The sequence below is a fragment of the Listeria grayi genome (genome assembly GCF_900638015.1).
GTDB classification, from domain to species: Bacteria; Bacillota; Bacilli; order Lactobacillales; family Listeriaceae; genus Listeria; species Listeria grayi.
In genome coordinates this window covers 115344-172831 of record NZ_LR134483.1, presented here as the reverse complement: position 1 = coordinate 172831, position 57488 = coordinate 115344, and the positions used below count along the sequence as shown (strand labels likewise).

Sequence of the window (57488 nt, the reverse complement as noted above, 5' to 3'; positions counted from 1 at the left end):
GCGCAGCCCAAAGAAGCTATCCCAAGTCCGATTTTCTCCAGTGTAAAAAAAGACGGTGAACGCTACTCTCCATTCACGCTCAACATCGAACGGCTTGTTCCGTTCCGAACGCTTACCGGACGGCAGCAGTTTTATATCGATCATGAAGTCTTTGACGAATATGGGGAAAATCTAGCCGTTTACAAACCTACTCTCCCACCTCATGTGATGGGTCCAAAAGATCAGCCAATCGAATCTGGAGAAAACGATCTTGTCTTACGTTACCTAACGCCGCACGGCAAATGGAACATCCATACGATGTACCAAGATAACCTGCAGATGCTGACACTTTTCCGTGGTGGGCCTAACGTTTGGATCAGTATAGACGATGCCAAAAAGCTTGATATCGCTGATAATGACTGGCTAGAAGTGTATAACCGCAATGGTGTTGTAACTGCACGGGCGGTCGTCAGTCACCGGATGCCGACTGGAACGATGTATATGTACCATGCACAAGATATGCACATTCAAGTTCCTCTATCCAACTTGACCGGAAACCGAGGCGGGAGCCACAATGCGCCGACACAGATCCATGTCAAACCAACACAAATGGTCGGCGGCTATGCGCAGCTCAGCTATGGTTTCAACTATTACGGACCGATCGGAAATCAACGTGATCTCTATGTAGCGGTTAGAAAATTGAAGAAGGTGAACTGGAATGAAGATTAAAGCTCAGATCAGCATGACGCTGAATTTAGATAAATGTATCGGTTGCCACACTTGCTCCGTTACTTGCAAAAACACCTGGACAAATCGTCCAGGTGCAGAATATATGTGGTTCAACAACGTCGAAACCAAACCAGGCGTAGGTTACCCAAATCAATGGGAAGACCAGGATCGTTATAAAGGCGGCTGGGAATTGAATAAAAAAGGCAAACTCCAGCTCAAAGCCGGTAATAAAATCGATAAGATTTTCAAAGGTAAGATTTTTTACAACAATAACATGCCTGAACTAAATGATTACTATGAACCATGGACTTACGACTACCAAACCCTTTTCAGTGAAGAAAAAAAACATCAACCCGTGGCACGTGCGAAATCACAGATCACCGGAAAATATATGGATCTTAAAGGTGGTCCGAACTGGGATGATGATCTAGCAGGTTCAGACAAGATCTTAGCAAACGATCCCAACATCAAGAAAATCGAAAGCGACATCCAAGCAAATTTTGAAACAGCATTTATGATGTATTTGCCAAGACTTTGCGAACATTGCTTAAACCCTGCTTGCGTCGCATCTTGTCCAAGCGGTGCGATGTATAAGCGTGAGGAAGATGGTATCGTACTTGTCAATCAGGAACAATGTAAAGGCTGGCGCTTGTGTATGACGGGCTGCCCTTATAAAAAAGTTTACTTCAATTGGAAAACAAATAAAGCAGAAAAATGTACCTTCTGCTATCCGCGAATCGAAGAAGGCCTGCCAACCGTTTGTTCCGAAACTTGCGTCGGCAGGATCCGTTACATCGGCGTCTTGCTCTACGATGCTGATCGCGTGGAAGAAGCAGCTTCTGAACCTGATGAAAAGAAACTATACGAACGTCAGCTGGAATTATTCCTTGATCCACACGACCCGGAAATCATTCGTTTAGCCAAAGAGCAAGGCATCAGTGATGAAATGCTTGCTTGCGCACAAAATTCGCCAATCTATAAAATGGCTGTAGAAGAAAAAATCGCTTTCCCGTTGCATCCGGAATACCGGACAATGCCAATGGTTTGGTATGTTCCGCCGCTATCCCCGATCATGAATTATTTTGAAGGAAAAAATTCATTGCAGAACCCTGACATGATCTTCCCGGGAATCGATGAAATGCGTATTCCCGTCGATTATCTAGCAAGCCTGCTCACCGCCGGAAATACCGATGTCGTCAAAACGGCATTGTATAAGTTAGCTATGATGCGTCTATACATGCGGGCAGTTAGCAGCGGAAAGGATTTTGACACAAGCAAACTGGCGAAAGCGGACCTAACCTCCGAAACGGCAACATCCCTTTACCGCTTGCTTGCTATCGCTAAATATGAAGATCGTTTCGTGATTCCGAAATCTCACAAAGAAGCCTACAAGACACAAGAAGATCTACAAGCAGAACAAGGCGGACTTGGTTATGATGATGCTTGCAACGGCTGCAGTCTTGCCAGCTTACATGGCAAAACACTTGTCGGTGCTCAATCAGGAAAAACGACCCAAGAATTATATGAAGAAAGTTTTTATGGAGGAATCTGGCGTGATTGATAAACAACAGCTCCTTGCGATTAGACCCGCATTTCATTTTTTAGCAACAATGATGGATTACCCGAGCGAAGAACTTTTTAGTTCTTCGTTCTTAAAAGAAGCAGAAACTGAGTATCCAAATACGAAGCAAAAAGAAGCAGTTTTAGCAATCTTACATGAATTTCAACAGACCACCATCGAAGATTTACGCCAAACTTTTGTCGAACATTTTGAGTTGAACAAACGATTGACGCTTTATTTAAGCTATTACCGCTTTGAAGATTCCAGAGAACGCGGCGGTCTACTTGCAGAAATGAAATTACTTTATGAAATGTTTGGAACAGAACTACAGCAACCGGAACTGACGGATTATCTGCCAACGATCTTAGAATTTCTTTTCTATTCCAATTGGGAAAATGATGATCGTTTCCAAGAGCTATCGTTGATTTTTTCCGTTTTGGAAGACGGAACGTATAAAATATTGCAACGTAACAAAGCAATTGAAGACCTTGCCTATATCAAGCTGATCGCGCTGATCAGAGAAGAATTAAAAACCTGTATCCTAACAGAGAAAGGAGTCTCCCACCAATGACAAACGTACTTTCTATACTACTCTGGGTCGTATTCCCTTACTTAATGCTCGCTTCCTTTTTCTTTGGTTCTATTATTCGAATCGTGTGGTTTTCCGCAAACATTACCGCTAAATCGAGTGAGATCATGGAGCGGAGACAGCTTATCATTGGCAGTATCCTATTTCATGTCGGAATCCTCGGAGTTATCGGTGGTCATGTGATCGGTCTCGTGATTCCAATGTCTTGGACCGAGGCCATTGGGATCAGCAACGAGACTTATCATATTTTTGCATTGGTCATGGGCGGTATCTTTGGATTTATGGCCTTTATCGGCATGCTGATCCTTTCTTACCGTCGCTTTACGAATCTGCGTGTTTTTATAACCAGTAGTTTCAGTGATCTTGTCGTTAATATCGCTTTGTTGATCACCATGATCATGGGGCTGACCAGTTCGCTTGTTTCCGGCCCGCTGAATCCGGCGTTCAACTACCGCGCCGAGCTCGCAGTCTGGTTCAGACAACTCTTTTATTTCCATCCAGACTTTCATCTTATGGCGCAAGTCCCGCTCCTATTCAAAATACATGTGGTCTGCGGTTTCCTGATTCTCGGTTTCTTCCCGCTCACTCGTTTAGTCCATGCATTAGCGATACCACTGCAATACACATTTAGACGGTTTATTGTCTATAGACGACAATAATTCGTAGAAAAAAGGTGAAAGAATGGCACTCATTCAGTTACAAGAAATGCCGATCCACTGTTCCGAGCTTTATGAACAACTGAAAGAAAAACAATATGGCGGGATCGTTACCTTTGTTGGTACGATCCGGGAATGGACTGGCGATACGCAAACAAAACAAATTTGTTATTCCGCATATGAAGAAATGGCCCTCAAAGAAATGCACGCATTAGCAGCCAAAATAGAAGCTCACGGAGCAAAAGTTATCATAGTCCATCGGCTCGGTCTCTTAGAATTGACAGATGAAGCCGTTTTTATCGGCGTTGCAAGCCCGCACCGATCTGAGGCTTTTAGGTGGTGCCAGTTTTTGATCGATGAACTCAAAAAAACGGTACCGATCTGGAAAAAAGAAATCAATACCCATACTGTAAATTGGGGAGGGCATCGCACATGATTGAAATAAAGTTATTCGCCTATCTCAGTGAAAAGTTAGGCCCACAAATCTCTTACACTCTGCCGGAGACGATCACAAAGCAAAGTCTGTTGGCTTTACTGGCTGAAACTTATCCGACACTTTCCGATGAGTTAAAACATTGTAATGTTGCAGTCAACCAAGCATTCATCAGCGAGCAAGCCGTTTTTTTCACTACTGATATCAAAGAATTGGCTATTATCCCGCCTGTTAGTGGCGGCTGAGGAAAAGGAGGAATACTTCAATGACACTTATGGACCGCTTTGGGCGCACTCATGATTATCTGCGTCTATCCATAACGGATCGCTGCAATCTACGCTGCGTCTACTGTATGCCGGAAGAAGGACTGCCTTTCTTCCCCACCGATAGCGTTCTTTCAGCTGCCGAGATCATCCAACTTGTAAAAAATTTTGCTGATCTAGGAATCAAAAAAGTTCGTTTGACTGGCGGAGAACCACTGCTGCGCAAAGATGTCTTGGAAATCGTTCAGGGTATCCGAGCCATCAGCGCGATCGAGGATATCGCCGTCACAACTAACGGTCTGGCTTTGAAACGTCTCGCCAAACCACTGCGAGAAGCTGGCGTTGACCGACTCAATATCAGCTTGGATACATTTGATGCCAATAAATATCGGACGATTACAAGAGGCGGAAATGTAAAGCAAGTTTTAAAGGGTATAGAAGAAGCAACAGCTGCTGGCTTTGACCAAATAAAAATCAATACCGTTGTGATCCACGGGCAAAACGATAACGAGATCATTGATTTTCTCCGTTACACACTGGATCATCCTGTCAATGTCCGTTTTATCGAATTCATGCCAATCAGTGAAGAAAAAAACCAGATCTGGCAGCGCGATTATGTCGGCGTCGATAAAGTTTTCGATGTTTGCCACGAACAAGGTTGGTCATATAAAGCACTTCCTCATCTAAAAGGAAATGGACCATCGGAAAATTTTCAACTAGAAAATGCTCAAGGTTCATTTGGCTTGATTCATCCGATCAGCTGTAATTTTTGCGAAAGCTGTAATCGGCTGCGTATCACTGCTGACGGTTGTATCAAATCTTGCTTATATTGGGATGACGAAGCCAACATTCGAGATGTGATCTACGAACCGGAACATTTCGCCGCAAAAATCCAAGCAGCATTAGATCTCAAGCCCGAAAATCATGAAATGGCATTAGCCGAACAGGAAAAAGTAGCTGATAAAAAACCGACTTGGCGCCACATGAGTCAAATCGGTGGCTGATGATAAGGAGATGAAGCGCATGGAGCCAATCCTGATTAAACGTATCTATGACCCTGCCAATAACAACGATGGCTATCGCATCCTTGTGGACCGCCTATGGCCTCGGGGGATTTCCAAAGAGAAAGCGTTGCTCGACGAGTGGATGAAGGACATTGCACCTTCTCCTGCACTACGGAAATGGTTTGATCACCAAGAGAAACGCTTCGCAACATTTCGTTCTGATTATCAAATGGAGTTGCTGACTGATCCAGTAAAAAACGAACTACTCCATCAAATCTTAGAAAAAGCAGCAACCAAAAACGTGACCTTGCTTTACGCTGCTAAAGATCCCCATATCAATCATGCTGTTGTGCTCCTAGAAACACTTCTCCAACAGCGGAAAAGTTAGCTTTTGCTTAAAATCCATGCCACTTTGTGTTATAATGAGCAATAGAGACGAGCTTAAATACCATCCAACATCGACGTGAAATAAGCACCTGTTATTTCACTACTTTTTTTGGTCGATATTAACAGAGGAAGAAGGAGTATTATTTTGTGCGTAAATGATATTCAGCTACATTTGGATAATCTACGTGAAGATATCCAAATTGATTTCATAAGTATAGCGACAACAAGAACTGCCTTTGAACAAGTCCGCAATATCCAGTGGTATTTCGTTTCAGGCAATACAAATAATCTTTATAAAAATATTCGGCTCCAGATCGGCAGAGGCTTGGGTGGAATTGTTTGGCGAACCGGCCGCACACATGAAGAGAATGACATCCAAGCGAAAAAAGCCAAATTATTGACTTATCCTATCGCTAGATCAGAAAAGCTAACCTATGTATACGGGATCCCGCTTCAAAAAGAAGATCAAGTTATCGGCGTTTTGCTGGCCGGGAACCGGACCAACCGAACACTTTCGATAGAAGAAAAGCAACGCATCGACAATTATGTGAACCAACTAGAGCAGTTAATAGAGGTGTGGATCAAACATGCAAGTGATGAGTAAATTCGCAGAAACGATTCTTCAAGAAAGTCACAATGGTATTTTTATCGTTCAACATAAAAAAATCATTGATGAAAATGATACTGCCAAGCATATTCGCAAACAATGTATCTTCAATTTGGATAATATTTTAGAAGTATTCAAAGGAACCCATTGCGTCATGCACCCAGAACGAGATATCTGCAACGGCTGTGACTTTCAGCAGACATTCAATACGGATTCACTGCCTATCCTTTTAGAAAAAAAAGACGGCTCCAAAATCATTTATGCAGGGAAATTTTGCTTACTGGATGACACAGCTGACTACTGGCTGCTCCAGCTCACCAATACGAGCGAACAAGATAAGACGCGGGAAATCATCCAGAAAAAACAGCTGATCGAATATGTCAATAATGCGCATGAGCAAGAAAAGAAACTACTAGCTCAAGAACTGCATGACGGCGTTGCGCAAAGCGTTTATAGCCTACTTTTAAATGCTCGAAAGATAAAATGGCTTGAATCCAACGAAGAAAAAGATCAGCAGCTGAAAATCATTGATCAAAGTCTCAGCGAACTGCTCGATGAGATCAAACAGCTAGCTCTTGATCTACGGCCACCAGTCTTGGACGACCTGGGGCTGATCCCTGCGATTCGTGTGCTGATCAAGCGCTTGATCGAAACAACCGGTATCTATATTGATTTTACAACCAACTTGCACCAAGAACGCTTTGATGCAGTAACGGAAACGATTATTTATCGCGTTTTGCAAGAATGCCTTTCTAATGCGATCAAGTATGCAGAAGTTGACGAAATATTTATCAATATCCAATTAGGTATCAAACAGCTGGATATCCAGATCATCGATTACGGCATCGGTTTCGACACTGACTTTCCGATCATTCACGGAACCGGCTTAGGACTGATGAACATGCAGGAACGCGTAGCATCTGTGGATGGGACTTTATCGATTCGGTCCGAACTCGGAAAAGGCACTACCATTACTGCAGAAATCCCAGTCTGATAAGTTAGGAGCGAATAAAATGAAACTATTGATTGCTGATGATCATGCAGTAGTGAGAAGTGCTTTGAAATTTATGATCAATGCGCAGAAAGACATGGAAGTGATCGGCGATGCAGCAGATGGTACAGAAGCCTTTTTGTTTATCGAAAGCAACCGGCCTGACATCGTATTAATGGATCTGAGCATGCCACCAGGCGAAAACGGATTGCTCACTACTAAACGAATCACCGAAGCTTTTCCCGAAACAAAGGTCATCTTACTAACGATGCACGATGAAGAAGCTTATATTACCCAGGCTCTGCAAGCTGGTGCACAAGGCTACATCATGAAGAATTCTAGCGAAGAACTCCTATTGGATGCGATTCGTTCTGTAATGGGCGGACAGATCATCATTGATCCTGTCTTTAATTACTCTTCCAAACAAATCGAACAATTGAAGCGCGCGGATGCTTCTGAGAACATCATCGAACGTTTGTCGAAACGCGAAAAAGAGATCTTGCCACTTATTGCATTAGGCTATGGTAATAAAGAGATCGCTGAACGTTTGTTTATCTCTGCCAAAACGGTAGAAGTGCATAAATCCCATATCATGAAAAAACTGGAAATGAAAAAATTCTCTGATCTGCTGCGCTTCTGTGTCAAAGAACAGCTGATCGATTTATAAGCATACTAAAAAGCTAGGACGAAGTGTCCTAGCTTTAACTTTTTTTATTATTCAGCAGAAACAGAATCACTTTCCGTTTCTTCTTCTGTTACTTCGCTTACTTCTTCTTCACCCACACGATTATATTCTTCTAATACTACATCTTGAATCTTAGCACGAGTGTCGGAATTGATTGGATGCGCAATATCACGGAATTCTCCGTCTACCCCACGTTTACTTGGCATTGCGACGAACAAACCATTGTTGCCATCAATCACACGAATATCATGTACTACAAATTCTTCATCTAACGTAATGGACGCGATAGCTCGCATTCTTCCGTCTGTTTCTACACGACGTAATCTCACATCTGTTACTTGCATTTCCGTCACTCCTTATCCCATTTGATCCCATTAAATAAGCTTTTCTAAGGTTACTTAATAAGTTTTACTCTGCATCAGTAGAGTTTTCATCTAAAACAGCTTCTTCTGCTTCTGGTTCTTCGGCTTCCTCGAATGCTTTCAAGACGGATTCTTGAATCTTAGCACGAGTGTCCGAATTGATTGGATGAGCAATGTCACGAAACTCTCCGTCCGGAGTACGTTTACTTGGCATCGCTACAAACAGACCATTGTTGCCATCGATGACACGAATGTCGTGAACAACAAACTCACCATCAATCGTGATTGAAGAAATAGCTTTCATTCTTCCATCAGTTTCTACGCGACGTAATCTCACATCTGTAATTTCCATTTTCTTCACCACCTTAGATCTAGTTGCGCTGCTAATAAATTGTCTTCACATGCAACTGAAGTAAAAACGTTAGAAAAACTCGCCCAAGATTGTTAACAAAAACTCACAATCTATTTACAAAATTTCCCTATAGAACCATAATAATAAAAAAACCTAAATTTGACAACTTTGTGAACTTTTTTCTTTTTTTCGAGATATCCTTTAATATCTCTTGACATTTCATGATAAAAGAAAGAATTAACCAAAACAGCTTTCATTCATGGGGAGCTTTTTTTCATGAAAACACTGTTAAAATCCACTAAATGTTGGATTCCCACTATTTATATCGCTTAAACCTCCATTGTTTTCCTCTATTTTCCGAGACAATTTCTTTCCCTAAAAATTAATTCCTTATTAAAATAGTAAGAATTGTGATCACGCTTTCAAAAACAACCTTTCCCCTTGGGAGAGAACGCTCTCACCAAATTGGTGATTCATTTAAAGGTTGGTTTGTTTTAATTGTGTTAAATATATTAAAAATAGATAACAGTGTTCATTAAAAGAGCATCAGCCGTGGTAGACACGGCTGATGCTCTCTGTTGGTTCTTATTATTCTGTTCGTAAAGCATCGATCGGACGTAATTTCGAAGCTTTATTGGCAGGTGCGATTCCGAAGATGACCCCGATACATAGGGAGAATAGGAATGCGAAAATCATAACACCTGCTGAGATACCTGATGGAATATCAGCCACGGATCCAAAGATCGATGCGCCGGCTGCTCCAATGATCATACCGATGATTCCACCGCAAACGCTGATAACTACGGATTCGATCAAGAATTGCAGCAAGATCGCTCGTTTTTTGGCACCCAGTGCTTTTCGGATCCCGATCTCTCTCGTCCGTTCACTGACAGATACCAGCATAATATTCATGATGCCGATCCCTCCGACGATCAATGAGATCGCTGCGATCGCACCTAGTGCAGTTGTTAGCGTACCGCTGATCGTGTTAAAGGCCGTTAAGATCTCCTGCTGATTGATAACTTGATATTTTGGTCCATTTTGTGCCGAATTATCTGTATCATTTTTCTTGCTGTCTTCATCACCGAACTTGATTGCTAACCGTGATTTCAAGGTATTGACCACGAAATCAACGTCATCTGCATCTTTGGTTTCTACATACAGCGTACGCACATTTGTGTCTTTCAGCATACGTTGCGCTGCAGAAAATGGAATGTAGATTTGGTCGTCGCTTGATCCCATCAGCGAATCGCCTTTTTCTTTCAACATGCCAACTACTTTATACGGCATACCGTTCAAGCGGATCGTTTCCCCGATCGGATCAGAAAAACCGAATAGGTCGCTTGCCACATTTGGACCGATGACCGCTACTTTTTGGCCGTATTCGATATCGATCGGCAGTAAGAACCGGCCTTTATCTAATTTCAAACTACGGGCATTTTTGTACTGTTCATTCGTACCGATCACTTTGTCGTTGACCGACTTATAATCGTAGGTTGCGTGCACTTGTCCGGATAATTCCGGCGAAACACTTTTGACGCCGTCAATGCCTTTGTATTTCATCGCTTCGGCATATGTGAACTTATCGTTCGGGTTGGTGGAGTTGTTCATGACGGTCACAAGGTTAGAACCTAGATCGCCCATCTGCTCATTGACCTTTTGTGTAACACCGTTTCCTAAAGAAACAAGCAGAATAACAGAAGCAACACCAATGATGATTCCAAGCATCGTCAAGAAAGAACGAAGCTTGCTTGTTCGCAGCTGTTTAAACGCCATTTTTGTACTTTGGAGAATATTCATTGCCCATCCTCCTCATGGAAAAGTTTGCCGTCTTGGATACGGATCCTTCTGGTACCATAAGAAGCAATATCAGCATCATGGGTAATCATGACGATCGTGTTTCCTGCTTGGTTCAATTCTTGCAGGATACCCATTACTTCTTTACCTGTTTTAGAATCCAGCGCTCCGGTCGGTTCATCTGCTAATAAAATGGAAGGATTAGCTGCTAATGCGCGGGCGATCGCCACACGTTGCTGCTGTCCACCTGATAGTTGAGTAGGCAGGTTTTTATTTTTATCGATCAAGCCGACTTTGCGCAGACATTCTTTCGCTGTTTCCACACGTTTTGCCGGACTGATTCCTGCGTAAATCAAGGGCAGTTCCACATTTTCCAAAGCAGATAATTTCGTAAGCAGATTGAACTGCTGAAAAATAAAGCCGATTTTTTTATTGCGGATCTCTGATAATTTATTGTCGTTCAAATGATAAACATCCACGCTATCTAAGTGATAGGTTCCGCTATCGGGAACATCCAGACAGCCGATCATATTCATCAGTGTGGATTTCCCGGAGCCAGAAGGACCAACGATCGCAAGAAATTCGCCTTCTTCAACGGCTAAAGTCACATCATCTAGCGCCTTGAAAGTTTCTCCTCCGAGCGTGTATGTTTTTGTTAAGTTTTTCATGTCAATCAATGGGTTAGGCATTATATCCCTCCTATTTCTAATAACTTTCGGTTTTTATCTTATTAAAAATCGGAGTTATTTCCTGTATCGACTGTTGGCAAGATGACCGTGTCACCCTTTTCGAGCCCTTTAGTGATCTCAATGTTATCTTCGTTGTGAAGACCGGTCTCAACGAATTTTTTAACTTGTTTTGTTTTACCGTCTTTGTTTTTCTTCGGAACGTAAACATAGTATCTGTCATCGTCATTTTTTTGGACAGCTTCGATCGGTACGTAGATCGCGTGTTTGTTTTCATGCACAAGGATCGACGCATCTGCGGTCATGCCGGCTTTCAATTTATCTTTTTTGTCGAGTGAGATCGTTACTTTGAAGGAAGAAACACCATTTTGGACTTGACCTTGTTTTGCAATTTCTTTTACTTTTCCTGTGTATGTTTTGTTAGGAATAGCAGCAACAGAAATTTTCACTTTTTGATCTTTTTTGATGTCGGGAATATCCAATTCATCCATTTGCGCCACTAGCTGTAATTTATCATAATCCGGCAGCTGTTGATTTTCAGGACTGATAGCACCGGTTCCCGTCGCATTGATCTTCATGTCGCCTTGTTTTACTTTTGTTGTTACTAGCTTGCTGGTACCTGAGGCATCATCTTTTTTGTTCATTGCAAAAAACAGTCCGATTCCACCAACTACTACCACGATAATAATGATAGTGATTAACCATTTGATCCATTTTTTCATTTTGCTTCCTCCTACTTATCTAGCATGATTGTTCGATTTTTATACTTTCTTATTTTATCATATAAGTTGAAAATACTATGTAAGGCGTTAGACTGAATTTCAAGGCCTGACCCGTTAAAATATGATATGATAAGGTAAAAAAAGGAGCCTTTTGTTATGACTTATTTCGGTCTGGTCGCGGTTGTTTGTTATTTTATTCACATTTTTGTTGGTAAAGCTTACTTTCCTCATTATGATCCTAAACGGCAAGCGGTCAGTGAATTGACTGCTCGCTACTCTCCTTCCCGTAAAAAGGCTGTTCTCTTTGCTGATCTATACGGATTATTCAGCACGCTCTTCAGTATCTTTTTCCTTATAGCGGTCTTTGATCAGTCATTCGGCATCGCACTTCGGCTTGCAGCGATCTTTCTCAGCGGGATGTGCTTCATTTCTTTTATTGGCTATCGGCTCTTTCCCCTTACAAAGTCGCATAATCGGATGCACTTGGTCGTGACTGCTTTTGTCGTAGCACTGACGATTTTAGCATTGATTTTCTTTATGATTGGTTTCATACATATACACGTGGCGTTATTTGGTGTCACGCTTTTTGTTATGCTCTTGCTGCTCATTGGGGCAATGTTGACAAATCTCCTCCCAACACAGTACTTCGGAATTGCGGAGCGGATCAACGCTTACAGCACCGTTCTTTATATTGCTATCCTTGCAGTTTGGAGCCATTGGCTGTTTATATGAGCAGAAAGGTTGTCAAATTCCACTTTACCCGTTAGACTTTATATATAGTTTAGTTCTAAACTAATAACGAAAGCAGGGATTTCTTTGGCAAATTCACTTTCTAAACCGGAAAGGCAGAAGCTAGCAACATGGTTTCGCATGGTTCGGTTTATCAATCAAAGCAATAATCACTCCAATGATTTTCTCAAACAATTCGGACTCACGGTCTCTCAATTCGATATGCTCAACCAGATCTTGCTTCATCAGCCACTCACGCAGAAAGAACTGGCGGAGCATTTGATCATTAGCAAGGGCGGGATCTCACAAATGGTGAAAAAACTAGAAGATAATGGTTGGATCACTAGAGAGAAAAAAGCCACGCAGAAATATCTGACATTGACCTTGGCTGGTCAACAGCTGATGGATAAGTGTCAATTGCAGCAAGCACGCTTTCAAGCGGCTATGTTTGATGGCTTATCCGCTGATGAGAACGAAGCACTGGCACAAATCGTCAGAAAGTTAAATAACCAACTAAAAGAAAAAGGAGTTGTCCATTATGTCGAATGAACAATTAAAAGGTATCCACCATATTACAGCAATGACCAGCAGCGCAGAAAAAAATTATCATTTCTTTACAGAAGTTTTAGGCATTCGCCTAGTCAAGAAAACAGTCAACCAAGATGATATTCAAACGTATCACACTTTCTTCGCCGATGATGTGGCTAGTCCCGGAACCGATATGACCTTTTTCGATTTCCCAAATAACCCCAAAGGCAAAGCTGGGACAAACTCGATCTCCCGCAGTGGCTTTCGCGTTCCGTCCGACGAAGCGCTGACATACTGGATCGATCGCTTTGATCAGTTTCACGTGAAACACGAAGGTATTTCTACCCTGCTCGGTAAAAAAATGATTCGTTTTGTTGACGCGGATGAGCAAGCTTATCAACTCGTTTCGGATGAAGGGCAACCAGGTGTGGAAGCTGGTATCCCTTGGAAAAAAGGGCCGGTCCCCGCAGAATATGGGATCGTTGGACTTGGACCAGTCGAGATCACGATCAGTTATTTATCAGTAATGGAATCTTGGCTAGTGAATGTATTGGGCTTTCAAAAAGTAGCAGTGGAAGGGAACAAGCATTTATATGAAGTTGGTAAAGGTGGCAACGGTGGGCAAGTGATCCTTGCCGAGGACAAAGACAGCGTAGCGGCGGTTCCTGGATATGGTGAAGTCCACCACGTTGCTTTCCGCGTAGAAGACCGCGCAGCATTGGATAGCTGGATCAATAAGCTTGCCGAAATGGATTTGCCGAACTCGGGCTATGTGAACCGTTTTTACTTTGAATCCTTGTATGTCCGAGTAGGTCATATCTTGTTTGAATTTGCAACAGACGGCCCAGGATTTATGCAGGATGAGCCCTATGAAAAGCTTGGTGAAAAATTATCGTTGCCTCCTTTCTTGGAACCTAAACGCCAAGAGATCGAGCGAGCAGTACGGCCATTTGATACGAGCCGAAAGGAGTGACCGCAATGGAACATGTTTACCGTGCGGGGGATCCCTCCAAACCGACATTGATCCTTTTACACGGCACAGGCGGCGATGAGCATTCTTTACTGGAGATCGCTTCTTTTTTAGACCCGCAGATGCCGGTCGTAAGTCTTCGTGGGACCGTCAGCGAAAATGGGGCGCTACGCTTTTTCCGGCGTTTCGCAGAAGGCAATTTCGACTGGGAAAGCATCGAGAAAAATACAGATGAGCTGCTTGACACACTCCGTTCGCTTGCTGAGCATTACGCTTTTTCTTTGGAAAACACGATTATCGTCGGCTATTCCAACGGCGCAAACATCGGAGCACATTTATTACTAAGCCGTGATAAGGCACCGATCAAGCGTGGTATCTTCTTCCACCCGATGTTTTTGGGTAAGGATGCGGCGAGTTTTTCATTAGCGGATAAAGAAGTCTGGCTATCAAATGGCGAACACGATCCGCTGCTGCCTGCCGGGAATTTTGACCAGCTGACGACGGCGTTTGAAAAGCGACGTGCAGCAGTCGTTCCCTTCTATACTTCGCAAGGTCATCAGCTGCTTTCCAGCGAACTGAAAGCGGCAAAAGAGTGGCTTAATAAATAAGCAGCCGAATTCGGCTGCTTATTTGTTTGTTCGATATAATTTTTCCAGCAATGTAAGATAACGACTCAGTAATGACTCTGGTTCATCGATCTGCTGTTTCTCTATTACAAAACCTATCCCTAAGCCATTTCCTGCTTTCATTTCTTCGCAAAAACTTCCATGATCCTTCCATTTCAAGAACGGATCATACTCCTTTCGGTCAGAAATCCAGCACACAGCCTCTGCAAAAGCAGCATCATTCTCGATCTGTTTTAGGGCAATCATTAGCCGCTCGTTATGCGTGAAAACAGAAATCGGTGAAGTGGCTGCTTTATAAGGTCGCCATTCCACGCCGATTTTCAAATATTGATGATTCCAAAGCAGTGAGATACACGTTGCCTCTTTCATCCGCAATGGGCTTTTGAACGTCGCATAAAAGTGTCCTTTCAGCTGCCAACCATTGGTCCAGCTTTCGATGTAAGGTTTTGCCAAGTCATCACTGGTTCGAGTTTCATAAATAGCCAAAATAAGCTGCTTCCATTTATTCCAAAGCTTTTGCTGTCTGGTCTTGATGCTATCGATCTGTTCGCTTGTATAAAGCTGTTTCAGCTGTTTGAATTGCTTGATGCCTAGGTCTAATTGGGTAAAGTCTTGTTCGGTCATCTCCATATGTCCACCCTGCCTTATCTAGAATAAAATCCAAAAGCCTCCTGAAAACGAATTTCAAGAGGCCTTTAAGCGTTAATAATTTCTGATCAAATAGTCAAATGCTCCTAATGCCGCAGTGGCTCCAGAGCCCATTGAGATAATGATCTGTTTATAGGCAGCATCTGTGCAGTCTCCTGCAGCAAACACGCCTGGAATATTGGTTGCCCCTTGCTTGTCGGTCAAGATCTCACCCATTTTATTGCGTTCTACGGTTCCGTCCAGCCAGGCTGTGTTCGGCATAAGACCAATCAGTATAAAGACACCTTGAACATCCAGATGGACTTCCGTTCCAGTTTCACGGTCGCTGTAAGTAATCCCATTCACTGTATTTTCACCAGTGATTTCTTTTGTTTGGACATTTGTTAAAACAGTAACATTTGGCAGAGAATGCAGCCGTTCTTGCAACACTCTATCTGCTTTTAGTTCCGGTAGAAATTCCAACACTGTGACGTGTTTGACGATACCCGCAAGATCGATCGCTGCCTCGATTCCTGAGTTACCGCCGCCAATAACAGCTACATCTTTGTCAGCAAACAGCGGCCCATCGCAATGCGGGCAGTAAGCCACACCTTTATTCTTAAATTCCGTTTCGCCGGGAACGCCGATTTTGCGCCAACTTGCGCCAGTGGACACGATCGCCGTCTTACTTTTAAGAACGGCTCCGCTTTCCAGCGTCACTTCGACCAACTCTTTTTTCTCCAGTTTAGCAGAGCGTTGCGACTTCATGATATCGACATCATAGGCGTTTACATGCTCTTCCACAGAAGCCATCAACTTAGGTCCTTCGGTATACCTCGTGCCGATCAAATTTTCAATACCTAATGTATCCATCACTTGACCGCCAAAATTGTCAACTACCATACCCGTTCGAATACCTTTACGAGCTGCATAGATCGCCGCACTCGCTCCGGCAGGGCCGCCACCCACGATCAAAACGTCGTAAGGTTCTTTTTCGGAAAGGTTTTCCACAGGGGCTGCGCTGCCTAATTTTGTAAGGATCTCTTCAATCGTCGTCCGGCCGCTGGTAAAAGATTCACCGTTGACATAGACAGTTGGTACAGCCATGATCCCTTTTGCTTCTACTTCTGCTTTGAACATCGAACCGTCTGTCATCGTGTGGGAGATATTTGGGTTCAGTACACTCATGATATTCAGCGCTTGCACGACGTCCGGGCAATTATGGCACGTCAAGCTGATATAAGAATCGAAGTGATAAGGCACACTGATTGCTTCGATCTGACTTTTCACACTTTCGTCGATCTTTGGTGCCCGGCCGCTTACCTGTAATAAAGCCAGTACAAGCGAAGTAAATTCATGGCCTAGCGGAATACCGGCAAAGACAATACCCGTTGCCTCCTCTGGGCGATCTACGCTAAAACTAGGGACTTTTTCAGAAGTACCCGCTTCGACTGTGATCTTGGTCGACATTGCTGCGATTTCTTCCACGAATTGAAGTAGTTTTTGAGAGTTTTCATCTTCGCCGACACTTGGTTTCAGAACGATCGGGTTTTCTAACAATTCAAGGTATTGCGCTAATTGCGCCTTTATATCTGCATCTAACATCTATTCGCGCTCCTTAAATTTTGCCCACTAGGTCAAGACTTGGTTTCAGCGTATCCGCGCCTTCTTTCCATTTTGCCGGACATACTTCACCCGGATTGTTGCGTACGTATTGCGCTGCTCTGATTTTATCGACTAAAATGCTAGCATCACGGCCGATACCATCTGCATTGATCTCAACAGTTTGAACGATTCCTTCTGGATCGATGATAAAAGTTCCGCGTTGAGCCAGACCTTCTTCTTCATCTAATACATCAAAAATACGTGATATCTGATGAGATGGATCGCCAATCATTATGTACTCGATTTTGCTGATCGCATCGGAGTTGTCGTGCCATGCTTTATGTGTAAAGTGTGTATCAGTGGAAACAGAATATACTTCCACACCTAATTCCTGAAGTGTTTTATATTGATCTTGCAGGTCTTCCAATTCTGTAGGGCAGACAAATGTGAAGTCGGCTGGGTAAAAACAAACGACATTCCACTTTCCTTTAAAATCTTCAGAAGATACGTCGATAAATTCACCCTTCTGATATGCTTTTGCTGCGAAAGCTTCTACTTCTTTTCCTATTAATGACATGTTGATTCCTCCCGTGTATATGATTTATGAATGTTTGTTCAACTTATATCAAAGTAGAACATCCAACTTAAATTATCAAGGTGAACGGAAAAAATGTCAAGGAGCTTTTTATAATATTTACTATTTTATAATTACTATCATTATAGTGTCAGACTATGTATGTAGCGATTCTATCTTTTGATTTCTCATCTCAATAATTTTTTTCTCATTTACATTTCCACAAAAAAAGCGTGACGAGGATCGCCACGCTGTCTTTCGTATTTAAAATCAATAATTAAAATAATTACCTTCCACAACTTCGATCTGTCTTTCCTTCACATTCACGTTCTTGATTTTTACCAATGACAAATAGTCATCTACCAGTCGTTCTTCTGCATACTCTGATTCTGCCAGAACACCGATCCCTACTAGGTTCGCATTGAATTCTTCCAATAGATTTTTCATGCCGTTAACTGTTCCGCCTGCTTTCATGAAGTCATCCACAATTACAACGTTGGAGCCTTCTGGCAAGCTGCGTTTCGACAATTCCATTTTTTCGATTCGTTTGGAAGAGCCGGACACATAATTGATACTGACGGTCGAGCCTTCTGTTACTTTGCTATCCCGGCGCACGATCACAAACGGTACGCTCAGATGCTCCGCCACTGCTTGAGCGATTGGTATTCCTTTCGTTGCTACGGTCATGATCGCATCGATTTTCTTGTTATTGAACTTGGTCGCGATGATCTTGCCGATCGCTTCGAGTGTCGTCGGCTCGCCTAATAAATCAGACAGGTAAAGATAGCCGCCTGGAAGCAAGCGCTCTGGCTCAGCGATTCGGTTACATAATGTATGAATAAAGTCTAATACCATTGCATTGTCGGCGATTGAGATATAACGGACTCCACCGGCCGCTCCCGGCACTGTTTCTAATGTACCGATACCGCGGTCTTCAAATGTCTTTTTAATGATGACTAAATCTTCACTGATGGAAGATTTGGCAGAACTGTACCGCTCCGCAAACATCGTTAAAGGAACCAGTTTACGCGGATGGGACAATAAAAATTGTGTCATATCGATCAAACGCTCACTACGCCGAATTTTCATATTCTATCTCCTTATATAAATTCCGTATATTGATTAGCATATCCGTAATTTTGTACGCTTTTTCTCATTATAAATCGTTTACATGCTATTTGACAACTGTTTATTCTTTCCAAGGGTGTACCATGTAAACTTCTTCGCAAAAACCTCGCAAGCTATTATAGATCCGCTTAGCTCGCGAATATTGTTTTACTAATCCAAAAACCGTTGGACCACTGCCGCTCATTAGCGCAGCATCTGCTCCAAAAGCAAGCATTCGTTCTTTGATTTGTTTCACAATTGGATTCTTTTCCAATGTTACCGATTCTAACACATTTCCTGTCGCTGCAAAAATCTCATTTATATCTTGGTTTTCAATGCCTTGCAGTAAACGTTTGGTATCTGGATGATCCACTTTTTCGAGATCCAGTTCTTTGTACACACCTGGGGTCGATACACTGATACTCGGTTTGGCAAGTACGATCCAGCAGCTTGGGATCATTGGCAGCGGCGTGATGATCTCCCCGCGTCCCGTTGCTAGCGCGGTACCGCCATAGAGACAAAAGGCGATGTCGGAACCGATCTCCGCACTTAGCTCTGCCAGCTGATCTAAGGATAAACCTAATCCCCATAATTCATTAAGCCCTTTCAATGTTGCAGCAGCATCGCTACTGCCTCCAGCAAGTCCTGCAGAAACCGGGATTTGTTTATCAATGACGATCCGTACGCCTTGTTTGACTTCAAATCGCTGTTTCAGAAGCACTGCTGCCTGATAAATCAAATTGCGTTTATCATCTGGAATAAAATGTGCCTTTACATCTAACAAAATCTCATCTTGTTCTGTCGCTTCCATCGTTAAACGGTCAGAAAGATCGATTGTCGTCATTACCATTTCCACCTCATGGTAACCATCTTCTCTTTTATATAAGGCATCCAATGACAAATTGATTTTAGCAGGCGCTTTGATATTTATTTTCATGATCTATAAAAAGCCTCCTGACTCTTCATCCACATTTCTTTGTCTATTTTATCATAAGCATTCTGCTTTATGTAACTACTTTTTCTATTAAAAGACAGATAAAAACCGAACGCAATAGATCACGCTCGGTTTCCTCATTAATATGCAATTTCTTTATTATCTTCTGTAAAAACTAACTCTACTGTATCTGTTAGAATATCCGTATAACTATAGGATACTCGTTCAAAGTTGTTCTCATCTTGATTCAATTCAACAATGAAAACAGATGGGTAGGTTTCAGCTAAGATGCCACAACGTTCGATAGTTTTTTTACGACCACCGTTCGCTTTCAGTGTCAATGCTTCTCCTAATTTAGAATCTAAACTGGACTTAATACTTGCTATGGTCTTTGGCATTTATTCCACCTCACTATTTCCATTGTAACATAACAGCTGGAATAAATCAAATAAACAAATATTTTAACAGTAATTACTAGGTACTGTCAACAACAAAATGGCTTTTTTGAAAAAATTATTTTTTCTGTAAATAAGTATCTAAGAAATCGCTCAACACAGCAAACTCCGGTATGCTCATTGTTTCCCCGCGGCGTTTCAGATCAAGGCCTCGAGCGGTAAGTTCGGTTTCCAATTCTTCTTTATTCTCTTTCAGCTCTGGAAATTTAGAAACGAGATTGTTCCACAATGTTTTGCGGCGCTGTGCAAAAGCTGCTCGCGTTACTTCAAAGAAAAAGGTTTCATTTTCTACATGGGCAAGCGGTTTTTCGCGGCGTTTTAGGTGGATGATCGCCGAGTCTACATTTGGTTGTGGCATAAAAACTGTTTTCGGCACGATAAAAGCAAGTTCTGCTTCCATATAATATTGGATCGCAATCGACAAGCTACCATAACTTTTTGTTCCCGGTACGGCACTGATTCGGTCAGCTACTTCTTTTTGAAGCATGAATGTCATGGAATCTACGGGGATCCCCTCATGAAGTAATTTTAAAATAATTGGCGTCGTCACATAGTAAGGAAGATTGGCAACCACTTTGAGTGGTGCTTCCGGATCGCTGAAATTTTCGGTCAGCGCTGCGCGTACATCTGCTTTCAACACATCTTGGTGGATAATTTTTACATTGGGATAGGGAGAAAGCGTATCATCCAAAATCGGGATCAGGCGCTGATCGATCTCAAAAGCCACTACTTCTTTGGCATTTCTAGCCAAGTGCTCTGTCAGTGCTCCGATACCGGGTCCGATCTCCATCGCATTACTTTCAGCATTCAATCCTGCCGTTTCCGCGATTCTTTTTAAAATATTACTATCGATCAAAAAGTTCTGTCCCAGACTTTTTTTGAATAAAAAATGATACTTTTTCAAAATCTCGGCTGTCCGTCCTGGTGTGGCGATGTCTTTATTCATTTCCTGCCTCCTGTTTCATTTGTTCATAAGCTTCTTGTAGCTTACTTTCATCGATTCCGAACATATTCAACCGCGCTTGTAGCTGCTTACCGTTCGTATAACCGATGCGTAAGATGTCCCCCAGACGCGCTCTCCGCGCTTTTGAGCCTGTTCCACCTAACAAGTGCATCTTGATCAGTAATTCTTTGGAAATAAGCGTAGTATGCGCTGTCTGTGATTCAGCCGTTTGATGAAAATGCGCTAGTGCTTTGCGGATCGATTCTGGTGTTGCATGCTCGACACCGATGCCCCGGCCGTTTTTAGGACGTGCCTCTACTTTTGAAAGAAAAGCATGTTTGCAGCCTGGCACTTCCGCATCGATTTGCTTGCGGATCTTTTCTCCTGGGAAATCAGGATCGGTAAATACGATAACACCACGGGTTTCAGCTGCCAGACGAATTCGTTCGATGGTTTTTTCGTTCAGTGCCGAACCGTTTGTTTCGATCGTATCTGCCAGTACAGCACGATGGATCGCCGTAGTATCGTCTCTACCTTCTACTACTATAAATTCTTGAATCATTGGTTTCTGGTCCATATCCGTTCCTTCTCTACTTCGCATTTGACTTTTATCATACCATAATTTGGGCATAAGAAAAACAGCGCAGATCTGCGCTGTTTAATTTAAGATTTTAATCGTTACCGTACGGTTGCCCCATGAGTAGCAAGCTGCCGAAGAAGAGAAATAAACATCGATCTTGTTCCCTTTGATAGCGCCGCCTGTGTCTCCTGCGATCGCTTCGCCATATCCTTCCACCCAAACACGGCTTCCTAATGGAATGACGCTTGGATCTACAGCGATCACTTTACTACCGCCTTGAAGGTGGATCCCCGTTGCCGTAACACCACCGCCTGTATATGCGGTAGAGCTTACACGGATCGTTTTCCCGGAACTAGCTTGCTCCGGCTTCGCATTAAGATTCGTGACTGGAACATTTTTTGATTTGATTGGTTTATTTGCTAGCTTAGGCTTCACTTTCGTACCACGAAGCACGATTTTATCACGTTTATCTGATTCCATTTTTTCGGTCAAAATAGCTTTTTTATGTAGCTTGCCATTTTTAAGCGTTAAACGATATCTGATACGCTTCTTACCTTCTTTTCCAGCAATTTTGACTTTTTCCTCGCCTTTTAGAAGGGAATCATCGTTTTTGTAAATTGTTTTATAGCCAACGGTCACTAATTTTTCTCTAACCTTATTTGAAAAATGGGTGACTTTGATTTTCATATTCGCTTTGATATCAGCTGTTTTTGCAGGCGATACTGTATCCGCATTTGCTAAACGGATCGACTTTTCTTGCATAAAATCAGCCACATTGTCAGCAGTCGTCCATGTCTTTTGTTTCTTTGTGCCGAGTACTAATGTCAAAGCAACAGCTCGGTCTATTTTGATCAGCATACCATTTTTAACAGTCGTCCCAGCATCAGCGCTAACGGCATCATGATTGGAAGTAGTAATATTCTCTTCTTTCAAAACTTCGCCAACGTTATCTTTTGTCGTCCAAACAGTGCGTTTCTTATCATTATCATCAATGGTGAGTTTTTTAGCTTCTTTATAGTCGATCTCCATACCATCTTTGAGCGCGGCATTTTTCACTGGTGAAACGGCATCGTGCGCTCCTACGTGGATTCCTTTTTCCGCTAACACTTCTTGAACGGTAGCTGCATGTGTGCTCGTTTCCATTTTGTCACCAGCATTAAAAATAATTACATCCTTTTTTGTTCCCTCGTAAATGAAATAAAAAACCAATGCGATTACAATAACAAATCCTACAATCAATACAGGTAATTTCCATTTTGATAACTGGGCTATGCTATTGCTGCTTTCCTTGGTCATGTATTTCTCCCCTTTCTTGCTTCGCTAGTGATTATATACAAGGGACTAAAGGACTGTCAATTTTACCTTCAAAAAAAGAAACCGCCTGTCTAAGCGATTGCTAGACAAGGGTTTCTTCGTTTTTTTAGGCTATTTTCCCCACTTTTATATCAAAAAGGTTACAGAGATAAAAAAGGACGTAGTTCAAGTGAGCGGCAACGTTAAGAAAAATTGCTGCTCCGCCAAATTGCTCAAACCTTAATATTCGATTACAGAGGGTGCTTTATGTTACATAAAGATTACATTACTCCTTTAATCGAAATAGTTTTTCTGCATTTCTCGTTGTAATGGAAGCGATTTCCTCATATTTCATTTCTTTCAATTCTGCGATTTTTTCGGCAACTAGCTTGACGTATCCAGGCTCATTTCTCTTCCCGCGATTTGGGTGTGGCGCCAAGTATGGCGCATCGGTCTCAATAAGTAGCTTCTCAATCGGGACAGCTTCTGCAGCTAGTTTTGGTAATTTCGCGTTTTTAAAAGTTACTGTTCCGCCAAAAGAGATATAAAAGCCAAGCGCTAACGCCCGTTCCATTACTTCTACCGTTTCTCCAAAGCAATGCATGATCCCGCCAACTTCCTCAGCATGCTCCTCCTCCAAGATCTGGAGCACATCCTCGGTCGCTTCCCGATTATGGATAACGATCGGCAGCTTTAATTCCTTAGCTAGTCCAATCTGCTTACGAAACACCTCGAACTGAACCTCTTTTGGGGAAGTATCCCAGTGATAATCCAGCCCCATTTCGCCAAGCGCAACTACTTTCGGATTTGTTTGCGCCAGTTCCTTGATCCATTCCAGATCCGCGTCTGTAAAATCGATCGCATCAACTGGATGCCAACCAATGATCAGCGAAATGAAGTCATACTGCTCTGCCAGTTCCAAAGCTCGCGTGATCGTTTCTTTATTAAAACCAACAACCGCCATTTTTGTCACATCGTTTTCACGTGCGCGGGCGATCGTTTCTTCTAAGTCCTCGTTGAATGCTTCATCATTTAAGTGGACATGTGTGTCAAAAAGCATAGGAATTCCTCCTTTGATTATGGTGTTATTATACTATTGCGTATGGGAGGAAGTAAAACAGTAGTTCCTGTGAAGCGTGTTTTAATGTGGATTATGCTTTGGGATAATTATTACTGCTTAAATCACCATTTTTTAAACGCACTTTCCAAATTTTCACGTTTCTTTTCTTCTATTATGTGATTGATTTCTGCTGTAATAATCTTCCTAGCATTCGGATCATCATATCGCTCGATTTTTTTATCGATTTCTTGGAGATCTTTTAATAATTCTTCTTGCTGCGCCATGATTTTACATTTGTGTGCTTTCATCAGTGTTTTGCGCTGCTCAATCGTATCTGGACCTAACAAACATAGTTCGATATATTTTCTTATATCACCGATCGGCATCCCGGTATTTTTCAAACAGCAGATCGTATGAATCAATGAGAGATCAGATGGCGTAAACGCCCTGTGCCCAGACTTATTTTTGGAAACAAAGGGCAATAATCCCTTTTTATCATAAAAATGAATGGTAGAAATAGGTAATGCAAATTTTTCTGCTACTTCTTTGATCGAAAAAGTTCTCGGCATCGCGCTTCCTCCTAAAATGAAACTCCTTGACCTAAACCATGGTCTAGGATTTACGCTTATCATAGTTCAAAGAATGACAGTAGTCAATATTTGAATCATCAATAATATATGGAGGTCGATATGATGAAAACTGTATTTATAACCGGCGGAAACAAAGGAATTGGTCTAGCACTTGGCAAGGAATTAGGAAAAGCAGGTTGGCATGTCATTATCGGGGCTAGAAACAAGGAACGTGCACAAACTGCTCTCGGTACACTTAAAAGCGCTGGAATCGAACATGTGGATTTCGTATTGATAGATCTTAGCGACTCGGATTCGATTGCTGCTGCTATCCAAACGATTGAAGCAGACTTTACTGATTTGGACTTGTTGATCAATAACGCTGGCGTTGCAGGAAGCCACGGACCAAGTACTTCCGTTGCACTTGATGAGCTGCACAGCACGATGCAAATCAACTTCTTCGGGACTTTCCAGCTCACACAAGGATTACTGCCTATTTTAGAAAAAAATAAAGGGCGAATCGGGAATATCACCATTACGACTGGCCCAAATCCGTTATGGAACCCCTTGGCTTATAAAGCTTCCAAGGCTGCACAAAATGTGATGATGCACGCCTTAGCACTTGATTTTGCTAAAGAGGATAAAAATATTGAAATCTTCAGTATCCACCCAGGCCCCACAACTACAGATCTAAATGGAAATATGACCGCACCGGGATTCCATACAGCCGCAGAGATTGGTTCGCTTACTGCGGAACTGCTTTTAGATGAAAAAACCCATCAAGGGGAGTTTATTGAACTGTTTACGGAGCTGCGTTAATAGCTCTATCTTTGCCCTCGCTAATGATTGGATCGTTAGCGGGGATTGTTAAGGTTCTTACCGTTTCGCTGTTTTAATATTGATGTTGGGATAGCAATGATGTTATTAAACTCCTCGTTACTTGTTTCTGTCGGCTCAACATTTTCATTAAGCGCCACATAAAACCTGTATGTTCCCATACTTGCCTCGCCTTTTCTCCTTCTATTACAATATGTTTTTTTAGGTGAATGCTGTATAAATTCTTATCTCAAGAGTTTCAGGATCTGTTAACTTTTCTAGTGACTTTTTTTCAAATATTTTGATGTATATAAAAAAGAGAGCATGATTTCTCTCTTTTTCACCTTAATTATTTCGCTTCATCTTCCAAAGAAAATATTTCTTCAATTGATCCATTCAGTCCATGTTCCGCTATTCTCACTTGTGGTGGATATCCACTTTTCAAACGCAAAAACACCCTTGCCCAAAAAGATTGTTTAACTTTGAAATCTTCAAATGAATATAAGCTTATTCCGATTATTCTATATCGGCCTTCCGAAAAAACGGATATGTGTTGAATATCTTTCCATGCAATGGTGGCATAGTTGACAGGGGTAATGTATGTAGAGACCCCTTTTGAGCTGAGCACAAGCAGTGGCTTGAAACGAAGCAAGCGAAGTAACATGAGCACAGCCCCCACACTAAAAATCAAAACTCCCACTGGCAGCATCAAGCGCATCATTATTTCGTCAAACATTGTAGAATCTTGCGGTCGTGGCTGCTTATAAGCCCAAATAAGAAAAGCACCCATAGCCGTGCAGAAAACAAAGTAGGAAAATCCTAGCCCATAACGAAAATACACCCTTCTCTCATTTTCACCATGAATGATAGAGGCAAAAAACTTCTCTCCGAATATATCTTTTGTGATATACCCTTTTTCTTCTAAGGCTGAAAAATCCGAATCTTTTACAGGCTTCCAACCTTGACTTAATCTTTTTTTCAAGTACCATTCATTGTACTTCATTGCGTAGAAAACAACTAACATAAGCAGCAACACGTAAAAGCCCGTCAGTATTCCAATCAGCAAGCACGTGAGAAATAGCAGGAAATATAGAATGGCTTGTTTGAAATCTTTTTTGAATACTGGTACTAAAAAACAAAATATCAGGCAAGCAAAGCTAAAGCCAAAATTTATTGTCGTTGTTTGCTTACCGCTCGGCGCCTTTAGTTTCACTACCTCTTCCTTTGAATATGTATTTTCATTCATAAAAAATGCCCTTTCTATTTTCTAGTATAGTATTTCTCAGACTTAGTTGATGGCTGACCAGAATGGTTTCTCTCTGGTACGCCGACTTCACTATATTTCGTTTCTCCTGTAACTACTTGTGTTTTCGAAGTTCCAAAAGCAAATTGACCAGATAAATTACTGTCCACTTCCTTGAAACTTTTGCGAAGAATCGAAACTTTATCATAATTTTTCTGGATAAAGTCACCGAATTCATGTGTCATTTTAGTCCGAAGATTTGTCAGATAGGCTTTCATAGCATCAGCAGCCGGGCCACTGAAAGACTCATTAATTACCCCTTCAATAAGAAGCAATTGCGAAGTGACTTCTTCTGAGGCGTCAATATATTTCATAATCTTACTGTCAACTTCTTTAAGGAATGCTGGATTTATTTTAACTTCTTTCCCCATAAAGACCATCCTTTCTATCTAGATGTTTTTGATTTGATTAGCAACCGTTTTATCCATGTCACTTACGTTTTCACAATAATGCAGAATATCACTTTTAAATCCTCTAATCAATACCGAATATTCTTGTGCTACACTTGCAAGTTTTAAAAGGCTCTCACCAAGTACATCGACCGCTTGCCCAGACACTGCGCTATCTCCTACAACCGATGTTATTACTACAGTTTGGTTATCAAAGGCTTCCAATTTCGCCATAAGTTTAGTGAGGGCGGATTCCATTTTTGCTTTGTCAATTTTGACCGTTTTTGTAACATCGACACTAACGCTACTTTTGGTTTTGTTTTTTCCTTTTCTGTTGGTTCTTTTGTTTTTCCCGGTGTTCCCGTCCATATATGCTTGTGCCATTTTTTTAACTCCTTTTTATTTTTTGTTGTCTAGTTCTTTGAATTTGAAATTGTAGAGCGAACCTGTGATTTCTTTTTTATTGAAAGTGATAACGTCTTTGGTGTAATTTAATACTCTAAATGTCATCGGAATAATCGTCCCTTCTCTTGGCTTTATTGGATCATAATTTTCGGACGAAAGTTCAAATCCATTTGGCACTACTTTTGCTTTTGGATCTATTGTAATTTGCATATCTCCATCAAACTCTATATTGGAAATTGGCTTAGAACGATTATTGATAATGACTGCTAAAATTACTAACTCACGATTGTCTACATCATAGTAACTGTCATAACTCAAAATTGTGATTGAATTCTTATATACGTTTTGTGTTGTATCATTGTATTCATTGACACCATTTTGAAACAACTTATATTCTTCTTTACCTGCTCTTGGATCCTTTATTGCTTTTGGCAGGTTAACTTTAATTCGTTTTTTTTCTAAGGGTATATTTTCATTACTCGCTATTTCTACGTAATCTTTCTTAACTTTCTTCTTTTTTTCTTGTTGTTCTGTCTTTTCTTTATTTTCCTTCTTTTGAGGCGAAGTAGCTTCTTTTGCTCCACAAGCTGTTAACATTGCCACGATAACTAGTAAAATTACTCCACTCCATATGCGCTTTTCCAATTTAGATAGTCCCCTTTTTCAGGTTCTTTAAATTGACTTAAATCAACTTTAACATCCCCTGACCCGTTCGATTGCTATTTTTTACTGTCTAGCTCTTTAAATTTAAAGTTATACATAGAACCCGTAATTTCTTTTTTATCGAAAGTGATAACGTCTTTGGTGTAGTTTAATACTCGGAAGGAGAGAGGGACTACCGTTCCTTCCCCTGGATATATTGGCTTTGCTAAATCAGGAGTTATTGCAAAGGTATTTGGTATAACTTTTGCTTTTGGATCTATTACAATTTGCATATCTGCCTCGAACTCGATATTAGTAATTGGTTTTCTACGATTATTTATGAGTATTGCTGCTATGATAAGCTCTCTGCTTTCTTCATCGTAATAGCTATCATAGCTTAATATAGTGATGGAATTTTTATAGATTTCTTGCACTGTGTTATTATATTCATCCACACCTTCTTGCGATAGTTTGCGATCTTCTTCGCTTGTCCTAGGATCATTTAATATTTTCGGCAAAGTTATCTTAACTCGTTTTTTTTCCAACGCTACGTGTTCATTACTTGCGATTTCTACGTAATTGTCTTTAGCTTCTTTCTTTTTTGGTGTTCCTTTTGATTGGCTAGTTTTGTTTTTTTGTTTTTCCTTTATTTCAGAAGAAGTATCTACGTTTGATCCACATGCCGTTAACATAGTAGCGATGATCAATATGCTTACTCCCCACCATATGCGCTTTTCCAATTTAGTTAGCCTCCTTTTTCCGGTTCTTTAAATTGACTTAAATCAATGTCTTTAATTCCCATACATCTCAACTTTTTCATCGCCGCTTCTTGACCCTCTTTTTCCCATGTTTGTAGTCTGTTGCATCTGATGTTTTTAGGATCTCGCTGGAATCGCTAGCGTTTTGGACTTTGACTTTGATTATAGTTAGTATGACTCTTTTATCTGTTTAAATAAGCAAAAAGAGAAAGCAAAAAACTTTCTCTTCCTACTCCAGTTATTATTTCAAGTTTCCTCTTTTAATATTCGCTCCATATTTAAGCTATGCCACTTTGCCCCAATCATTTTTGAATTGACTTTAAAGCGAATTTCATCTTCTTCTGTAAGAATTCTTAAAACATAGCCAAGGAGTTTCTTCTTAAAAATCACCGATTGAACCTTAACTTTATCAATAATGGCAGGCGGTTCTTCTATGATTTCCCCTGTTAGATTATCAATTGGAATAATGATGATCTCTTTTTTTGTAAAATAAATAACGTTATATTTTAAATTCAATACAGCTGCACTTCCTAGTAATGCACTACTTATTTTCGATGGCATCATTGTTCCCCAAATAGCAGAACAAGTCTGTGGTTTTAAATCCAATTTTTTTATATACTCATTGATAGTTGTCTCTTTTAAAAACATTCATACTTCCTCCTCGTTAGGCATAATACCTACTTTAATTTGAACGTATTGCTTAGAGATGTCCCCAGCTAACTCATGAAAAAATGGGGTTACTTGTTCTAGGTTATTTTCGTACATGAAATTTAATAGTTCAGCATACGCATACTCAGTTAAAGCCTCGTATTCGCCAGAAAACCTCAACATTAGCATATTATCTATATAAAAGTAGCTTCTAAACTCTAAATCTTTTAATGAGATACAATATGCCTCTTCTACAGCAGCAAACATAGTTATATACATCATTTCGTCCATGGGCATGTTATTTAGACTATAGAACAGGTTCCCTTTGAGAGTTAGTTTATGATCTTCTACCACTATTCTTATAAAGTCCTCGATAGCTTCACCGAAATCTTTGTAATGGCAGTAATACTCTTTGGCTACAACGTTTTTACAAGCAATTGATTCACTCGTACTGATCATAGGTATCAACATCCTTATCATTTCCGATAATTGGTGCATAAATATCGAACCACATTTCCCCAAAAACATCTAAACCTACGTGGAAAAAATTTTGCGCTAACTGCAATTGATTTTCAAGTGCATACTGTTCTAAAAGGTTATAAGCTTCCGTTATCTCACCATCGAGATCTGAATATCTTATATAAATGGCGTTCGGAATAGCAATGATGTCATCAAACTCATATTCGCTTTCTTCTGTCAGTTCAACTTTTTCATTAAGTGCCACATAAAACGTGTATGTTCCCATATTCGGTTCACCTTCTACCTGTTCTCTTTCAAAAACCACTGGCCCAACAGGATATATCCCTTCTGTTACAACATGGTTTCTTAGGAGAATAGCTATATCCGACCATTCCTCATTATCAACGGTTTGTTTCAGACTCAAGACGTTTGTTAAAACAAATGAACCCTCATGTATCTTCATTTTTTCTTCCTCCGTTTTTGTTTTTTCTTGTTGATTCGGTATTTAGTTGCTTCTTCGTAGGTAACGGTAAAGCTTGGGAATTTGATTCTACAGTAAGCGATGAGAATGAATTCTTGGACACCTGTTAAAAAACATAAATTTAAGAAGCAAAATATCGTAATAGTTCCCAAATTTACAATGCCATCATTAAAATAAATATACAATAAAATTACGCTAGCTAAAAAAACCAACGTATAGACTAAAATAAGCTTCAGCATAAGATTCCATACAAATAATCCCCGTCCTTTTTTTGATAGTTCTTTATTACGAACATTGTTTAGCGTATTAATGGTTATAAAAATAAAAAACAGAAAACTTCCTATAAGGAAAATTATTAGCCACTCCACGAATTGATGTACCCATTTTCTATCTATGCTAGATAAATAAAAAATAAAAAAAGGAAAATATGCTATAAATATAGTATAGAGGACTGTCACTACTCCTATAATTTTTTGGATTTTAAATACCATTTTTTCAAACAATACACATAAACAGAATAAGATAATCAGTAAGATAATCATAACCCCACTACCTATGAAAAGACCTTTAAATAACTCTGAGGTTTTTTTAAAATCTACTGCATAATATATAGCAAAAAAGCAAATTCCTAGCAATGCTCCACTATATAGTAGTATTCCTAGAAAAAAAGCTACTTCTCCATTTGGGCTAAGTCTATCTTTTGCTACTGACTTCAGCTTAAAGAAATACGATTCATCCATATTTTATCACCTACCAAAATATTTTCTTCAATTTATTTCCAACCCATTTCGTTCCTTTTTTCACAGCACTCTTGGTATGTTCAATAACACTCTTTGGAGGTTGTCCCCATTTGATATTATCTGCCGCTGCGCTGATTCCAATTCCTACCCCCATTCCTATAACAGTTCCAAGTGGCGGAAGAAATGCCGATCCAACAGTAGCTCCAGCTGCCGCTGCTCCAGCATTAAATCCAACATCAACAGCAGAATCCGTTGCTACATCAGCAATATCATGTAACTGAAATCCATCTTTTTGTGATTCAGCTATATTATCTCCAATAGATATAACCGAACTCACCATCCCAAGACCTTTCATCGTCTTACCTAATTTACCAGCCTTAGAAAACTCTCCTTTAAAATCTTTGAGTTGATTTTTCCAATCCCAAGCCTTTAGTTTACTAGTACTTTTCACTAGCTCAGATTTAAAGTTATTTAATCCTGTCTTCCCTAGCGCCTTCACACTACCCAAATTTTTTTCCAATATCTTATAATCTTGGAAAGCCTTAAAATCAGGCAACTTATAAATTTCTCTTTTTAAATATTTTAATCTTTTTTTACTGACATCAAACTTAAATCCACCATCAACTAGCCTATCAATCATTTTTTTATCTTTTGATAATTTTAACATTGCCGCTACTTGTGCCAATTCATCTGCATCGTCAATCGCAAATTTATATACGCCTTTAAGTTTCCCGCTGCTAGTTTTTGCTACATCAAAAGTTACACCTAATTTCCTACCATATTTGATGTATCCGCGCACAGCACCAGATGCTATAAAATCAAGATATTTCTTATTACTAGCCACAGACTTATACGCATTGTTGATGGAAACAATCCCGCCAATTAGAGTTCCAAACCAACTACTGGTCTTCATCTGACTTGTTGAAGCGGAGGACATATCTGATTTTGAAGCACTTTGTATCCCTTTTTCAAGGGCTTCAATCATTGTTTGGCTTTCTAATAAACCTGTATCGGGAGCACCTTCAAACTCTGCTAATTTTTCTAATGACTTTACTATTTGTTCTCTTGCCTTGTTAATACTTTGAGTAATTTCAGTAGCGCTAGGATAACTAGCGTTAGTTATATCTTGCACTTCCTCTATTATCTTTTTGCCCTCGCTATGCGTATTATTAAAGTCATTTTTTATATTGGCTATTTTTTTAACAATATCTCGTAAGTAGTCTTCTACCATGATTGAACTGTCACTACTATCTACTTTACTTTTATATTCGCTTGTTGTTTTTTTAAAACTTTCTCGAAGATTAGTACTAGATGCTGCAAAGGAAGCCATCAAGCTCCCATGGATCTCATCAAGATAATTTTTAGTATTTGTTGCTGCCTTACCTGAAAAAGAATTTAGCGTAGCAAAGGAATTGAACTTTTTTTGCAAACTGTTTAGACGTTGTTCTAAAACCTTACTATCTTCTATAAATTGCTTTTTCAGCGCTTGTACTTCTTGAAAATACATTTGTTTACTCATTACATCACCTCATTTCTAGTTGTCCATTTGACTTTTCCACTCCATTACTATTACTAGCTAACTGATCCCCCAACTCTTTATCCTTTCTCTCTATTTCTATACCGATAGCTTGTATTTTATGAATATCTTTACTCAATAATGCCTCGTATCGCTTTAATTGTTCTGTTAGTTTTTTTGATGCTCTACAATAATCTTTAAATCTTCTCAAATTTGTTTTATTTAACTTTAATTGCCGTATTTTAACTGATGCAAGACTTTTGTATTCAGATTTAATAGCACCAATCTTAGAATCAAAAGCTGATTTATTTAACTTGATTTCTGTCATTTCTCATCAGCCTCTTTCTTTTTCTTTATAGTAATTTCGCTTTTCAAATTCGCAATTCCTCTTTTAGTACTGGAAACTTCACTTTGCTTCGCATTAATTCTACTATTTAAACCCCTTATACTATTTTCTAACTCATCTCTTGTCACATGTATCTTCTGAACATACTTATTTAATTCTGGCACCATTTGTTCGTAATATATATTATTGAACTTCCTTTCTAATTGTCCTCTCCATTTATTATTTTCAATATGGAGTTTATTAAAAGCTCGTTGATGTCCTTGGAATTCTTGAATTTTAGTGGTAAGTTTAATTTTAGCCTTGTTGAGTCTTTGTTTTTTTTCATTTAACATTTGAATTTCAGATTGTAAATTGGACAACTCTGCATTGAGGCTAATTTGCTTGCTTTGTAAAATCGCAATATCATTACTCATTTTAAATCATCCTTTCAAGGGTTATTTTTAGGAACCTTGATTTTTGTTGCTACACGGTTTGAAATTAAATACGCTTCTTGTTCATTCATTACTGATTGATAAGTATCCGGATTACTTACCTCAAACAATGATTGCCCATAAGTCTTTCTAAATAATAAAATGGTAGAGAGTAATTTTAATGCTTTCGATAATTTATCATAGTTATACTCCAATGTTTCGAATATACATCCAATTACAAAATGAATACCCATAAATGCAGCATTGTTTACCATATCAACAAGTGTATTAGTAGCCTCTTCACTTAATTGATCTAACACCTCATAAATATCTGCAAAAACAATCATAATTGGTTTAAATTGTTTAGAAAACTCTTCTGGTAGCACTTCTGGATTCTTTCTTTGTTCCTCTTTAAAGGCAGATTCACGTTTATCATAAATCCCTTTAAACTGCATTATTGCCCTTTCAGTGCCTTCAGCATTATTGACATATAAAGACGACTCGCTTCGAAGATTTGATAGCACTCGTTTTTTAGTATCTACAACCCCTATATCCCATGCTTTAGACCTAATCATTGCGTTTGCTAAAACATGGATCGTACTTTGATTTTCTTCTTGATTAGTAGCAACAATTAACAAATTTTCCAATACTCTGAAGTCCAAACCTACTAATTCTACTCGTTCCATTTCAATTCCAACTGGTAGCACTCCTTTTTCGAATTTATCGAAACCATCCCACTTAACAAAATCAGTATATGACAGTTCATCTGGTACCATTGGAATAGATTTAGGGGTACTCCCCTGCCATCTGTCTATCATTTCTTTGCCCTCTTTTTGAATACTAGCAATCATCGCTAATACATCATCTGCTTTGTTTGGCAGTGCAACCTGGAATAGCGTCGGATCCTCTAGTTTAATTAATCCCCTTCCCGGTAAATCTTCAATTTTTAATGACGTTCTCCCCACAATACTTGAAACTTCCCCTGTCTCAATGAGATATAAAGCAATTTGTGTTTTGATGCTTGCTGCAAGTTGCATATTTAACGCATTTTGCCTATTAGCACTAATAGCTAAAAACACACCAACTGAAGCTCCTTCACGTCCTATTTGTGTTATGAGCGGTAACAATGTTTCTTCTAGTCCAGATTCTTTAACACTGTCAAAGTTATCAATTGTCACTAATATATTGGGTAAGATCTGACCACTAGCCTTTTCAAACATTTCTAAGTTTGCTACACCATAATTACTTAAATATTTTTTGCGTTCTTTTATAGTTTCGCTTATTCGACTAATAAACTTCATACACTTTTCTTTTTCGTCTATTAATATTGTGTCAGCAACATGAGGAATATCTTTAAGTGGAAGCAGTCCATTTGTACCAAAATCTAGTAAATATACATGTAAATGCTCTGGATTATGCTTTCTTACCAGTCCCATTACTAAACTTTGTAAAAATGTAGATTTTCCGTATCCTGGGCTAGAAAATATGGCCACATGTCCATCTTTATTTAAGTCCAATACAAGCGGTGACTGAGATTGCAATTCTGGTTGATCCACTATTCCTACGACTGCTCTCAATGATGCTTTTTCTCTTCCCCAACTCTCCTCATACACAACCCGCTCAAGCTCTGGCAAATAAATCCGCTCCTCAAGCGGTGGCAACCAAGGTCTCGCCAGTGCCTCGATCCCCTCTGCTTCCGTATACGCGTGAATATGATCAATCACTGCATCCAGTTCTGACGGCAGTTTAGTCAATTCATCTTTCTTATCCAGCCCGCTTAAGTCTTCTGTTAAAATATCATACTGTCCCAGGTCATTGATCGCGTACACTGTGGTATCCATGTAGCTTTCATCTTCTTTATCTGGAATATAATCTGCACCGCTCCAAGCGCTTTGGAATAGTTCGTAGATCTCGTTATTGCCGACTTGTAAGTATGCACGGCCTGGGAGGGTGATGTCTGCTGCATCTGGTGTTTTTAGGATCTCGCTGGAATCGCTGGCGTTTTGGACTTTTAGTGCTAGTTTGAATTTGGAGTTGGACCAGATTTGATCGTCAACAACGCCGCTTGGTTTTTGGGTGGCTAGGATCAAGTGGATGCCTAGTGACCTGCCGATTCGGGCGGTAGAAACGAGTTCTTTCATAAATTCTGGTTGTTCGGATTTTAATTCGGCAAATTCATCGGAGATCAAGAAAAGATGCGGCATTGCTTCTTTTGCTTTTCCTTGTTTATATAATTTTTGATATTGGTTGATATGGTTGACATCATACTCGCCGAACAAGCGCTGGCGTTTTTGCAGTTCTGCTTTGATCGAAGCGAGTGCCCGCATGGATTGTGCGCCGTCAAGGTTTGTGATCGTACCAAGCAAATGCGGCATATTGCGGAATAAATTAGCCATACCACCGCCTTTATAGTCGATCAGCAGGAAGGCTACTTCGTATGGGTGGAAATTTACACCTAGGGAAATGATGTAGGATTGAATGATCTCTGATTTCCCTGAACCAGTCGTTCCTGCTACTAATCCGTGTGGTCCATGTGCTTTTTCATGCAGATTCAGCTGGACAAGGTCGTCCTTTCCTCGTAATCCAAGTGGAACTGCTAGGCTTTTGTAGGTTTCATTTGTTTGCCAGCGCATCGCAATATTCAGATCTTCGACGTGATCGACACCATACATTTCCAAAAATGTAACTGTTTCGGGTATCGAGTTCTTGAGATTTTGAAGGTGATTGAGTGGCGCTAATGCTCGGCTCAACACTTCTTTATCGAAATCTTTCGGCAGATGATCGGGGTGGAAGGCGCGGTTTACCAGTTCGCCTTGCTCCAAAATAATATTCCCGTTCTTAGAATCGCGGATGTCCACAACTGTTTTGACGTGCTCTGGAAGGCTTTGCATCACATCCTGTACAAATACCAAAGAGACTCCTAGTTCGCTAGGATCTTCGTTGAAAAATTCCATGACTGTGTGATCCAAAATCATTTTTTCATCGGTGATCAACACAACAAAATGCGGTGTGAAATACATTTTTTCATTTTTATTTGGATTTTCTGTAAGTGCTTGCTTGCGTTCTTTCAAAATCTGGTATAGCGAATTCAGCACTTGATCGCGGGAACGCTCATGATAAACAAACCCGCGTACGTTGACATCTCTAAGATCCGCATGCGGAAGCCAGCGCATCCATTCCCAATCCTGTTTTTCTTCTTCTGGAAAGATCGTGATAAACTGGACGTCATAATAGCTATGGAAAAACGCTGTCTGCATAACGAGCATTTGTAGTTGTTCGATCACAAGGCGTCTAGGTCCGATATAGCCGACTGGTCCATTCATCAAGTCTGTTGCGACGGGAACATTTGGCACAAAATGATATTGTTCTTTCAATCTTCTCGCGTCATCAATAAGAGCATCTTTTTCCTGCGAGAATTCTTCTTCTTTAAAATCGATTTTAAAACTGCTGTCTTCTGTTCCTAGTCCTACGCGAAATGTAAGGAAATCATGATGAAACATTGTTTTTTCATAAATGCGCGGATCGATCTGAACAGCTTTTGTTTGGATTTCTTCAATGCTCGGATAATGGTAATTCAACGCATAGCTTTGTTTCTCGCTGATTTCATGCAGTTCTTTTGTCTTCGTTTTGAGATAGGCTTGATACTTTTCTTCTCGTTCTTTTGTATCGACTTTATATTGTTTGCTATTTTTAATAAATGTGGTGAGTGACATGATAACGGTCATGCCGGTCATTCCTAAGGTCATCAAAATATAGATGCCGCGCGGCTGGAAAATCGATACTAACAATGTGATCGCGATCATCACAAGCGGCGGCAAAATAACTTTAAGCAGACCCTCTGTTGGTTTGGTCGGCTTGCTGGCAGGTTTTGCAATCGTCAATTTGTTTTCTGGAGCGCGGTAAATGATCCGCGGCGAGCGGTGGTAGTCCGGGTAATCCTCTGGCAAAGCATTGTCTGCTGCAAATAAAGGAGCTAACCTGCTTGTCGTTTGACCGCTAGCAGCAATGATAGTGATCGCCTCTTTTTCGATTTGAAAATGGATACCACCAACATATAATTGATCGCCTGCTTGCAAAACTTTTTTTTGCGTGACGCGTTCAAAGTTATGATAAACTTCTCCTTCATATAAAGTTAATGTAAAATCAGTCGTTTTTTGATCGCGCAGTAGGACAAAATCAGCGTCCACATCTGATAAGACGATATCACTCGCTTTATCGGAGCCTATGGTGACGCCAAGCTCTGCCGAAATATCATAGTGTTTCGTTTCTAATTCTTCCAATAGGTGAAAAGTTAGGCCGGGCGCTATCTTGACAGCTCGCCCAACTGGCAGCGGCTGCTGCCCTACCTGCCATTGATTTTCTTTCCAACTAACTTCCAGTACTTCCGTTAGTTCTGGGTAAGTAATGCTGTCCGTAGGTTTGCTTCCAATTGTAATGACATCTTCTTGATGTAATTGCTGTTTATGACAAGTCGTTCCATTGCTGATAAGCAGTAAGGCTGTTTGTGTCATTTTTCTGGTCTCCCTTATTTGTTTTCATCTTTTTTTGTTGTTTCTTCGTCCAACGTCTTTAATTCTTCTTCGATCGCTTTTTGTTTACTTAATTTTTCATTCCCGCTCAATTTACTGTTATTTTTCACTTGTTCGAGTTGTTTGATCAAGCTGTACATCCGTAAGTCTTTTTGATCCAGTAATTTAGCAATATCATTGGACTTAGCAAAATCACCGCGTCCATTATAGATCCAATAAAGTAGCGTTTGTGGATCAGATTTCAGACTGATGCTGCGCATGATATTTTCTTTTCGCTTATCATCCAACTTTTCACCTTGTAGATAGGCATAAGCTAATTCATATTGTGTTGTTTTCGGCATTTTTTCCGGATTTACTTTTTCTAAGTCGGAAATCACTTTATCATAATCTGTCTTTAAGAAATTTTCATTGGCAGTAAGCAGCGTTGTTTGATAAGGGATCTTCACAAAAGCAAAATAAAGTAGTGGCACCGCAAGCAGGACTGCTGCGATAATGAAACCGATCGCCAAGCCCTTGAAGGTTTTGAAATTCTTCTTGGGAACAAGCAACATATTTTTAGCCACTGTTTTCAACTCAGCTTGGTAAAGTTCTTCCAAAAGTGTCATCAATTCTCGGATGCTCTTCGTTTCAGTGACCTTTTTTTCAAAACTTGTTGCCCGGGCATTATGCAGCGACCCGGAATAGAGGTTTTCAAAACTATATTTCTTCGAGAACATCGCGATAACCAAACAACGATATTGCTTAAATAAGGTTTCTTCATTCATTTCATAAGGTGGTAGAATCCGCTTGATACCACGATGCACGATCAGTGGATTTAAATTCAAATCAAAAACGATATTATCCGGATGTAAGAAAAAAGTGTAACGTGTGCTTAGAAAAGCGGCTAAACTCCCTACATTATGTAGCGCCCGTAATTTGTCTTTTCGTTCCATTCGTTCGATTTCAGCGAATGAATACGTATTTTTGTCGATTTCATAGTGAAATATATAACTGTCGTTCTCGTGCAAGATTTCCACTGGCGCCATCTTTTCGTTTGGTTGTTTCAGTAGTTCCAGTTCATCCATCGCTTTGACCTTTGTTCGTGACTCCGCAAAGGTCACAGACCATTGCGTGTCTTCATACGTAAATTCATAACCTGTTCCATCCATCTCAATTGTTCGTGTCATTTTGTTAGACCCCTTTTTATAAAATTTCTAAGATGTCGCCATTCGCAATCGGATAATCCGTTAATTTATCATTATCACTTAACAAAATGGCTTTATTTGTTACTTTGATACTGCATTTGGAGATATCTTGATAGTCTAGTTTGAGCGTGTCTGCTAAATTAACGATCAATGCTTTAACAGGTTGATGAACCGGGATACGCAGATCATGATTCCCGGCTCCCCAACGGCTGAAATCGATCGTTACATTAATATGAGTCTGGGCTGCCATGTCATTTCCTCCTCTTTCTATTCAAAAACATTACGGCAAGCGGCATAAATACCGGCGATTATGGCAACAAGCGTCCCAATGACGATTCCACCGACTGTTTTATTTTTTTCGTTTTTCAAATCATCACTGTGCGTCTCATCTTCTGTTGGCATCGTTTGTTTGTGGTTGAATACTTGTGTTTTATAGGCAGCTGCAGTATTTTCTGTCTTGGATGTTCCTGTAAAAAGTGTTTTCTGCCACTTTTCCAATCTTTCCCTTTCTGCTTTCCGCTCTGCTGCAAGCTGCTTATTCATTTTCGCTGTAAATAGTGGAATCCCTGTTTCGTCTAACACTGTTTCTGATTGTTCTTCTTTTTTCTTTTTTTTCTCAGTCTCGCTCATTTGCAAACGGTCCGTTTTGATATCCATTTGTCCATCGTTATCCAAGTATCCGTCCGTCTGTGCGAAGGCGATGCTCGGAATAGACAGACTCAACCAGAAAACAGCCAGTACTGCTGCTAGTTTAGAGATCATCATCTAACACCTCGGTTTCCTGTTTGATCCCTTTTCGCCATACAAACAGATTCAATGTGGTAAAGACGGCTGTCACTCCAATAAGTGCATAAATAAGCACTGTGAAATTCGGCTGCGCGCCAAAGACGTCTCCCAAGAGTTTTTCCACATATTGAAGTGGCGAGAGGTTTCTTATTTTGGCAAAGATAGATTCAGGATCTACTTTCATGCCGACAGCGTCCGTCAAGAACAAATAGCTGCTGATGACTGCCAAAATAATGAACATCCCGAGCATTTGCAGCTGCCGCAATAAATACGTGAATACAGTCACCAGTGTCAGCATGATCAATATGGAGATCCCTAACCATAAGAATATCCCTATTTCTTCAATATGAAATAATTTACCTGTGATCAAACCAACTGTCAGTCCCTCAGCAATTGCGATCCCCACTGCCATGAATGTGATTGGCAAGTTCCGCATGGCGAATGAGATTTCTGCCAAGAAAATATCTTGGCCCAAACGTTGCTTCTCTTGATAGGCAATGACATAGCTGGTAAAAAGTGCGATGATGATAAAGATGACCACCGTATAATAAGGAGTCGTTTTATCGCCTGCTAGAATGGTACCGGCATTTACTTTTTTTACCGGATTGCTTAAAAAGTCATATAACTTCTCATTCTGGCGTTCCCCCACTCGACTATTGCTCATCACATTAGAGAAGTTCTTTTGAAACGTCTGGTCAGATTGTAGTTTTTCGCCTAGTTTTTTGTTTAGGCCCGCTGCTTCCCCAATCAACGCCTTACCACTGGATTGGATCGCTTTTGCTTCTTTATCGATCGCATCGAAAGTTTTATAAACACCGTCTGCCGAGTCCATACTTCCTTTAGCGCCTTCTGCCAGTGATTCACTGCGCATGAGCAAGTCGCTGAAATTGGTGCCCAGCTCCATAACTGCTTGTTTTTCTTCTCCGGAATGCTTTACTACTGTAGCATTATGATCCACGAGTTCCATACTCTTTTCACGCCATGCTTCCAGTTCTGCCAACATTTTTGCTAAATTATCATTTTGCGCCCCTGCTTCATTGACTGCTTGTTTTAATCTCGGCGTCAGATCTGCTGACCGGTTGTCGGCATCGAGCATAGCGCTCTGATAATCCTTGATTCGATTCTCAAATGCTTGGACGCGCGCCGCATATTCTTTTGTGATTTTATCGGAAGAAACGTAAATCAATTTGTCGATCACATCTTCATTATTGAATATATAATCATAAGAACCTGATTTGGCCACTTCATCTAAACGCCAGTGATAATCGTTCAGATCGGGTAATGTAGAATTATCAGCTGGGTTTAAACCGTAGTAAAGCTGGTAAAGAACATTCAGCTGTTCATAATCCCGCAACGTTTTGTAAAATGCTTTGCCTATAACTTGTGTACTTGCAAACGGTATAGCCTCCGTATCGATTGGGACAGCTGGAATCTCTGCTACGATCGGTGCTGGTGGCGTAGGGTCAGGTGTATCGCCTTCCTCGCCATTTTCATCTGGGGCAGGTTGCTCTTCACCGTTATTGTCTGGATTATCGTTTTTTTGATCATCAGTCTGTTTCTCATTTTCAGGAGTAGACGGATCGGGATCAGGTTCCGGCTGTTGGACTTCTGCTTTTTGCTGATACATGACATTCCAATCTAAAGCGCCTAAAAGCGGTGCTTTGCTATCCTCACCCTGAAGATGCACATTCGCCTTTATTGCTACTTTTATAGGCTCTGAATGGGCAGGAAGTGTAAATTTCATTCCATTTGTCCTCGCTGAACCATAGTCATAGGATTCAGGTTCCGAAACAGCAATCGGATCATTATTATCATCTACTAGCGTAATCTGATCAAACTGAAAACCATCAGCAAGCGTCAGATAAAAAGTCGTCTCATATTCACTAGCTGGTATCGTTGTCCTGCTACTTTTTACTTCTTTTCCACTTCTCCACTCGGCAGCCACTTTGTCTATTGCTTCTTGAAGAGGTAATTGTGATGCGTTGGGATAGAAATCGTCTGGGAACATACTGTGATTTTCATTGTAAAACCGCTTGGAAAGCAATATGATATTTTCATATTTGCTTTCATTTAGTCCCAGATCCTGCAGGTCTTCTGGTTTAAATGTCGGCAGCCGTTGGATAAGGCTGGCCATTTTCTTTTTAAAGCCTTCATTGATGTCTCCCTTGGTCAATTCATTCAAGTGATACTGCTGCGGTTCCGCTCCTTCTCCTTGCAGAATGCGCTTTAGATCTTCGCTGACTGCTTTATTCAGATCACTATCGAGCGTAGCGAGCAGTTCCTTATCCAATGCCGTGATGCGGCCGTTTGTATCTTTGATGTAGTTTTGCAATGATTGCGTTTGCGACAATAGCGAATTATTGCTACCAATGATCTGAAATTCTGTATATAGATATTGATTTGCCTGCTTTAAAGCCGCTGTTTCATTTATTATTGAATCCGCAGAAAGAGACTGATCAAAAGTGTCCAAACTCTTGGTCAATAGATCGCTGGAAGGCATATTTTTCACCTGTAGATCGGCAGCTGACTGTAGCTGATCATTATATACGCTGTTTGCCTTGCTTCCTTCTTGCAGCGTTTTTTGATAACCGGTCAACAGTTCTTGAAACCCTTTGAAACTCTCTTTTGATGTCCCGGTATAATCTTGGACGGTTTTGAATTGTTTTGTATAGTTGGAAATAGGTGCATTGACATTATTTTGGAAGTGGTTATTATATTCCTTTTCTTTCGCAACCACTTCTTTGATATTATCTTGCGCCTCTTGTAAGTTTGTTAAAATGCTGGCAAAATAAACATCGATCACGCGCTTATTCATGTCTTCCAGAATACCGCTGGCTGTTTTTTCCGCTTCGATCTTTAAATCATTGTTCCCGACATCGTTCACCTTGTAATTGACGGTTATTTTCTCTGGGTCTTTTGAAGTCAGCGAAATCGCTTTTTTAGAAAAATCATTCGGAATCACGATTTCCATATTATAAATATTCCGCTTCAATCCACTTTCACCGACACCTCGGCTAACAACAAACCATTCATGCTCCGTATCTTTCTCAATACTTTTAACGAATTTTTCACCGAAATTCAGGTTTTTCCCATTGAAGTTGCTTCCTTGGTCTTCATTTACAAGCGCAATCGTCATTTTATGTACATTTTTTTGTTTGTCTTCCGGAGTATCCTTCTTGGTCACTTTTTGATTGAATCCTAGATAAGACACTCCAATCGCAAGTAGAACTGCCAATAGAATGAACAGTAAAATACGCCAGTTAATTTTTTTCATTGATTAAATCCACTCCCGTTAGTTTTGCGCATGCTGTGTGATTTCTTTTTTCAGAAAAAGCCATGCAGACAACTGCACGGCTCTACGACATTTTTTCAAAATCGATTTATTAGTTAAGGCCAAAATTTTGCGATAATTCTCTGTCGTGATTTTCGACAGAAGTCGCTGTTTTTTCTAATTGATTTTGAATAGCATCCAATAAATCGGAAAATTGAACTACTTTTGGTTTTAGTTGATTAAATTGATCATCGAAACGAGCAAATGCTTGCCCTTCCCATTCACCGCGTAGTTGCTCTTGCAAATTCTTCAAATTGTTTAAGATTTGATCGATCTCACGTGCACTGTGCCCGTATTTTTTAGCGCGGTCACGCAACTCTGCAGGCGTCATTCTGATTTGTCCAGCCATCTCGTATCTCTCCTTAGTATGTAGATATATTTGTGTTTAGTGACACAAGTCCATTTTAGCATACTCACTTTTCTGATAATACGAACAAATTCCGAACATTTTACGAACGTTTTATGGCGATATTGACACGAAATGTCGTATTTATTAAAAAGAGGCGCAGCAAATGCTACGCCTCTTTTTTCTCTTGTTCCGCCATCTGGGCATTCACTCGTTCGCTTATTTTCATAAATGGTAGATAAATGAACGCACCCATGAAAATCAATAATGCCTGCAAAACGACCGTACGCCAGTCTCCGGCATTGATCATGGTTTCATCACTACAGCGTGACTCATCCAGCCGGTTGCTGTCCCAAACCACCTCTTCGAATTGCATTAAAACAACAAAAAAACTTGATCTTCTGGATAATGTCCGGAAGATCAAGTTTCTTCTTTTTATTTCACCTTCGCACCATTCGGCAAGGCACTATTCGCTTCGATCACGCGTAATTCGCCGTCTTTTTCACCCGACAAAATCATGCCTTCACTCAGCAAGCCGCGTAATTTGACAGGCTTCAAGTTCGCAACTACGATCACTTTCTTGCCTATCAACTCTTCTGGCTCATAGAATTCTGCGATGCCGGAAAGAACTTGGCGTAGCTTACCTTCGCCTAGATCTAATTGGAAACACAGAAGTTTATCTGCTTTTTTCACTTTTTCTACTTCTTTTACTTCTGCAACACGCAAATCGATCTTGTCGAAGTCTTCGATGCCGATTTGCGGAGTTTCGATTGCTTCTGCTTCTGCCTCAGGCTCTTTGACCGTTGCAGTTGCTTTCATTTGATCTTGGATATAGGCAACTTCTTCTTTTGCTTCTAGGCGCGGGAAGATCGGCGTACCTTTTTTCACTACTTTGGTGCCGTCAGGGATCGCACCAAACGTGTAGATGCTGTCCCATTTCTTCAAGTTCTCAGCTTGTAAGCCAAGCTGCATGAAGATCTCACCCGGTGCTCTTGTCAAGAACGGTTGCAAGAGAATCGCAATTGTGCGCAAGCTTTCTGCCAAGTGCGTCATCACGCTAGCCAGCTCTTTCTTGCGGCTTTCGTCTTTGGCAAGCGCCCAAGGTTCTGTTTCATCGATATATTTATTGGTGCGGGAGATCAATGACCATAACTTCGTAAGCGCTACGGAAAATTGCATGTGTTCCATGTTTTTCTCGTATTCTTTCGCCACATCGTCTTTAAAAGTCCGCAATGCATCGTCAAATGGCGTTACATCGCCTTGATATGCCGGGATCTCACCATCAAAATATTTATTGATCATTGCGACCGTCCGATTTAGCAGATTTCCTAAGTCATTTGCCAAATCATAATTTACTCGATCTACAAAGTCCTCCGGCGTGAACAAGCCATCTGAACCGAACGGCACTTCGCGTAGCAAGTAATAGCGCAATGCGTCTAGGCCATAACGGTCGATCAGCATATAAGGATCCACGACATTGCCTTTTGATTTCGACATTTTACCGTCTTTCATCAAGATCCAGCCATGGCCGAAGATCATCTTCGGAAGTGGTAGATCAAGTGCCATTAAAATGATCGGCCAATAGATCGTATGGAAGCGAATGATCTCTTTTCCGACGATATGTACGTCTGCAGGCCAATATTTTTGGAATTTCGTATCATTGTCCGTATTATAGCCCAATGCCGTAATATAGTTGGATAGCGCATCGATCCATACGTAGACAACGTGTTTTGGGTTACCAGGGACCTTGATGCCCCAGTCAAAAGTTGTTCTGGAAACGGCAAGATCTTCTAATCCTGGTTTGATGAAATTATTGATCATTTCGTTTTTGCGCGATTCCGGCAAGATGAATTCAGGATGGGAGTTATAGTATTCGACCAATCGATCGGCATATTTACTCATACGGAAGAAATAGGATTCTTCTTTTACCAATTCCACTTCATTCCCGCTAGGCGCTTTCCCGCCGATCACTTTGCCAGCTTCATCGCGATATACTTCTGCAAGCTGTGTTTCTGTGAAGTATTCTTCGTCAGAAACAGAATACCAGCCCTCATATTCGCCTAAATAAATATCGCCTTGTTCGACAAGACGTTCAAAGATCGCTTGTACACCAGTCTTATGACGTTCTTGGGTAGTACGGATAAAATCCGTGTTCGAGATTTCCAGCTTTTTCCAAAGTTCTTGGAATCCCTCTGCCACCTCATCCACATATTGCTGTTCCGAGATCCCTTGTTCCTTCGCTTTCGCTTGGATCTTCTGCCCATGCTCGTCTGTACCAGTTAAATAAAATACATCATATCCTTTTAAACGCTTGTAACGTGCCATTGCGTCTCCTGCTACAGTCGTATAGGCATGTCCGATGTGTGCTTTTCCGCTAGGATAATAAATAGGTGTCGTTATATAAAACGTGTTTTTCTCTTTTGGCAATCCCTTTCCCTCCTCGTTATCACGCTGTTTGTTAGCATTTGTCTTCTATTATATCATTTTTCTATCAGAACGAAATAAGTCCCGCCCAAAAAAATCGATTAAATTTGACTATTGTTTGGTTATTCCAATCATGATTCCGCCGGCGACCACTAAAATAACGCCGAAAATCACAAAGGAGATCTCTTTTTTCGTTTTCTTTTCGCCAAGCAGAATAATTCCACCTAATGTAGAGATAACGACACCAAGCTGCGAAAGCGAGAATCCAGTCGCTACACCGACCAATCGATTTGCATAGAGCATCGCGGCATTACCGGCTGCCCAGATAAACCCGGGAAGCATCAGCCACGCTGTTTTTCCTGTAAAGCGCTTTTCTACTCCTTTTTGCGTCATCAAAAGCGCACCGATCACCATTCCGACTGCTTGTGGCAAAATCGCATCCCAGCCATTGATATGAAAGCCTTGGATAATCACGACATAACTGATATAGCCAAGCGACGAAATCGCAAGTACGAAGAGCCCTTTGCTTAGCTGATCAGCGCCATCCTCTTCTTTCTCCGCATAAGAGGTTAAAAATATACCGATGATAAGCAGTGCTAATGCTGTAAAACCAAGCACGACCTGCATGGTCTCGCTCCATTCATGGAAAAGAATGACTCCGCATAACGTTGTTCCTACTAACTGCATTCCCGTCGAGATCGGCATCGCTTTGGAAACGCCGATCAATTTAAATGACTGCAGTTGAAATAACTGCCCCACAGCCCAAAAACACCCTGTTAAAAAACCGATCACCAATGTCCCTACAGAAAAAGACGGCGCAGTAAATCCCAGTGCTATCAGCGCAAAAAGCAGCGCACCCATCGTTATTCCCATCGTCTGCTGCCTTGTCGTCCCGCCTATCTTAGTGATGACGATCGGCATACAGCCCCATAATAAAGCTGGGATAAGCGCAATCATGATTGTCAACATATTTCCTCCTCCAGTTTTAGTTGCTTCGTTCATTATAACTTAAATTATTTTCTGGAAAAAGAGATAGTAAAAAGAACTACTTTTATAGTAAAATAAAATTAGAAAGGGGATTAAAAATGGGATTTTTAGAAGCTTATAAAGCGTATTGGAAAAATTACGTGAACTTTTCCGGACGCGCATCTGTATCCGAATATTGGTTTGCCGCACTATGGAATATATTGATTTTAGGCGTTTTATATACAATCATTACCATTGTTTCTGTCTTTACTTTTGCTAGCGTGGCTGCCATCAATGATCAAGCGTCCTTTATCGGCGCCATTCCACTGATGTTGCTTTCATTAGTCACGACATTGTATAGCCTTGCCTGTATCATTCCATCACTCAGCTTAACGATCCGTCGCTTGCATGATTCAAACAAAAGTGGCTGGATGATCTTGCTTGGTTTGATACCAATGGTCGGCGGGATCATTCTTATTGTATTTATGTGTCTTCCTAGTGAAACTGGACGTGTGTATACGCACCAAGATAATGAGTTTGATATTTGAGCAACAAGAATAAAAACCTTTTTGGTATAAAGCCAGAAAAAGTTTTTATTCTTTTTTTGATATGCTTATTTTAAAAGCCTATGATCGACATCCTCTATAATGTTAAATATGGTAAGATTAACTTTTAATAGTGTATGCTATAACTGATAGGTCTAAATACAAAGACGAAAGAAGGGATTTTTATGAAAAGCAGAGCAGCTGTTGCATTTGAAGCGGGAAAACCATTGGAAATCGTGGAGATAGATGTGGCTGAGCCAAAAGAGAAAGAGGTTTTAGTGAAAATCTTATATACTTCTGTTTGCCATACGGATGCGTTCACACTCTCCGGCGATGATCCTGAAGGCGTCTTTCCAGCAGTTTTAGGTCATGAAGGAGCTGGTGTCGTCGTTTCAACAGGAAGCGATGTCACTTCAGTGAAGCCAGGCGACCATGTGATTCCTCTATATACACCAGAATGCGGAGAATGTGAGTTTTGTTTATCTGGAAAAACAAATTTATGCTCCGCAGTGCGAGAAACGCAGGGACAAGGTCTAATGCCTGATGGAACGACGAGATTTTCTTATAATGGTAAACCGATCTACCACTACATGGGAACGAGTACATTCAGTGAATATACCGTGGTCAACGAGATCAATTTAGTAAAAATCGATGAGAGCGCTCCGTTAGACAAAGTTGCTTTATTCGGCTGCGGCGTTACTACTGGCTTAGGTGCAGTAGAAAATACGGCTAAAGTGGAAGAAGGTACAGTGAATGCCGTTTTCGGACTAGGTGCGATTGGATTAGCGGTTATTCAAGGCTTGAAAAAAGCAGGCGCGAAACGGATCATCGCGATTGACCTTAATGCAGACAAATGGGAACTCGCCAAAAAAATGGGGGCAACTGATTTTGTGAATCCAAGTGACTATGACCGTCCTATCCAGGATGTGTTGATTGACATGACAAACGGCGGCGTAGACTACAGTTTCGAATGTATCGGAAATGTGGAAGTAATGAAATCTGCTCTTGAGGCATGTCATAAAGGCTGGGGGGAGAGCGTTATAATCGGGGTAGCCGGTGCAGGAAAAGAAATCCACACCCGACCATTCCAGCTAGTGACAGGACGCGTATGGCGGGGTTCTGCATTCGGCGGAGTAAAAGGACGCTCCCAGCTTCCTAAAATGGTAGAAGATTTTATGAATGGCAAAATCGATCTGGATTCTTTTATTACCGGACGCTTAGATTTTACCGATATCAATACTGCGTTCGATCTGCTCCATAAAGGCGAATCCATTCGAACGATTTTGAGTTACGGGGGATGATCTCATGAAACTTACCTGCATAGAAACGCATTTATCCTTTGGCGGACATCAGAGAAAATACCGTCACTTTTCTGAGACCCTAAACTGCGAAATGGTTTTCAGTTTATTTCTGCCACAAGAAGATCCTGCAAAAAAAACAGCACTTGTCTGGTGGCTATCTGGCCTAACTTGTACAGACGATAACTTCAGTCAAAAAGGAGCGTTTCAAGAATATGCGAACCGTAATCAAATCGCTATCGCTATTCCTGACACTTCTCCAAGAGGCGAGACCGTTCACGATCACAATAGCTGGGATCTTGGTCAAGGGGCAAGTTTTTACCTAAACGCCACCCAATCTCCTTGGAAAGAAAACTATCAAATGTATGATTATATAACAAAAGAATTAACAGATCTGATCCATCCTCTTATTTCAAACTTTTCTGGAGCAGAAAGCATCATGGGTCATTCTATGGGCGGACATGGGGCACTGGTCATTGGGCTGAAAAATCCGCAGCGTTTCCGTTCCATATCTGCGTTTGCTCCAATTTCAAATCCCATAAATGTGCCTTGGGGAAAAAAAGCCTTTACCGCATATTTGGGAGAAAACGAGGGAATATGGAAAGACTGGGATGCAGCTGAATTGATACAAGCCCTTGATACAGCGCCTCCCATCTATATTACTCAAGGAACTGCAGATGAATTTTACGGCGAACAACTGGATGCCTCCCTTTTCCTTAAAAACGCCGCGGATCATGAGGTAAATTATCAAAAAGTTCTTGGCTATGATCATAGTTACTTTACAATAAGTACCTTTATTGGCGCACATTTGGCGTTTCATCAGGCGTATTTGGGGGAGGAATAATCAAAAAGGAGCGTGCAAAATGAAATATACCGAAGCAGAAGCAGAACTTTTAAAAAGGCACACGAAAAACGGTCGGATTCAAACGCTACCTCGCAAACCAAGCAAGCAAAAAATATTACTACAAATCATTATTCGCGACTTTGAAAACGGTAAAGTCTACAATGAACAAGAAGTAAATAGCGTATTGATGCGCTGGTATGATGATTATGTGATTTTGAGAAGATCTTTAGTCGACGCTAAGCTTTTGATTCGTGAGGATGATGGATCAAGCTATGTTGTTAACCTCGACCTATATAAAGAAGCCTAGAACTTTACGTTCTAGGCTTCTTTTCATTTTTACTGTTTCGCAAACCCGATCATCACACCACCGACAATAACCAACAGTACTCCAATCGATACGGCGACAAGCTCTTTCTTTGTTTTCTTCTCGCCAAGGAATAAAATCCCGCCGATTGTAGAAAGTACGACGCCCATTTGCGATAAAGAGAAACCTGTTGCCACGCCGACTAGCTTGTTGGAGAACAGCAGTGCTAGATTACCGGTAGCCCACATGATACCCGGAAACATATTTAGCCACGTTTGTTTGGTAAAGCGGCGATCCTCACTTTTAATCGAGAATAATAAAGCCGCGATCACCATTCCGACTGCTTGGGGCAAGATCGCATCCCAACCATCGATATTGAACCAGCGTGTTACGACGACATAGCCGACATAGCCAACTGTAGAAACTAATAAAGTTAAAATTCCTGCTTTAAGATTTTGATCGCCATCTTCTTTATGCTGCTGATAGCTCGTTAAGAATATACCAATAATAATGACTGCTAATGCTGAAAAACCAAGTACTAATTTTGTCGTCGTTCCCCATTCATGAAAGGCAAATACGCCAAATAAAGAAGTTCCGACTAGCTGCATTCCTGTGGAAAGCGGCATCGTCTTGGAAACTCCGACTTGTGTAAAAGCTCGGAACTGATTCATTTGTCCTAAACTCCAAAAAGCACCAGAAACAAAGCTGGCAATCAGGATAGTAGTTGTATAATGCGGGTCTGTAAATAAAAACATTCCCACTGCAAAGACAAGGGCGCCCATTGTCGTCCCTAAGATCTGCTGGCGTGGTCCTCCGCCTATTTTAGATACTACTAAGGGCATAAGCCCCCACATTAATGCGGGAATAAGTGCAACAAGAATATTCATTCGTTTGTCTCTCCTCCTAAGTTGTTTTCCATCTACTATACCCCATCTCGATTATTTTCACGCATCATTCGCTTTTTGGTGGTTTTTTTTGTAAAATAGAGAAAATGAGAAGGAGGAGTTATCCATGAAGTCTACTGGTATGGTTCGGAAAATCGATGAACTAGGACGCGTTGTTATTCCTATCGAAATCAGACGTTCGCTCCACTTAGAAGTAAAAGATCCTCTCGAAATCTTTATTGATGACGATAAAATCATTTTAAAAAAATATACCGAAAATTATGTTTGCGACGTGACTGGCGAATTTTCACTTGATAATCAGAAATTTTTAGATGGTAAATTAACACTTAGCAAAGCAGGTGCTGAAATACTAAAAAAAGAGATCCAAAACAAATTCGCTGATCCTTCTCAATAATCTAGTTTCTGGCCTAAGTGAAGCATTCTTCACTTAGGTTTTTTATTTTTCGCAGAATGATAGAGAAATTGCCAAAACAATTGGCAAAAATAGCTTTTTTCATTTTGACAGACTAGCGATACAATACCAATTAAAGGGGGCAGTACTTATGAGGCGTGAAATGATCTTAAATCATTTGTTAAATAAAGAGGTCCATATCAGCCTCGCCGATTTAACGGAGTCTTTCCAAGTCTCAGAACGAACAATCCGTAATGAAGTAAAATATCTAAATGAAGATGGCATAAAAAATGGCTTTCGCATCCAAACACTGCGCGGACAGGGATATCAATTACAGATAGAAAACAAACCATTATTCACAGATTATCTCAAAAAACAAACCGCCAGCTTCGATACGCAAAGCGTTTCGCAGCGCCTGCTCTACTTAGAACTATTATTATTCCAACAGCAGGATTTCATCACGATCGATCAACTTGCCAGCCAGCTTCAAGTAAGTCGCTCGACCATTCAGCAAGATTTGAAGCGGGTCGACACCTTTTTACATACATACGGACTGCTATTAAAGCGCAAGGCACATTATGGCGTCCAGATCGTTGGACCGGAAAAGAAACACCGAGCCGCATTAGCAAAGCTGCTCAACACCTCTTCCGAACAGCTTTCCCAAACGGAGGCTTACCGAAGTTTCCGAAAAACGCTCGACATCCAAGCATTGACGCTATTCATTAAAGAGCGCGTTACCCACTATCAAATCTACATCAGTGATGTCGCTCTCAGAAATATGGTGGATCACGTCTGTATCCTCGCATTCCGCGTTTCGCAAAAAAATTACATTCGGATGACCGGGCCACTCGAAAAAAATCCGATCTATACCGCATTGAGCAAGGATATTGCCGCTTTTATCGAAGCGCAGTATCACTTGGATGTCCCGGAAGCCGAACAGGATTTTTTAGCAGAGCATCTGATTGGCAAAGTTACCGTCGACACAATTTCAAAAGAAGAAAAAATGCGGCTCCAGGCAAAGATCAATGACGCGATGACTGCCATTGACCAGCAGTACGGCACTGCTTTTCAACCGGATGAAGAACTTCAGAATGCGCTTTTGCTCCATATTTATCCGCTAATGCTGCGTCTGCATTATAACTTGCAATTGGATAATCCGATTATCGAAGACCTATACACGCGCTATGCCAATGTCTTTAATATCAGCATTTCATTTGTCCAATATTTGCAAGATAATGAGGATTTCATCATCACAAAAGATGAGATTGGGTATGTTGCCATGTATTTTGCAGCAAGTTTAGAAAAAGAACGCAATCAAAAATTCAGAATGTATAAAAAAATCGGTGTTTTGTGTTCAAGTGGTGCGGGTGCTGCCTATCTCTTGAAAATGAAGCTTGAATCGGCATTTACGAACGCTGAGATCGTGACATTTTCCATGTATGAGTTGGACAAACTGCGTAACTCAGATTGTGATGTCGTGATAACGACTTTCCCCCTTACAATCGACGATCTGGATATTCCGGTGATCGAGACTGCCTTACTTCCTGGTGACCAGGAGCTGGCTCGTTTGAAAGACACATTGGCATTTTCCGCAGAAACTCAAACCTCTCCCGCTACCGATGCCGAACCATTGCTATCTTATTTCGCGGAAGAATGTTTCACGATAACAGAAGCAAATAATTATTTAGATATCTTAAAGACACGTTGCCACTTTCTGATGGAAGCCGGTTATGCCCCGCCGACATTTCTAGATGATGTGTTGGAGCGCGAAAACAAAATGACGACGATCTATCAAAACAGTATTGCTGGCCCGCATCCGATCCAAATGGGTGCACGCAAAGAATGTATCGATGTCATTATTTTGAAGCAGCCAGCTTACTACATGGATAAAAAAGTACGGCTGATCTTCTTACTGAATCTCGATAAAGGACACCTGTTCATTCATAAAGAAGTAAGCCGGCTGATGATTCGAATCATGGAAAATAATACAGTCCGAAAGCAATTATTAGCATGTAAGAACTATGCAGAATTTATCTCGATTTTAAAAAGTATATTATAGGATGTGATTTAGATGGATGGAATCGAACTAGATATTTTTAAATTGATCGCCTCTTCAGGCGATAGCAGAGGTGCCGCCTTTGAAGCATTGCGTTTAGCCAGAAAACAACAATTTTCTGCTGCAAAAGAAAAATTGACCGAAGCAAAAGAAAAAGGAAATGCGGCTCACGAGATCCAAACCAAATTGATCACCGCCGAAACGCAAGGCGAAAAAAACGAAGTGAGTCTTTTGATGGTCCACGCTCAAGACCATCTAATGACTACCCTGCTTGCCAGAGATCTAATCGAAGAAATGATTGGTATGTTGGAAGAATTAAGAACTAAAGGAGACGATGAAAAATGAAAATCTTATTAGTTTGCGCAGGTGGATTCTCGACCACCATGATGATGGAATCGATGAAAAAAGTAATCAATAACTCGGAAAAACTGGATATCGCTGATTTTCCGATGGAAGCGATCGGAGTGGATCGCTTAGAACAAACGATCGATGCTTATGATGTGATCCTTGTGGGACCGCAATTGAGTCATAAATACGATTATATCCGCGAAGAAGCAGAAAAACGCAATAAACCATCTGTCTTGCTTACTTCTGAGATCTATGGCGCAATGGATGGCGGTACAGTTGTCAAACAAGCCATTCTTGCTTATCGTAAACAAAATAACTAAGTCTCATCCCCAATTTAAAAAGAGGAGTGATTAGAATGTCCGAAAAAAATGGTGCTTTTGCAAAGTTTGAAGCGGTGATCCAAAAGACATTAGTCCCGATCGCCAACAAAGTGGATAAACAGCCGCACTTAACAGCGATCAAAAAAGGGATGGTCGTGCTGACCCCGGTATTATTACTCGGTTCAATGGCTGCTATTTTCCCATCGATACCAGAATTTATCAAAACGGCTGGTGTTGAGAACTGGTTTGCGCATTATGGCTATATTTTTGATTTGATCTCCAAATTATCACTTGGCATGATCGGTTTATATGCTGTTTTAGGAATCTCTTTTTTCCTGAGCGAGCATTATAAATTATATACAGTCGGCTCCATGCTGTTATCTGCCATTGCTTTCCTGTTGCTAGCTCTAGATGTAGACAAAAACGGAAATATTATTCCGACCTATCTCGATTCAAAGGGATTATTTACCGGAATATTCGTCGCTCTTATATCTGTCGAGATCTACCGCTTTTTCACGAAACACAAACTCGTCATTAAAATGCCGGAAGGAGTTCCGGATTTTGTTTCCAGCTCGTTTGAATTGATCACTCCTACAGCTACGATCGGCGTACTCTTCGTTATAATCAGAGCGATTGCCGACAACTTATCCGGCGGCGTGCTTGTTCCGCAGATCATTATGGATGCGCTTGCACCAGCAATCGGAGGCATGGACTCCTTTATCGTTATTTATATCGTACTCGTTTTACGTTTAGTATTCTGGTTCTTCGGAATTCATTCCGCTGTATTATCGCCAATCATCGCACCGATCGCGGTACAATATTTATCGGAAAATATCGCAGCCAAATCAGCCGGCGAACCATTGACACACGTGCTTACAAACGGAACACTATCCGCTTACGCCAACTTTACCGGTTCCGGCGTCACGATCGGACTCGTCATCGCCATGTTGATCAGTCGTTCGAAGCGATACAAAAAGGTCGGTGCTGTCGCCCTGTTTCCTTCATTATTCGGTATCAATGAACCCGTTCTCTTCGGAGTACCGATCATCTTAAATCCGATCTTGATGTTGCCGTTTATCTTCGGAGGCGCATTTGTCGGCTTGCTGCCAATGCTACTGATGCATTTCGGCCTGCTCAATTATCCGATATTCGACCCGCCGTTCGTCCCTGTTTTCATGGAAGGTTTCTTAGTTGGATTCGACTGGCGCTCGATCATTGTCCAAGTCGTCCAGATTATTCTCTCCTTCCTACTTTACATGCCGTTCTTTAAAGTATTGGAAAAACAGGAACTCGACCGTGAAAATTCCATTGCTGCTGAACGTGAAAAAGTGATTTCCAAAGAAGATGAGAAACTTCTCGAAGACTTAGATTTTTAAAAAGAAAGAAGTGGTACTGCAATGGAACAACGTCTTGCTGATTTGCGTGCGAAAATACAAGCAGAAAACCTGGATGGTCTGCTGATCTCCAATAAAGAAAATCGCTTTTATCTATCAGGTTTCACCGGTTCTTCCGCTGTATTCCTAATAACACCGACTAAAAAATGGATTATCACAGATTTCCGTTATTTTGAACAATTGAAAACAGAAGCACCTGATTTTGAAGTCATTGATCATCATGGAGAGAGCCTGCTGGCGCTGGCGAGAGCGATCCAAGAACTCGGTCTTCAGCAAGTAGGTTTTGAACAATCCTATTTAAACGCCGGCGATTACCTTGCTTTGCGTAAACTGATCCCGGATACTAGCTTAGTTCCTACGAGCAACTTGATTGAAAGCCTGCGGATGATCAAAGACGAGCAAGAACTTGCGATTATGGAAAAAGCTGCTCAGCTGACCGATCGGACATTTGATTATTTTCTTTCCTTTATTCAGCCCGGCATGACTGAACAGGCAGCCGCTGCGAAAGTAGATCACTACATGCGTGAGATCGGCGGTTCTGCCAGCGCCTTTGAAACGATCGTCGCTTCCGGTTGGCGCTCGGCACTTCCTCATGGACATGCCAGTGATAAAGTCATCCAAGAACATGAACTGATCACACTCGACTTCGGGATCGTTTATCAGCGCTATTATTCAGATATGACCCGCACCATTTCATTAGGAACTGTGGACACCGAACTGCAGCATATTTATCAGCTAGTTAAAGAAGCGCATGACATCGGGATCTCTCAGGCTCACTCTGGGATGACCGGCAAAGAAGTCGATGCCTTATGCCGCGACCATATCACAAAGAATGGTTATGGAAGCTCTTTCGGTCACGGAACAGGTCACGGGATCGGCCTCAGCTGCCATGAATACCCGTCAATCAACCAGCAAGCCGAGATTTGCTTGCAGCCAAATATGTTCTTCACAGTTGAACCTGGTATCTACCTGCCGAACAAGGGCGGCGTCCGCATTGAAGACGATGTCCGTGTGCTTGCCGATGGTACCGTGGGTTCTTTAACAAAATCCAAAACGGAATGGGTGGAACTATAATGGGAAAACAAGAATTATACCAAGCACTTTCCATGGCAGATGGTGTAGCCGGACGCGAAAAAGAAGTTCGCGATGTGCTCAAGCAATATTTACAACCGCACACACTGGAACTTGACGAAGATTTCTTTGGCAATTTTTATGCAAAAAAACAAAACGGGAATGCGCGGAAAGTCATGATCGTCGCTCACACCGATGAAGTCGGCTTTCTCGTGAAACGTATCACCGCAGATGGATTCCTTTACTTCCAGCCACTTGGCGGCTGGTGGAGTCACCATTTATTAGCCGAAAAAGTAACGATCACCTCCCGAAAAAATGGTAAAAAATTCCGTGGGATCATTGGTGCAACACCTCCCAAAAATCATGATTCCAGCCGCACGATTCCTATCGACGACTTATATATCGATATTGGTGCAGCTTCTAAAGAAGAGGTAGCGGCGCTAGGTATTAGTCCTGGTGATATGGTCACGCCTTATACAGTATTCGAGCCCTTAGCGGCAAATCCGGAACTTCTACTTGGAAAAGCTTGGGATGACCGGGCTGGCTGCGCTGTCATGGCTCGCGTGCTGGAACAAGTCGCTTCCAAGACTTGGCAGGAAATCGACATCATCGGTGTCGGTTCCAGCCAAGAAGAAGTAGGAACAAGAGGCTCAAAAATTGCTGCTGAGACGATCAAGCCCGATATCGCGATCATTCTAGATGTCGCCACTGCGAAAGATACACCGCGTGCCGATAACTACCAAAACCGTATTCTCGGCGCTGGTCCAGGCGTTGTCTGGTACGATAAAACCGCAATAGGCGATGTCGCACTAGCCTCGAAATTTATCGACTTAGCCGAAGCACATCAGCTTCCCTATCAACACGATATGCTTGCCGGTGGCGGGACAGACGCCGGATCTGTGCAATTATCAGGAAACGGCGTTCAAACTATCACCCTCAGCCTGGGCGTCCGCTACTGTCATACCAGTTCATCCATCGTCCACAGCCGAGACATCGACTCGCTCGTCGATTGGCTGCTGCTTTTCTTAGAAGATCTAGAGGCAAATGGAGGTCAGCTCATATGACCGATTTCAATGAGATCATCGACCGTACCGGAACATTTTCTACCCAATGGGATTATGTTCAGGACC

General features: G+C 41.1%; 66 protein-coding genes (2 of these 66 cut by a window edge). 28 read left to right on the top strand and 38 right to left on the bottom strand.

What is annotated here, in order from left to right; translation table 11 throughout:
* The 11 genes from EL241_RS00885 to EL241_RS00835 all read left to right on the top strand — a co-directional run.
* Positions 1-708, top strand: partial view of a nitrate reductase subunit alpha gene (locus tag EL241_RS00885; protein ID WP_126320267.1) — the 3' portion only. The gene continues 2964 nt to the left of window position 1, outside the view; the window shows 708 of its 3672 coding nt (coding positions 2965-3672); its start codon lies off the left edge, out of view; it ends in the stop codon at positions 706-708.
* A complete protein-coding gene (narH, locus tag EL241_RS00880; RefSeq protein WP_036105936.1) occupies positions 698-2269 on the top strand; it encodes a nitrate reductase subunit beta in 1572 nt (523 codons plus the stop codon). Before EL241_RS00885 ends, narH begins: the two co-directional genes overlap by 11 nt.
* Positions 2262-2840, top strand: a complete 579-nt coding sequence (narJ, locus tag EL241_RS00875) for a nitrate reductase molybdenum cofactor assembly chaperone (RefSeq protein WP_036105939.1) — start codon at positions 2262-2264, stop codon at positions 2838-2840. The genes narH and narJ overlap by 8 nt, the downstream gene beginning before the upstream one ends.
* Complete coding sequence (gene narI / locus EL241_RS00870) at positions 2837-3517, top strand: respiratory nitrate reductase subunit gamma (RefSeq protein WP_036105941.1); 681 nt, start codon at positions 2837-2839, stop codon at positions 3515-3517. Before narJ ends, narI begins: the two co-directional genes overlap by 4 nt.
* A 22-nt stretch (positions 3518-3539) precedes the next feature.
* The gene (locus EL241_RS00865; RefSeq protein ID WP_036105943.1) at positions 3540-3950 is read left to right on the top strand and encodes a molybdenum cofactor biosynthesis protein MoaE; all 411 of its coding nucleotides are present in this window, start codon (positions 3540-3542) and stop codon (positions 3948-3950) included.
* Positions 3947-4192 (top strand): MoaD/ThiS family protein, encoded by a 246-nt coding sequence (locus EL241_RS00860; RefSeq protein WP_036105946.1) that lies wholly within the window; start codon positions 3947-3949, stop codon positions 4190-4192. The genes EL241_RS00865 and EL241_RS00860 overlap by 4 nt, the downstream gene beginning before the upstream one ends.
* A gap of 20 nt (positions 4193-4212) precedes the next feature.
* Complete coding sequence (gene moaA / locus EL241_RS00855; RefSeq protein ID WP_036105949.1) at positions 4213-5214, top strand: GTP 3',8-cyclase MoaA; 1002 nt, start codon at positions 4213-4215, stop codon at positions 5212-5214.
* A 19-nt stretch (positions 5215-5233) separates the two neighbouring features.
* Complete coding sequence (locus EL241_RS00850; protein ID WP_197531919.1) at positions 5234-5602, top strand: DUF488 domain-containing protein; 369 nt, start codon at positions 5234-5236, stop codon at positions 5600-5602.
* Positions 5603-5746: 144 nt separating this feature from the next.
* Positions 5747-6205 carry a GAF domain-containing protein gene (locus EL241_RS00845; RefSeq protein WP_050776993.1) on the top strand — a complete coding sequence of 153 codons (459 nt, stop codon included), beginning with the start codon at positions 5747-5749 and terminating at the stop codon, positions 6203-6205.
* Positions 6189-7202 (top strand): sensor histidine kinase, encoded by a 1014-nt coding sequence (locus EL241_RS00840; protein WP_126320266.1) that lies wholly within the window; start codon positions 6189-6191, stop codon positions 7200-7202. The genes EL241_RS00845 and EL241_RS00840 overlap by 17 nt, the downstream gene beginning before the upstream one ends.
* Positions 7203-7221: 19 nt before the next feature.
* Positions 7222-7866: a response regulator gene (locus tag EL241_RS00835; protein ID WP_003756426.1), complete on the top strand. Its 645-nt coding sequence runs from the start codon at positions 7222-7224 to the stop codon at positions 7864-7866.
* 47 nt (positions 7867-7913) lie between these two features.
* Here the strand turns inward: EL241_RS00835 and spoVG (EL241_RS00830) are convergent, their stop codons facing one another.
* From spoVG (EL241_RS00830) to EL241_RS00810, 5 genes are all read right to left on the bottom strand, one after another.
* Entirely contained in the window at positions 7914-8228 is a 315-nt protein-coding gene (gene spoVG / locus EL241_RS00830) for a septation regulator SpoVG (protein ID WP_003756428.1), read from the bottom strand.
* 64 nt (positions 8229-8292) lie between these two features.
* Positions 8293-8598, bottom strand: coding sequence for a septation regulator SpoVG (gene spoVG / locus EL241_RS00825; protein WP_003756429.1), 306 nt, complete (start codon positions 8596-8598; stop codon positions 8293-8295).
* 588 nt (positions 8599-9186) lie between these two features.
* Positions 9187-10398, bottom strand: coding sequence for an ABC transporter permease (locus EL241_RS00820; RefSeq protein ID WP_003756434.1), 1212 nt, complete (start codon positions 10396-10398; stop codon positions 9187-9189).
* Positions 10395-11084, bottom strand: coding sequence for an ABC transporter ATP-binding protein (locus tag EL241_RS00815; RefSeq protein ID WP_003756436.1), 690 nt, complete (start codon positions 11082-11084; stop codon positions 10395-10397). The genes EL241_RS00820 and EL241_RS00815 overlap by 4 nt, the downstream gene beginning before the upstream one ends.
* A 41-nt stretch (positions 11085-11125) precedes the next feature.
* Complete coding sequence (locus EL241_RS00810) at positions 11126-11803, bottom strand: efflux RND transporter periplasmic adaptor subunit (RefSeq protein ID WP_126320265.1); 678 nt, start codon at positions 11801-11803, stop codon at positions 11126-11128.
* Between the two features lie 156 nt (positions 11804-11959).
* On the opposite strand from EL241_RS00810, the gene EL241_RS00805 reads away from it, so the two are divergent.
* The 4 genes from EL241_RS00805 (at position 11960) to EL241_RS00790 (ending at position 14638) form a co-directional block, all read left to right on the top strand.
* The gene (locus tag EL241_RS00805; protein ID WP_036106723.1) at positions 11960-12535 is read left to right on the top strand and encodes a DUF998 domain-containing protein; all 576 of its coding nucleotides are present in this window, start codon (positions 11960-11962) and stop codon (positions 12533-12535) included.
* Between the two features lie 84 nt (positions 12536-12619).
* Positions 12620-13081, top strand: a complete 462-nt coding sequence (locus EL241_RS00800) for a MarR family winged helix-turn-helix transcriptional regulator (RefSeq protein WP_003756442.1) — start codon at positions 12620-12622, stop codon at positions 13079-13081.
* Positions 13071-14033, top strand: a complete 963-nt coding sequence (locus tag EL241_RS00795) for a ring-cleaving dioxygenase (protein WP_036106729.1) — start codon at positions 13071-13073, stop codon at positions 14031-14033. Before EL241_RS00800 ends, EL241_RS00795 begins: the two co-directional genes overlap by 11 nt.
* Before the next feature lie 5 nt (positions 14034-14038).
* Positions 14039-14638: an alpha/beta hydrolase gene (locus tag EL241_RS00790; protein ID WP_036106732.1), complete on the top strand. Its 600-nt coding sequence runs from the start codon at positions 14039-14041 to the stop codon at positions 14636-14638.
* 18 nt (positions 14639-14656) lie between these two features.
* Here EL241_RS00790 and EL241_RS00785 read toward each other — a convergent pair whose 3' ends face one another.
* From EL241_RS00785 to EL241_RS00735, 11 genes are all read right to left on the bottom strand, one after another.
* On the bottom strand, positions 14657-15286 hold the full coding sequence (locus EL241_RS00785) for an HI_0552 family protein (protein ID WP_003756448.1): 630 nt from the start codon (positions 15284-15286) through the stop codon (positions 14657-14659).
* Positions 15287-15358: 72 nt separating this feature from the next.
* The gene (gene ahpF, locus EL241_RS00780) at positions 15359-16888 is read right to left on the bottom strand and encodes an alkyl hydroperoxide reductase subunit F (RefSeq protein WP_036106736.1); all 1530 of its coding nucleotides are present in this window, start codon (positions 16886-16888) and stop codon (positions 15359-15361) included.
* Between the two features lie 13 nt (positions 16889-16901).
* On the bottom strand, positions 16902-17465 hold the full coding sequence (ahpC, locus tag EL241_RS00775) for an alkyl hydroperoxide reductase subunit C (protein WP_003756453.1): 564 nt from the start codon (positions 17463-17465) through the stop codon (positions 16902-16904).
* Positions 17466-17732: 267 nt separating this feature from the next.
* Complete coding sequence (gene purR / locus EL241_RS00770; RefSeq protein ID WP_003756455.1) at positions 17733-18551, bottom strand: pur operon repressor; 819 nt, start codon at positions 18549-18551, stop codon at positions 17733-17735.
* Between the two features lie 100 nt (positions 18552-18651).
* Complete coding sequence (gene ispE, locus EL241_RS00765) at positions 18652-19506, bottom strand: 4-(cytidine 5'-diphospho)-2-C-methyl-D-erythritol kinase (RefSeq protein ID WP_036106741.1); 855 nt, start codon at positions 19504-19506, stop codon at positions 18652-18654.
* Between the two features lie 137 nt (positions 19507-19643).
* Positions 19644-19901, bottom strand: coding sequence for a biofilm formation stimulator Veg (veg, locus tag EL241_RS00760; protein WP_003756458.1), 258 nt, complete (start codon positions 19899-19901; stop codon positions 19644-19646).
* 115 nt (positions 19902-20016) lie between these two features.
* Positions 20017-20904: a 16S rRNA (adenine(1518)-N(6)/adenine(1519)-N(6))-dimethyltransferase RsmA gene (rsmA, locus tag EL241_RS00755; protein ID WP_003756459.1), complete on the bottom strand. Its 888-nt coding sequence runs from the start codon at positions 20902-20904 to the stop codon at positions 20017-20019.
* Positions 20897-21478 carry a ribonuclease M5 gene (gene rnmV, locus EL241_RS00750; RefSeq protein WP_036106743.1) on the bottom strand — a complete coding sequence of 194 codons (582 nt, stop codon included), beginning with the start codon at positions 21476-21478 and terminating at the stop codon, positions 20897-20899. The genes rsmA and rnmV overlap by 8 nt, the downstream gene beginning before the upstream one ends.
* 81 nt (positions 21479-21559) lie before the next feature.
* Positions 21560-22777, bottom strand: a complete 1218-nt coding sequence (locus EL241_RS00745; RefSeq protein WP_036106748.1) for a G5 and 3D domain-containing protein — start codon at positions 22775-22777, stop codon at positions 21560-21562.
* Between the two features lie 283 nt (positions 22778-23060).
* Complete coding sequence (locus tag EL241_RS00740; RefSeq protein ID WP_036106751.1) at positions 23061-23834, bottom strand: TatD family hydrolase; 774 nt, start codon at positions 23832-23834, stop codon at positions 23061-23063.
* Between the two features lie 122 nt (positions 23835-23956).
* The gene (locus EL241_RS00735; RefSeq protein WP_126320263.1) at positions 23957-24403 is read right to left on the bottom strand and encodes a MerR family transcriptional regulator; all 447 of its coding nucleotides are present in this window, start codon (positions 24401-24403) and stop codon (positions 23957-23959) included.
* A gap of 120 nt (positions 24404-24523) precedes the next feature.
* Here EL241_RS00735 and EL241_RS00730 point away from each other — a divergent pair, with 120 nt between their 5' ends.
* Complete coding sequence (locus EL241_RS00730; RefSeq protein ID WP_232020840.1) at positions 24524-25222, top strand: SDR family NAD(P)-dependent oxidoreductase; 699 nt, start codon at positions 24524-24526, stop codon at positions 25220-25222.
* Positions 25223-25568: 346 nt separating this feature from the next.
* Here the strand turns inward: EL241_RS00730 and EL241_RS00725 are convergent, their stop codons facing one another.
* From EL241_RS00725 to EL241_RS00625, 21 genes are all read right to left on the bottom strand, one after another.
* Entirely contained in the window at positions 25569-26465 is an 897-nt protein-coding gene (locus EL241_RS00725; protein ID WP_036106758.1) for an STM3941 family protein, read from the bottom strand.
* 14 nt (positions 26466-26479) lie between these two features.
* Positions 26480-26893 carry a hypothetical protein gene (locus tag EL241_RS00720; RefSeq protein ID WP_052009219.1) on the bottom strand — a complete coding sequence of 138 codons (414 nt, stop codon included), beginning with the start codon at positions 26891-26893 and terminating at the stop codon, positions 26480-26482.
* Between the two features lie 18 nt (positions 26894-26911).
* Positions 26912-27295, bottom strand: coding sequence for a hypothetical protein (locus EL241_RS00715; protein WP_126320261.1), 384 nt, complete (start codon positions 27293-27295; stop codon positions 26912-26914).
* 15 nt (positions 27296-27310) lie between these two features.
* Positions 27311-27961, bottom strand: a complete 651-nt coding sequence (locus tag EL241_RS00710; RefSeq protein WP_232020839.1) for a hypothetical protein — start codon at positions 27959-27961, stop codon at positions 27311-27313.
* A gap of 74 nt (positions 27962-28035) precedes the next feature.
* Positions 28036-28698 carry a hypothetical protein gene (locus tag EL241_RS00705; RefSeq protein ID WP_232020838.1) on the bottom strand — a complete coding sequence of 221 codons (663 nt, stop codon included), beginning with the start codon at positions 28696-28698 and terminating at the stop codon, positions 28036-28038.
* 264 nt (positions 28699-28962) lie between these two features.
* Positions 28963-29364 carry a hypothetical protein gene (locus tag EL241_RS00700; RefSeq protein ID WP_126320260.1) on the bottom strand — a complete coding sequence of 134 codons (402 nt, stop codon included), beginning with the start codon at positions 29362-29364 and terminating at the stop codon, positions 28963-28965.
* Positions 29365-29823, bottom strand: coding sequence for a DUF5085 family protein (locus EL241_RS00695; RefSeq protein ID WP_036106766.1), 459 nt, complete (start codon positions 29821-29823; stop codon positions 29365-29367).
* A complete protein-coding gene (locus EL241_RS00690) occupies positions 29807-30286 on the bottom strand; it encodes a DUF5085 family protein (RefSeq protein WP_036106769.1) in 480 nt (159 codons plus the stop codon). The genes EL241_RS00695 and EL241_RS00690 overlap by 17 nt, the downstream gene beginning before the upstream one ends.
* Complete coding sequence (locus tag EL241_RS00685; protein WP_126320259.1) at positions 30283-31044, bottom strand: hypothetical protein; 762 nt, start codon at positions 31042-31044, stop codon at positions 30283-30285. The genes EL241_RS00690 and EL241_RS00685 overlap by 4 nt, the downstream gene beginning before the upstream one ends.
* 10 nt (positions 31045-31054) lie before the next feature.
* On the bottom strand, positions 31055-32563 hold the full coding sequence (locus EL241_RS00680) for a T7SS effector LXG polymorphic toxin (protein ID WP_115346101.1): 1509 nt from the start codon (positions 32561-32563) through the stop codon (positions 31055-31057).
* 4 nt (positions 32564-32567) lie between these two features.
* A complete protein-coding gene (locus EL241_RS00675) occupies positions 32568-32888 on the bottom strand; it encodes a TIGR04197 family type VII secretion effector (RefSeq protein WP_036106778.1) in 321 nt (106 codons plus the stop codon).
* Positions 32885-33319, bottom strand: coding sequence for a YwqH-like family protein (locus EL241_RS00670; protein ID WP_115346099.1), 435 nt, complete (start codon positions 33317-33319; stop codon positions 32885-32887). The genes EL241_RS00675 and EL241_RS00670 overlap by 4 nt, the downstream gene beginning before the upstream one ends.
* Positions 33320-33333: 14 nt before the next feature.
* A complete protein-coding gene (gene essC, locus EL241_RS00665; RefSeq protein ID WP_126320258.1) occupies positions 33334-37827 on the bottom strand; it encodes a type VII secretion protein EssC in 4494 nt (1497 codons plus the stop codon).
* A 14-nt stretch (positions 37828-37841) separates the two neighbouring features.
* The gene (gene essB / locus EL241_RS00660) at positions 37842-39011 is read right to left on the bottom strand and encodes a type VII secretion protein EssB (protein ID WP_003756486.1); all 1170 of its coding nucleotides are present in this window, start codon (positions 39009-39011) and stop codon (positions 37842-37844) included.
* Between the two features lie 16 nt (positions 39012-39027).
* On the bottom strand, positions 39028-39279 hold the full coding sequence (locus EL241_RS00655) for an EsaB/YukD family protein (RefSeq protein WP_003756488.1): 252 nt from the start codon (positions 39277-39279) through the stop codon (positions 39028-39030).
* A 17-nt stretch (positions 39280-39296) separates the two neighbouring features.
* Complete coding sequence (gene essA / locus EL241_RS00650; RefSeq protein ID WP_126320257.1) at positions 39297-39794, bottom strand: type VII secretion protein EssA; 498 nt, start codon at positions 39792-39794, stop codon at positions 39297-39299.
* Positions 39781-43089, bottom strand: coding sequence for a type VII secretion protein EsaA (gene esaA, locus EL241_RS00645; RefSeq protein WP_126320256.1), 3309 nt, complete (start codon positions 43087-43089; stop codon positions 39781-39783). The genes essA and esaA overlap by 14 nt, the downstream gene beginning before the upstream one ends.
* 109 nt (positions 43090-43198) lie before the next feature.
* Positions 43199-43495, bottom strand: coding sequence for a WXG100 family type VII secretion target (locus tag EL241_RS00640; RefSeq protein ID WP_036106784.1), 297 nt, complete (start codon positions 43493-43495; stop codon positions 43199-43201).
* Between the two features lie 166 nt (positions 43496-43661).
* Entirely contained in the window at positions 43662-43868 is a 207-nt protein-coding gene (locus tag EL241_RS00635) for a hypothetical protein (RefSeq protein WP_036106786.1), read from the bottom strand.
* Positions 43869-43927: 59 nt separating this feature from the next.
* Positions 43928-45919 (bottom strand): methionine--tRNA ligase, encoded by a 1992-nt coding sequence (metG, locus tag EL241_RS00630; RefSeq protein WP_003756497.1) that lies wholly within the window; start codon positions 45917-45919, stop codon positions 43928-43930.
* A 108-nt stretch (positions 45920-46027) separates the two neighbouring features.
* Entirely contained in the window at positions 46028-46882 is an 855-nt protein-coding gene (locus EL241_RS00625; RefSeq protein ID WP_077912802.1) for a GRP family sugar transporter, read from the bottom strand.
* Between the two features lie 119 nt (positions 46883-47001).
* Here EL241_RS00625 and EL241_RS00620 point away from each other — a divergent pair, with 119 nt between their 5' ends.
* The 4 genes from EL241_RS00620 to EL241_RS00605 all read left to right on the top strand — a co-directional run bounded on the left by EL241_RS00620 (position 47002) and on the right by EL241_RS00605 (position 49876).
* Positions 47002-47430 (top strand): DUF805 domain-containing protein, encoded by a 429-nt coding sequence (locus EL241_RS00620; protein ID WP_036106791.1) that lies wholly within the window; start codon positions 47002-47004, stop codon positions 47428-47430.
* Between the two features lie 182 nt (positions 47431-47612).
* The gene (locus EL241_RS00615; protein ID WP_036106794.1) at positions 47613-48728 is read left to right on the top strand and encodes an S-(hydroxymethyl)glutathione dehydrogenase/class III alcohol dehydrogenase; all 1116 of its coding nucleotides are present in this window, start codon (positions 47613-47615) and stop codon (positions 48726-48728) included.
* Positions 48729-48732: 4 nt separating this feature from the next.
* Entirely contained in the window at positions 48733-49569 is an 837-nt protein-coding gene (gene fghA / locus EL241_RS00610; RefSeq protein ID WP_036106796.1) for an S-formylglutathione hydrolase, read from the top strand.
* A 19-nt stretch (positions 49570-49588) separates the two neighbouring features.
* Positions 49589-49876, top strand: coding sequence for a DUF2087 domain-containing protein (locus EL241_RS00605; protein ID WP_036106799.1), 288 nt, complete (start codon positions 49589-49591; stop codon positions 49874-49876).
* Between the two features lie 29 nt (positions 49877-49905).
* On the opposite strand, the gene EL241_RS00600 is transcribed toward EL241_RS00605, so the two are convergent.
* Positions 49906-50760, bottom strand: coding sequence for a GRP family sugar transporter (locus EL241_RS00600; protein WP_003756510.1), 855 nt, complete (start codon positions 50758-50760; stop codon positions 49906-49908).
* A gap of 124 nt (positions 50761-50884) precedes the next feature.
* On the opposite strand from EL241_RS00600, the gene EL241_RS00595 reads away from it, so the two are divergent.
* From EL241_RS00595 to EL241_RS00560, 8 genes are all read left to right on the top strand, one after another.
* Entirely contained in the window at positions 50885-51172 is a 288-nt protein-coding gene (locus EL241_RS00595) for an AbrB/MazE/SpoVT family DNA-binding domain-containing protein (RefSeq protein ID WP_003756511.1), read from the top strand.
* Between the two features lie 148 nt (positions 51173-51320).
* Positions 51321-53228: a BglG family transcription antiterminator gene (locus tag EL241_RS00590; RefSeq protein WP_036106802.1), complete on the top strand. Its 1908-nt coding sequence runs from the start codon at positions 51321-51323 to the stop codon at positions 53226-53228.
* Positions 53229-53240: 12 nt separating this feature from the next.
* Complete coding sequence (locus tag EL241_RS00585) at positions 53241-53570, top strand: PTS lactose/cellobiose transporter subunit IIA (RefSeq protein WP_003756514.1); 330 nt, start codon at positions 53241-53243, stop codon at positions 53568-53570.
* On the top strand, positions 53567-53893 hold the full coding sequence (locus EL241_RS00580) for a PTS sugar transporter subunit IIB (protein WP_003756516.1): 327 nt from the start codon (positions 53567-53569) through the stop codon (positions 53891-53893). Before EL241_RS00585 ends, EL241_RS00580 begins: the two co-directional genes overlap by 4 nt.
* Before the next feature lie 35 nt (positions 53894-53928).
* The gene (locus EL241_RS00575) at positions 53929-55269 is read left to right on the top strand and encodes a PTS sugar transporter subunit IIC (RefSeq protein ID WP_036106805.1); all 1341 of its coding nucleotides are present in this window, start codon (positions 53929-53931) and stop codon (positions 55267-55269) included.
* Between the two features lie 21 nt (positions 55270-55290).
* Positions 55291-56361, top strand: a complete 1071-nt coding sequence (locus EL241_RS00570; RefSeq protein WP_036106807.1) for a M24 family metallopeptidase — start codon at positions 55291-55293, stop codon at positions 56359-56361.
* Complete coding sequence (locus EL241_RS00565; protein ID WP_036106810.1) at positions 56361-57422, top strand: M42 family metallopeptidase; 1062 nt, start codon at positions 56361-56363, stop codon at positions 57420-57422. Before EL241_RS00570 ends, EL241_RS00565 begins: the two co-directional genes overlap by 1 nt.
* Positions 57419-57488, top strand: the 5' portion of a protein-coding gene (locus EL241_RS00560; RefSeq protein WP_036106813.1) for a MalY/PatB family protein. It continues 1106 nt past the right edge of the window; only the first 70 of its 1176 coding nucleotides appear in the window; the start codon lies at positions 57419-57421; the stop codon falls past the right edge of the window. Before EL241_RS00565 ends, EL241_RS00560 begins: the two co-directional genes overlap by 4 nt.

Coding starts and splice junctions, on each gene's coding strand:
- EL241_RS00680 (WP_115346101.1), bottom strand. CDS start 32,563: ATGAGTAAACAAATGTATTTTCAAGAAGTACAAGCGCTGAAAAAGCAA.
- spoVG (WP_003756428.1), bottom strand. CDS start 8,228: ATGCAAGTAACAGATGTGAGATTACGTCGTGTAGAAACAGACGGAAGA.
- EL241_RS00805 (WP_036106723.1), top strand. CDS start 11,960: ATGACTTATTTCGGTCTGGTCGCGGTTGTTTGTTATTTTATTCACATT.
- ahpF (WP_036106736.1), bottom strand. CDS start 16,888: ATGTTAGATGCAGATATAAAGGCGCAATTAGCGCAATACCTTGAATTG.
- EL241_RS00565 (WP_036106810.1), top strand. CDS start 56,361: ATGGGAAAACAAGAATTATACCAAGCACTTTCCATGGCAGATGGTGTA.
- ispE (WP_036106741.1), bottom strand. CDS start 19,506: ATGAAAATAAATATCAAAGCGCCTGCTAAAATCAATTTGTCATTGGAT.
- EL241_RS00840 (WP_126320266.1), top strand. CDS start 6,189: ATGCAAGTGATGAGTAAATTCGCAGAAACGATTCTTCAAGAAAGTCAC.
- EL241_RS00730 (WP_232020840.1), top strand. CDS start 24,524: ATGATGAAAACTGTATTTATAACCGGCGGAAACAAAGGAATTGGTCTA.
- narH (WP_036105936.1), top strand. CDS start 698: ATGAAGATTAAAGCTCAGATCAGCATGACGCTGAATTTAGATAAATGT.
- ahpC (WP_003756453.1), bottom strand. CDS start 17,465: ATGTCATTAATAGGAAAAGAAGTAGAAGCTTTCGCAGCAAAAGCATAT.
- spoVG (WP_003756429.1), bottom strand. CDS start 8,598: ATGGAAATTACAGATGTGAGATTACGTCGCGTAGAAACTGATGGAAGA.
- EL241_RS00740 (WP_036106751.1), bottom strand. CDS start 23,834: ATGCTTTTTGACACACATGTCCACTTAAATGATGAAGCATTCAACGAG.
- EL241_RS00580 (WP_003756516.1), top strand. CDS start 53,567: ATGAAAATCTTATTAGTTTGCGCAGGTGGATTCTCGACCACCATGATG.
- moaA (WP_036105949.1), top strand. CDS start 4,213: ATGACACTTATGGACCGCTTTGGGCGCACTCATGATTATCTGCGTCTA.
- essC (WP_126320258.1), bottom strand. CDS start 37,827: ATGACACAAACAGCCTTACTGCTTATCAGCAATGGAACGACTTGTCAT.
- EL241_RS00640 (WP_036106784.1), bottom strand. CDS start 43,495: ATGGCTGGACAAATCAGAATGACGCCTGCAGAGTTGCGTGACCGCGCT.
- EL241_RS00850 (WP_197531919.1), top strand. CDS start 5,234: ATGGAGCCAATCCTGATTAAACGTATCTATGACCCTGCCAATAACAAC.
- EL241_RS00585 (WP_003756514.1), top strand. CDS start 53,241: ATGGATGGAATCGAACTAGATATTTTTAAATTGATCGCCTCTTCAGGC.
- EL241_RS00745 (WP_036106748.1), bottom strand. CDS start 22,777: ATGACCAAGGAAAGCAGCAATAGCATAGCCCAGTTATCAAAATGGAAA.
- EL241_RS00865 (WP_036105943.1), top strand. CDS start 3,540: ATGGCACTCATTCAGTTACAAGAAATGCCGATCCACTGTTCCGAGCTT.
- EL241_RS00605 (WP_036106799.1), top strand. CDS start 49,589: ATGAAATATACCGAAGCAGAAGCAGAACTTTTAAAAAGGCACACGAAA.
- EL241_RS00615 (WP_036106794.1), top strand. CDS start 47,613: ATGAAAAGCAGAGCAGCTGTTGCATTTGAAGCGGGAAAACCATTGGAA.
- EL241_RS00720 (WP_052009219.1), bottom strand. CDS start 26,893: ATGGGGAAAGAAGTTAAAATAAATCCAGCATTCCTTAAAGAAGTTGAC.
- veg (WP_003756458.1), bottom strand. CDS start 19,901: ATGCCAAAGACCATAGCAAGTATTAAGTCCAGTTTAGATTCTAAATTA.
- EL241_RS00735 (WP_126320263.1), bottom strand. CDS start 24,403: ATGCCGAGAACTTTTTCGATCAAAGAAGTAGCAGAAAAATTTGCATTA.
- essB (WP_003756486.1), bottom strand. CDS start 39,011: ATGACACGAACAATTGAGATGGATGGAACAGGTTATGAATTTACGTAT.
- EL241_RS00655 (WP_003756488.1), bottom strand. CDS start 39,279: ATGGCAGCCCAGACTCATATTAATGTAACGATCGATTTCAGCCGTTGG.
- rsmA (WP_003756459.1), bottom strand. CDS start 20,904: ATGAATAAAGACATCGCCACACCAGGACGGACAGCCGAGATTTTGAAA.
- EL241_RS00620 (WP_036106791.1), top strand. CDS start 47,002: ATGGGATTTTTAGAAGCTTATAAAGCGTATTGGAAAAATTACGTGAAC.
- EL241_RS00670 (WP_115346099.1), bottom strand. CDS start 33,319: ATGAGTAATGATATTGCGATTTTACAAAGCAAGCAAATTAGCCTCAAT.
- EL241_RS00860 (WP_036105946.1), top strand. CDS start 3,947: ATGATTGAAATAAAGTTATTCGCCTATCTCAGTGAAAAGTTAGGCCCA.
- EL241_RS00700 (WP_126320260.1), bottom strand. CDS start 29,364: ATGTTTTTAAAAGAGACAACTATCAATGAGTATATAAAAAAATTGGAT.
- EL241_RS00695 (WP_036106766.1), bottom strand. CDS start 29,823: ATGATCAGTACGAGTGAATCAATTGCTTGTAAAAACGTTGTAGCCAAA.
- EL241_RS00790 (WP_036106732.1), top strand. CDS start 14,039: ATGGAACATGTTTACCGTGCGGGGGATCCCTCCAAACCGACATTGATC.
- EL241_RS00575 (WP_036106805.1), top strand. CDS start 53,929: ATGTCCGAAAAAAATGGTGCTTTTGCAAAGTTTGAAGCGGTGATCCAA.
- EL241_RS00590 (WP_036106802.1), top strand. CDS start 51,321: ATGAGGCGTGAAATGATCTTAAATCATTTGTTAAATAAAGAGGTCCAT.
- EL241_RS00785 (WP_003756448.1), bottom strand. CDS start 15,286: ATGGAGATGACCGAACAAGACTTTACCCAATTAGACCTAGGCATCAAG.
- EL241_RS00595 (WP_003756511.1), top strand. CDS start 50,885: ATGAAGTCTACTGGTATGGTTCGGAAAATCGATGAACTAGGACGCGTT.
- EL241_RS00685 (WP_126320259.1), bottom strand. CDS start 31,044: ATGGATGAATCGTATTTCTTTAAGCTGAAGTCAGTAGCAAAAGATAGA.
- EL241_RS00810 (WP_126320265.1), bottom strand. CDS start 11,803: ATGAAAAAATGGATCAAATGGTTAATCACTATCATTATTATCGTGGTA.
- fghA (WP_036106796.1), top strand. CDS start 48,733: ATGAAACTTACCTGCATAGAAACGCATTTATCCTTTGGCGGACATCAG.
- rnmV (WP_036106743.1), bottom strand. CDS start 21,478: ATGGACCAGAAACCAATGATTCAAGAATTTATAGTAGTAGAAGGTAGA.
- esaA (WP_126320256.1), bottom strand. CDS start 43,089: ATGAAAAAAATTAACTGGCGTATTTTACTGTTCATTCTATTGGCAGTT.
- essA (WP_126320257.1), bottom strand. CDS start 39,794: ATGATGATCTCTAAACTAGCAGCAGTACTGGCTGTTTTCTGGTTGAGT.
- EL241_RS00795 (WP_036106729.1), top strand. CDS start 13,071: ATGTCGAATGAACAATTAAAAGGTATCCACCATATTACAGCAATGACC.
- EL241_RS00725 (WP_036106758.1), bottom strand. CDS start 26,465: ATGAATGAAAATACATATTCAAAGGAAGAGGTAGTGAAACTAAAGGCG.
- EL241_RS00635 (WP_036106786.1), bottom strand. CDS start 43,868: ATGCAATTCGAAGAGGTGGTTTGGGACAGCAACCGGCTGGATGAGTCA.
- EL241_RS00815 (WP_003756436.1), bottom strand. CDS start 11,084: ATGCCTAACCCATTGATTGACATGAAAAACTTAACAAAAACATACACG.
- EL241_RS00820 (WP_003756434.1), bottom strand. CDS start 10,398: ATGAATATTCTCCAAAGTACAAAAATGGCGTTTAAACAGCTGCGAACA.
- EL241_RS00570 (WP_036106807.1), top strand. CDS start 55,291: ATGGAACAACGTCTTGCTGATTTGCGTGCGAAAATACAAGCAGAAAAC.
- purR (WP_003756455.1), bottom strand. CDS start 18,551: ATGAAAATTCGGCGTAGTGAGCGTTTGATCGATATGACACAATTTTTA.
- EL241_RS00600 (WP_003756510.1), bottom strand. CDS start 50,760: ATGAATATTCTTGTTGCACTTATTCCCGCATTAATGTGGGGGCTTATG.
- EL241_RS00715 (WP_126320261.1), bottom strand. CDS start 27,295: ATGGCACAAGCATATATGGACGGGAACACCGGGAAAAACAAAAGAACC.
- EL241_RS00675 (WP_036106778.1), bottom strand. CDS start 32,888: ATGACAGAAATCAAGTTAAATAAATCAGCTTTTGATTCTAAGATTGGT.
- EL241_RS00690 (WP_036106769.1), bottom strand. CDS start 30,286: ATGAAGATACATGAGGGTTCATTTGTTTTAACAAACGTCTTGAGTCTG.
- narI (WP_036105941.1), top strand. CDS start 2,837: ATGACAAACGTACTTTCTATACTACTCTGGGTCGTATTCCCTTACTTA.
- EL241_RS00835 (WP_003756426.1), top strand. CDS start 7,222: ATGAAACTATTGATTGCTGATGATCATGCAGTAGTGAGAAGTGCTTTG.